The organism is Micromonospora sp. NPDC049048, assembly GCF_043197615.1.
Taxonomy (GTDB): Bacteria; Actinomycetota; Actinomycetes; order Mycobacteriales; family Micromonosporaceae; genus Micromonospora.
On the sequence record NZ_JBICTM010000006.1, the window covers coordinates 224,137 to 281,652 of the forward strand.

Annotated in this window: 51 protein-coding genes, 2 tRNA genes and 1 pseudogene (2 of these 54 cut by a window edge); 26 read left to right on the plus strand and 28 right to left on the minus strand. The window is 72.6% G+C overall.

From position 1 onward, the window contains the following. Positions 1-873 carry the 3' portion of a hypothetical protein gene (locus tag ACGFIG_RS20610; RefSeq protein ID WP_393005102.1) on the plus strand. The gene continues 390 nt to the left of window position 1, outside the view, so 873 of the gene's 1,263 nt are visible here — the last part of the coding sequence; its start codon lies beyond the left edge, outside the window; the stop codon is at positions 871-873. A 62-nt stretch (positions 874-935) separates the two neighbouring features. Here the strand turns inward: ACGFIG_RS20610 and ACGFIG_RS20615 are convergent, their stop codons facing one another. Then, entirely contained in the window at positions 936-1,382 is a 447-nt protein-coding gene (locus tag ACGFIG_RS20615) for a hypothetical protein (protein ID WP_393005104.1), read from the minus strand. A gap of 3 nt (positions 1,383-1,385) precedes the next feature. Next, entirely contained in the window at positions 1,386-2,153 is a 768-nt protein-coding gene (locus ACGFIG_RS20620; RefSeq protein WP_393005106.1) for an SGNH/GDSL hydrolase family protein, read from the minus strand. Positions 2,154-2,574: 421 nt separating this feature from the next. Between ACGFIG_RS20620 and ACGFIG_RS20625 the strand changes: the two genes are divergently transcribed. From ACGFIG_RS20625 to ACGFIG_RS20650, 6 genes are all read left to right on the plus strand, one after another. Beyond that, on the plus strand, positions 2,575-2,946 hold the full coding sequence (locus ACGFIG_RS20625) for a hypothetical protein (protein WP_393005108.1): 372 nt from the start codon (positions 2,575-2,577) through the stop codon (positions 2,944-2,946). Next, entirely contained in the window at positions 2,943-3,446 is a 504-nt protein-coding gene (locus ACGFIG_RS20630) for a roadblock/LC7 domain-containing protein (RefSeq protein ID WP_393005110.1), read from the plus strand. The genes ACGFIG_RS20625 and ACGFIG_RS20630 overlap by 4 nt, the downstream gene beginning before the upstream one ends. Before the next feature lie 223 nt (positions 3,447-3,669). After that, positions 3,670-5,439: a proline--tRNA ligase gene (locus ACGFIG_RS20635; protein ID WP_393005112.1), complete on the plus strand. Its 1,770-nt coding sequence runs from the start codon at positions 3,670-3,672 to the stop codon at positions 5,437-5,439. Between the two features lie 56 nt (positions 5,440-5,495). Further along, the gene (locus ACGFIG_RS20640) at positions 5,496-5,921 is read left to right on the plus strand and encodes a CBS domain-containing protein (protein ID WP_393005114.1); all 426 of its coding nucleotides are present in this window, start codon (positions 5,496-5,498) and stop codon (positions 5,919-5,921) included. Between the two features lie 74 nt (positions 5,922-5,995). After that, a complete protein-coding gene (locus ACGFIG_RS20645) occupies positions 5,996-6,424 on the plus strand; it encodes a SufE family protein (protein WP_393005116.1) in 429 nt (142 codons plus the stop codon). A 20-nt stretch (positions 6,425-6,444) separates the two neighbouring features. Continuing rightward, positions 6,445-7,080 (plus strand): DsbA family protein, encoded by a 636-nt coding sequence (locus ACGFIG_RS20650; protein WP_393005118.1) that lies wholly within the window; start codon positions 6,445-6,447, stop codon positions 7,078-7,080. 95 nt (positions 7,081-7,175) lie between these two features. On the opposite strand, the gene ACGFIG_RS20655 is transcribed toward ACGFIG_RS20650, so the two are convergent. From ACGFIG_RS20655 to ACGFIG_RS20670, 4 genes are all read right to left on the minus strand, one after another. Then, positions 7,176-7,724, minus strand: a complete 549-nt coding sequence (locus tag ACGFIG_RS20655; protein WP_393005589.1) for a YbaK/EbsC family protein — start codon at positions 7,722-7,724, stop codon at positions 7,176-7,178. Between the two features lie 49 nt (positions 7,725-7,773). After that, positions 7,774-7,968, minus strand: a complete 195-nt coding sequence (locus ACGFIG_RS20660) for a hypothetical protein (RefSeq protein WP_393005120.1) — start codon at positions 7,966-7,968, stop codon at positions 7,774-7,776. Between the two features lie 119 nt (positions 7,969-8,087). Then, positions 8,088-8,726, minus strand: a complete 639-nt coding sequence (locus tag ACGFIG_RS20665; RefSeq protein ID WP_393005122.1) for a GAP family protein — start codon at positions 8,724-8,726, stop codon at positions 8,088-8,090. Between the two features lie 134 nt (positions 8,727-8,860). After that, complete coding sequence (locus ACGFIG_RS20670; RefSeq protein ID WP_393005124.1) at positions 8,861-10,303, minus strand: MFS transporter; 1,443 nt, start codon at positions 10,301-10,303, stop codon at positions 8,861-8,863. A gap of 326 nt (positions 10,304-10,629) precedes the next feature. Here ACGFIG_RS20670 and ACGFIG_RS20675 point away from each other — a divergent pair, with 326 nt between their 5' ends. Both ACGFIG_RS20675 and ACGFIG_RS20680 read left to right on the plus strand, forming a co-directional pair. Then, positions 10,630-15,150, plus strand: a complete 4,521-nt coding sequence (locus tag ACGFIG_RS20675; RefSeq protein ID WP_393005126.1) for an HAD-IC family P-type ATPase — start codon at positions 10,630-10,632, stop codon at positions 15,148-15,150. A 21-nt stretch (positions 15,151-15,171) separates the two neighbouring features. Further along, positions 15,172-15,975 (plus strand): MBL fold metallo-hydrolase, encoded by an 804-nt coding sequence (locus ACGFIG_RS20680; protein ID WP_393005128.1) that lies wholly within the window; start codon positions 15,172-15,174, stop codon positions 15,973-15,975. A 45-nt stretch (positions 15,976-16,020) separates the two neighbouring features. On the opposite strand, the gene ACGFIG_RS20685 is transcribed toward ACGFIG_RS20680, so the two are convergent. Further along, on the minus strand, positions 16,021-17,007 hold the full coding sequence (locus tag ACGFIG_RS20685; RefSeq protein WP_393005130.1) for an L-threonylcarbamoyladenylate synthase: 987 nt from the start codon (positions 17,005-17,007) through the stop codon (positions 16,021-16,023). 93 nt (positions 17,008-17,100) lie between these two features. Between ACGFIG_RS20685 and ACGFIG_RS20690 the strand changes: the two genes are divergently transcribed. The 3 genes from ACGFIG_RS20690 to ACGFIG_RS20700 all read left to right on the plus strand — a co-directional run bounded on the left by ACGFIG_RS20690 (position 17,101) and on the right by ACGFIG_RS20700 (position 20,202). Then, the gene (locus ACGFIG_RS20690) at positions 17,101-18,045 is read left to right on the plus strand and encodes an RNA polymerase sigma-70 factor (RefSeq protein WP_393005132.1); all 945 of its coding nucleotides are present in this window, start codon (positions 17,101-17,103) and stop codon (positions 18,043-18,045) included. Positions 18,046-18,137: 92 nt separating this feature from the next. After that, positions 18,138-19,343, plus strand: a complete 1,206-nt coding sequence (locus ACGFIG_RS20695) for an NAD(P)/FAD-dependent oxidoreductase (protein ID WP_393005134.1) — start codon at positions 18,138-18,140, stop codon at positions 19,341-19,343. Between the two features lie 94 nt (positions 19,344-19,437). Next, positions 19,438-20,202: an HAD family hydrolase gene (locus ACGFIG_RS20700; RefSeq protein ID WP_393005136.1), complete on the plus strand. Its 765-nt coding sequence runs from the start codon at positions 19,438-19,440 to the stop codon at positions 20,200-20,202. 140 nt (positions 20,203-20,342) lie between these two features. Here ACGFIG_RS20700 and ACGFIG_RS20705 read toward each other — a convergent pair whose 3' ends face one another. Further along, positions 20,343-21,212, minus strand: coding sequence for a GyrI-like domain-containing protein (locus ACGFIG_RS20705; protein ID WP_393005138.1), 870 nt, complete (start codon positions 21,210-21,212; stop codon positions 20,343-20,345). Between the two features lie 144 nt (positions 21,213-21,356). Between ACGFIG_RS20705 and ACGFIG_RS20710 the strand changes: the two genes are divergently transcribed. Beyond that, positions 21,357-21,866: an O-acetyl-ADP-ribose deacetylase gene (locus ACGFIG_RS20710; protein WP_393005591.1), complete on the plus strand. Its 510-nt coding sequence runs from the start codon at positions 21,357-21,359 to the stop codon at positions 21,864-21,866. 116 nt (positions 21,867-21,982) lie between these two features. Further along, entirely contained in the window at positions 21,983-22,984 is a 1,002-nt protein-coding gene (locus ACGFIG_RS20715; protein ID WP_393005140.1) for a hypothetical protein, read from the plus strand. Positions 22,985-23,048: 64 nt separating this feature from the next. On the opposite strand, the gene ACGFIG_RS20720 is transcribed toward ACGFIG_RS20715, so the two are convergent. The 6 genes from ACGFIG_RS20720 to gyrB all read right to left on the minus strand — a co-directional run bounded on the left by ACGFIG_RS20720 (position 23,049) and on the right by gyrB (position 29,147). Then, positions 23,049-23,124, minus strand: a tRNA-Ala gene (locus ACGFIG_RS20720). A gap of 40 nt (positions 23,125-23,164) precedes the next feature. Further along, positions 23,165-23,293 carry a DLW-39 family protein gene (locus ACGFIG_RS20725; protein WP_393005142.1) on the minus strand — a complete coding sequence of 43 codons (129 nt, stop codon included), beginning with the start codon at positions 23,291-23,293 and terminating at the stop codon, positions 23,165-23,167. 43 nt (positions 23,294-23,336) lie between these two features. After that, positions 23,337-23,410, minus strand: a tRNA-Ile gene (locus ACGFIG_RS20730). Between the two features lie 220 nt (positions 23,411-23,630). Beyond that, on the minus strand, positions 23,631-24,545 hold the full coding sequence (locus ACGFIG_RS20735; protein WP_393005144.1) for a DUF3566 domain-containing protein: 915 nt from the start codon (positions 24,543-24,545) through the stop codon (positions 23,631-23,633). Between the two features lie 4 nt (positions 24,546-24,549). Continuing rightward, positions 24,550-27,069, minus strand: coding sequence for a DNA gyrase subunit A (gene gyrA, locus ACGFIG_RS20740; protein ID WP_393005146.1), 2,520 nt, complete (start codon positions 27,067-27,069; stop codon positions 24,550-24,552). Between the two features lie 131 nt (positions 27,070-27,200). Then, on the minus strand, positions 27,201-29,147 hold the full coding sequence (gene gyrB, locus ACGFIG_RS20745) for a DNA topoisomerase (ATP-hydrolyzing) subunit B (RefSeq protein ID WP_393005148.1): 1,947 nt from the start codon (positions 29,145-29,147) through the stop codon (positions 27,201-27,203). A 511-nt stretch (positions 29,148-29,658) separates the two neighbouring features. Here gyrB and ACGFIG_RS20750 point away from each other — a divergent pair. After that, complete coding sequence (locus tag ACGFIG_RS20750) at positions 29,659-30,213, plus strand: hypothetical protein (RefSeq protein ID WP_393005150.1); 555 nt, start codon at positions 29,659-29,661, stop codon at positions 30,211-30,213. A 147-nt stretch (positions 30,214-30,360) separates the two neighbouring features. Next, positions 30,361-30,588, plus strand: coding sequence for a hypothetical protein (locus tag ACGFIG_RS20755; RefSeq protein WP_393005152.1), 228 nt, complete (start codon positions 30,361-30,363; stop codon positions 30,586-30,588). Between the two features lie 2 nt (positions 30,589-30,590). On the opposite strand, the gene ACGFIG_RS20760 is transcribed toward ACGFIG_RS20755, so the two are convergent. The 5 genes from ACGFIG_RS20760 to dnaA form a co-directional block, all read right to left on the minus strand. Then, positions 30,591-31,295 carry a DUF721 domain-containing protein gene (locus ACGFIG_RS20760; protein ID WP_393005154.1) on the minus strand — a complete coding sequence of 235 codons (705 nt, stop codon included), beginning with the start codon at positions 31,293-31,295 and terminating at the stop codon, positions 30,591-30,593. Next, positions 31,285-32,418, minus strand: a complete 1,134-nt coding sequence (gene recF / locus ACGFIG_RS20765; RefSeq protein ID WP_393005156.1) for a DNA replication/repair protein RecF — start codon at positions 32,416-32,418, stop codon at positions 31,285-31,287. Before recF ends, ACGFIG_RS20760 begins: the two co-directional genes overlap by 11 nt. A 16-nt stretch (positions 32,419-32,434) precedes the next feature. Next, positions 32,435-33,307: a phosphogluconate dehydrogenase (NAD(+)-dependent, decarboxylating) gene (gene gnd / locus ACGFIG_RS20770; RefSeq protein WP_393005158.1), complete on the minus strand. Its 873-nt coding sequence runs from the start codon at positions 33,305-33,307 to the stop codon at positions 32,435-32,437. Between the two features lie 41 nt (positions 33,308-33,348). Continuing rightward, positions 33,349-34,482 carry a DNA polymerase III subunit beta gene (gene dnaN / locus ACGFIG_RS20775; RefSeq protein ID WP_393005160.1) on the minus strand — a complete coding sequence of 378 codons (1,134 nt, stop codon included), beginning with the start codon at positions 34,480-34,482 and terminating at the stop codon, positions 33,349-33,351. Positions 34,483-35,243: 761 nt separating this feature from the next. After that, a complete protein-coding gene (dnaA, locus tag ACGFIG_RS20780; protein ID WP_393005162.1) occupies positions 35,244-37,193 on the minus strand; it encodes a chromosomal replication initiator protein DnaA in 1,950 nt (649 codons plus the stop codon). Positions 37,194-37,703: 510 nt separating this feature from the next. Between dnaA and rpmH the strand changes: the two genes are divergently transcribed. The 9 genes and pseudogenes from rpmH to ACGFIG_RS20825 form a co-directional block, all read left to right on the plus strand. Continuing rightward, positions 37,704-37,841, plus strand: coding sequence for a 50S ribosomal protein L34 (gene rpmH, locus ACGFIG_RS20785; protein ID WP_089002791.1), 138 nt, complete (start codon positions 37,704-37,706; stop codon positions 37,839-37,841). Positions 37,842-37,877: 36 nt separating this feature from the next. After that, entirely contained in the window at positions 37,878-38,294 is a 417-nt protein-coding gene (gene rnpA, locus ACGFIG_RS20790; protein WP_393005164.1) for a ribonuclease P protein component, read from the plus strand. A gap of 44 nt (positions 38,295-38,338) precedes the next feature. Beyond that, positions 38,339-38,578 carry a membrane protein insertion efficiency factor YidD gene (yidD, locus tag ACGFIG_RS20795; RefSeq protein WP_393005593.1) on the plus strand — a complete coding sequence of 80 codons (240 nt, stop codon included), beginning with the start codon at positions 38,339-38,341 and terminating at the stop codon, positions 38,576-38,578. Positions 38,579-38,581: 3 nt separating this feature from the next. Next, positions 38,582-39,568: a membrane protein insertase YidC gene (gene yidC, locus ACGFIG_RS20800; RefSeq protein WP_393005166.1), complete on the plus strand. Its 987-nt coding sequence runs from the start codon at positions 38,582-38,584 to the stop codon at positions 39,566-39,568. A gap of 215 nt (positions 39,569-39,783) precedes the next feature. Beyond that, positions 39,784-40,374 (plus strand): protein jag, encoded by a 591-nt coding sequence (locus ACGFIG_RS20805; RefSeq protein WP_393005168.1) that lies wholly within the window; start codon positions 39,784-39,786, stop codon positions 40,372-40,374. Positions 40,375-40,585: 211 nt separating this feature from the next. Further along, on the plus strand, positions 40,586-41,335 hold the full coding sequence (gene rsmG / locus ACGFIG_RS20810; protein WP_393005170.1) for a 16S rRNA (guanine(527)-N(7))-methyltransferase RsmG: 750 nt from the start codon (positions 40,586-40,588) through the stop codon (positions 41,333-41,335). A gap of 271 nt (positions 41,336-41,606) precedes the next feature. Continuing rightward, entirely contained in the window at positions 41,607-42,911 is a 1,305-nt protein-coding gene (locus ACGFIG_RS20815) for an AAA family ATPase (protein WP_393005172.1), read from the plus strand. Positions 42,912-42,938: 27 nt separating this feature from the next. Continuing rightward, positions 42,939-43,985 (plus strand): ParB/RepB/Spo0J family partition protein, encoded by a 1,047-nt coding sequence (locus ACGFIG_RS20820; RefSeq protein ID WP_393005174.1) that lies wholly within the window; start codon positions 42,939-42,941, stop codon positions 43,983-43,985. A gap of 1,875 nt (positions 43,986-45,860) precedes the next feature. Next, positions 45,861-46,586, plus strand: a pseudogene (locus tag ACGFIG_RS20825) (hypothetical protein); the annotation flags it as partial. Between the two features lie 88 nt (positions 46,587-46,674). On the opposite strand, the gene ACGFIG_RS20830 reads toward ACGFIG_RS20825, so the two are convergent. Together ACGFIG_RS20830 and ACGFIG_RS20835 are read right to left on the minus strand one after the other, a co-directional pair. After that, complete coding sequence (locus tag ACGFIG_RS20830; RefSeq protein ID WP_393005176.1) at positions 46,675-47,673, minus strand: D-alanine--D-alanine ligase; 999 nt, start codon at positions 47,671-47,673, stop codon at positions 46,675-46,677. A 7-nt stretch (positions 47,674-47,680) separates the two neighbouring features. Then, the gene (locus tag ACGFIG_RS20835; RefSeq protein ID WP_393005178.1) at positions 47,681-48,994 is read right to left on the minus strand and encodes a PLP-dependent aminotransferase family protein; all 1,314 of its coding nucleotides are present in this window, start codon (positions 48,992-48,994) and stop codon (positions 47,681-47,683) included. Between the two features lie 304 nt (positions 48,995-49,298). Between ACGFIG_RS20835 and ACGFIG_RS20840 the strand changes: the two genes are divergently transcribed. Further along, the gene (locus ACGFIG_RS20840; protein ID WP_393005180.1) at positions 49,299-49,964 is read left to right on the plus strand and encodes a GNAT family N-acetyltransferase; all 666 of its coding nucleotides are present in this window, start codon (positions 49,299-49,301) and stop codon (positions 49,962-49,964) included. Positions 49,965-49,998: 34 nt separating this feature from the next. On the opposite strand, the gene ACGFIG_RS20845 is transcribed toward ACGFIG_RS20840, so the two are convergent. From ACGFIG_RS20845 to murJ, 7 genes are all read right to left on the minus strand, one after another. After that, the gene (locus ACGFIG_RS20845; RefSeq protein ID WP_393005182.1) at positions 49,999-51,162 is read right to left on the minus strand and encodes an N-acetylmuramoyl-L-alanine amidase; all 1,164 of its coding nucleotides are present in this window, start codon (positions 51,160-51,162) and stop codon (positions 49,999-50,001) included. Positions 51,163-51,312: 150 nt separating this feature from the next. Then, positions 51,313-51,636, minus strand: a complete 324-nt coding sequence (gene trxA / locus ACGFIG_RS20850; protein WP_132235478.1) for a thioredoxin — start codon at positions 51,634-51,636, stop codon at positions 51,313-51,315. A gap of 33 nt (positions 51,637-51,669) precedes the next feature. Further along, positions 51,670-52,623, minus strand: a complete 954-nt coding sequence (gene trxB / locus ACGFIG_RS20855; protein WP_393005184.1) for a thioredoxin-disulfide reductase — start codon at positions 52,621-52,623, stop codon at positions 51,670-51,672. Positions 52,624-52,802: 179 nt separating this feature from the next. Continuing rightward, on the minus strand, positions 52,803-53,861 hold the full coding sequence (locus ACGFIG_RS20860) for a hypothetical protein (RefSeq protein ID WP_393005186.1): 1,059 nt from the start codon (positions 53,859-53,861) through the stop codon (positions 52,803-52,805). Beyond that, entirely contained in the window at positions 53,858-54,643 is a 786-nt protein-coding gene (gene sigM / locus ACGFIG_RS20865; RefSeq protein WP_393005188.1) for an RNA polymerase sigma factor SigM, read from the minus strand. The genes ACGFIG_RS20860 and sigM overlap by 4 nt, the downstream gene beginning before the upstream one ends. A gap of 43 nt (positions 54,644-54,686) precedes the next feature. Next, positions 54,687-56,294, minus strand: coding sequence for a protein kinase family protein (locus ACGFIG_RS20870; RefSeq protein WP_393005190.1), 1,608 nt, complete (start codon positions 56,292-56,294; stop codon positions 54,687-54,689). A gap of 461 nt (positions 56,295-56,755) precedes the next feature. Then, on the minus strand, positions 56,756-57,516 hold the final stretch of the coding sequence (murJ, locus tag ACGFIG_RS20875) for a murein biosynthesis integral membrane protein MurJ (protein ID WP_393005192.1). It continues 991 nt past the right edge of the window; the window shows 761 of its 1,752 coding nt (coding positions 992-1,752); its start codon lies beyond the right edge, outside the window — the gene reads right to left on this strand; the stop codon is at positions 56,756-56,758.

A 57,516-nucleotide genomic window follows, 5' to 3' on the forward strand; every position in this document is an offset into this window, starting at 1 on the left:
ACCGTCGGGCGGACCGCCGACGGCGGAGTGACCTGGCGACCGACGGCCCCGCTCCCCGACGCGAAGGGCTCGGGAAGGCTCTTGCCGGTCGATGAGCGGAGTCTCACGCTGACGGTCGGCGACGGGTACCTCGTGACCACCGACGGCGGCGCGGCCTGGTCCCGGCACCCGTTCGGCTCCCCGCCGCCGGCCACGCAGGCGGGCAGCGCCACCCGCAGCGGGTTCCTCGTCCGCTGCCCCGGGAGAGACGGACTGGGAGCGAGGGGCATGCAGTGCCCCCGCGGGGAGTTGGTACGGATCGGCTCCGGCCCCGTCCGGCCGCAACCCCCGGTGCCCCTGACCGGCGAGACCGACCACCGGGTCATCGAGGGCGGCGACGGGCGGCTCTGGCTGACCGTACGCGACAAGGGTCGGCTGACTGTCCTGGTCAGCGATGACGCGGCGGCGACCTGGCGGAAGTTGCCAACCGCTACGCGGGCGGGGGCCGGACGGCTCCTCGTCTCTCCCGACGGTGCCGACGCCTGGTTGGTGACCGTCAGCGAGAGCGAGTTCAGCGTGACGGCGGCGACGGAGGTGTGGCGGTTGGTCGGGGGTCGGTGGGAGCAACGACCGGGCCTACCCGACGGCACCTCCGACGTCGCCGCGACGAACGGCGGGGTCCTCGCCGTCACCGGGGCGTACGGCACCGTCGGCTTCTGGGCCGACGGACGCTACGTCGACGCGCCCGCGGTGACCGCCGCGCTGCGGATCGGCGCCGACGGCAGCCCGTCCGTCGAGGTGTTGCGCGACGGCACGGTCGTCGTGACCACGGGTTCCGCCCAGATCGTCGGCGTCGGGTCCGGCGTCACCCGCACGTGGACCCGGTTCTCCTGACGACGTACCGCCGACGGGCCCGACCGACGCCGGTAGGTCCGTCGGCGGCGCGGGGCAGGGCGTCAGGCGCGGCGGTGGGCGATCCGGCCGGCGACCACGGTCACCAGGCAGGCGCCGTCGGCGTCGAGGACGGCCAGGTCCGCGCGCCCGCCGGGCGCCAGTGCCGGCGGTACGGCGGCCGGCAGCACCAGCAGGTCGCCGCGCTCCACGGCGGCCCGCAGCGCCGGATCGGTCAGGTGGCCGGCCAGCACGGCGGTCACCCCGCGGCGCAGCAGCGCGTGCACCCGCTCGCGGGGGGTGTCGGCGGCCGGCAGTGGCCCGTCGTGCAGCAGTCCCGGCCCGAGCGTGCCCGGCCAGCGGCGGATCCGGGCTTCGGCGTACGCCCCGGTCAGCTCGGCCAGCGGGCCGACCGCGACGATCCGGTCGGCCCGGACCGCGACGGCGGCCCCGGCGACGGGTGGGGTGTCGGGCGCGGTCCGCAGCAGCGGCGCGGCGTGCAGGGTGAGCACGTCTCAGTCGACGATCGGGCCGAGGGACGGGCGCTTGGCGGTGACGGTGTCGCCGGAGGAACGGCCGGTCAGCCGGCGCTTGATCCACGGTGCCAGGTGCTGCCCGGCCCAGCGCAGATCGGCGGCGCGGGCGGCCAGCCAGGGCGTGGGTGCCGGGTGCGGCGGCACCATGAGCCACTCCTCGTCGCAGCCGACCCCCAGCGCGGTGAGGACCTGCGCGGCGACCCGCCGGTGCCCGGTCTCCGACAGGTGCAGCCGGTCGGTGCTCCAGAGCATCGGGTTCAGGTAGGTGTCGTCGGCGTACAGGTCGACCAGGATCGCGCCGTGCCGCTCGGCGGTCTCCCCGACGGTCCGGTTGAGCAACTGCGCCCGGGGCGCGACGAGCCGCTGGCCGGGCAGCCGGGCCATCACGTCGGCGAACCGGAAGAGGACCACGTCGGCGCCGCCCGAGCGCAGCCTCCGCACCACGTCGTCGAAGCGGGTGACCAGGGCTTCCGGGTCGAAGGTACGGCGGAGCACGTCGTTGCCGCCGGCGGCGAAGCTGATCAGGTCGGGCTTCATGGCGAGCGCGGCGGGCACCTGCTCGGCCACCACGCTCGGGAAGAGCCGGCCCCGGATGGCCAGGTTCGCGTACCGGAAGTCGGGGCCGGTCTCGGCAGCCAGCCGGGTCGCCACCAGGTCCGCCCAGCCCCGGTAGCTGCCGTCCGGGTACGCGTCGTCCATGCCCTCGGTGAAGCTGTCCCCGACCGCCACGAAACTGCGCCAGCGCACCCGTTCATCCCTCCGACGTACGGCAGGATAGGGCGCCCCCGGTGGAGGAAGGGTCCCTTCCCGACGCGGGACAGTCTTCACCAGAAGGGCCGGCCGCGGGGTGACCGACGGACAAACGTGGCGGAGGTCATCGTGGACAGCGGGACCGTGATCCGGGACCGGGGCCGCGGGCACGATCACCGCCTGCGTCGATACGAGAAGTTCGGTGGCGCGGTCGGCAACCCTCGGAACGTCCCATTTGCGGGACCGCCGGCCGTCGCGCACCGTCCAGTCAGGTGGATGGCGGCGCCACCGGGTGCGCGGAGGCCCCCGGTGTGCAAGCCTCGTCCAAACCTTTTCACAAGGTCACACCACATGTCACCGCCGGATCACCCGCTGCACAGCAGACGGCGACGCCGCCCGTAAGTCCTGGGAGAACATCGTGCCCAACCTCGACCTGGCACTGAAGACCGCGATGAGCATCGACGGCGCGATCGGCGCCGCACTCGTCGACTACAACAGCGGCATGACACTCGGCGTGGCCGGCGGCACCGGCGAGATCGACCTGACCGTCGCCGCCGCCGGCAACACCGATGTCGTCCGCGCCAAGCTGCGGACGATCGAGATGCTCAACCTGAACGACGAGATCGAGGACATCCTCATCACGCTCGGCACCCAGTACCACCTGATCCGCCCGGTGACCAGCCGCACCGGCAAGGGCCTCTTCCTGTACCTGATGGTGAGCAAGAGCCGCGCCAACCTGGCCATGGCCCGCCACCAGTTGCGCACCATCGAGGAGAGCCTGGAGCTGTGAGCGGAATCGACGACACCGAGACGGCCCTACCCCGCCGTACGGCACGGGGCACGGGCACCCTGCCGCCGCCGCGCCCGCTGCCGCCGTCGCTGGCCGGGAACGCGTCGCTGCCGTACGCGGCGATCGGACACGAGCTCTCTGAGCTGCGCCTGCAGATCCCCGGGGTGCACGGCTGCGTCCTCGGCGGCGTGGACGGCCTGCTCATCACCCACAACCTGCAGACCGACGTCGACCCGAGCGACCTGGCGGCCCTCGCCGCCACCACGTACGGGCTGGGCCGGCAGGTCGGGCTCCGGCTGGGTCAGGGCGACTTCCAGCAGTCCACCGTCCGCAACGCCGGCGGCTACCTGAGCGTCTACGCGGTCAGCTCGCAGGCGCTGCTCGCGGTGGTCGGCGAGGACAGCATCAACGTGGCCCGGCTGCACCTGCACGCCCCGCCGGTGGCGAGGCGGCTCGCCACCCTGCTGGACGAGTCCGCTCCGGCCGGCCACGGCGGCTGACGGCGCGCACGGCTTCAGGCCGGGCTGGACGGGTTTTCGGGTCTGCGGCGAGACGCCCACCCGAGGTCGGTGGTCGAGACGTCCACCCGAAGTCGGTGGCTTCGAATCGGGCGGTGGACGGGGCGCGAGCAGGCCTCGTCCACCGCCCGACGCGAGAGCCGTCCTGACCGGGCGTACCCGAAATGGATCGTCCTGTCGCAGCCGGCCGCCGTACGCTGCGCCAATGCTGCTGCGCATGTCGACCCTGCTGCTCCGGACCCTGCGCGAGGACCCGGCGGACGCGGAGGTGCCGAGCCACCGGCTCCTGCTGCGCGCCGGCTACATCCGTCGCGCCGCACCGGGCGGCTACACCTGGCTGCCGCTGGGCAAGCTGGTGCTGGACCGGGTCACCGAGGTGGTCCGGCAGGAGATGACGGCGATCGGCGACCAGGAGGTGCACTTCCCGGCGCTGCTGCCGGCCGAGCCGTACCGGACCAGTGGCAGGTGGACGGAGTACGGCGACGACATCTTCACCCTCGCCGACCGGCGCGGCGCGGAGCACCTGCTGGCGCCCACCCACGAGGAGTTGGCCGCGCTGCTCGTGAAGGACCTGTTCACCTCGTACCGGGACTTCCCCGTGACGCTCTTCCAGGTCCAGACGAAGTTCCGGGACGAGGCCCGGCCCCGCGCCGGCCTGCTGCGTGGACGCGAGTTCCTGATGAAGGACGCCTACTCGTTCGACCTCGACGAGGCGGGCCTCGCGGCGGCGTACGACCGGCACCGGGGCGCGTACCGGCGGATCTTCGACCGGCTCGGGCTGGAGCACACGATCGTGCGCGCGACGTCGGGGGCGATGGGCGGTTCGGCGTCGGAGGAGTTCCTGGCCGCGACGCCCGTCGGCGAGGACACCTTCGTCGGCTGCACGGCCTGCGACTACGCGGCCAACACGGAGGCGGTGACCACGCCCGCCCCGCCCGCCACCGACCCGTACGCCCAGCCGGCGGCGCGGGTGCACGACACCCCCGAGACGCCGACCATCGCCAGCCTGGTCGGGCTGGCCAACGCCCGGCGCCTGGACGGGCGGGACGACTGGACCGCCGCAGACACCCTGAAGAACGTGGTGCTCGCCCTGCGCCGGCCCGGCGTCGAGGAGGCCGAGCTGCTGGTGGTCGGGCTGCCCGGCGACCGGGAGGTCGACCTGAAGCGGCTCGGCGCGGCGGTCGCCCCGGCCACCGTGGACGTCTTCGACGACTGGGACGCCCGTCCCGAGTTGGTCCGTGGCTACATCGGCCCGCAGGTCATGGCGAAGTTCGGCATCCGCTACCTGGTCGACCCCCGGGTGGTGCCGGGCAGCGCGTGGCTGACCGGCGCGAACGAGCCGGGCCGGCACGCGACGGGCGTGGTCTGCGGCCGGGACTTCGTGCCGGACGGCACCATCGAGGCGGCCGAGGTCCGTCCCGGTGATCCCTGCCCGGCCTGCGGCACGGGCGAGCTGACCATGCGGCGGGGCATCGAGATCGGGCACATCTTCCAGCTCGGTCGCCGCTACACCGATGCCTTCGCCGTCGACGTGCTCGGCCCCGCCGGCAAGCCCGTCCGTCCCACCATGGGCTGCTACGGCATCGGGTTGTCCCGCGCGGTCGCGGCGATCGCCGAACAGCACCACGACGAGCGGGGGCTCGTCTGGCCGGAGGCGGTCGCGCCGTGCGACGTACACGTGGTGGCCGCTGGAAAGGGGCCGCAGCTCGACGCGGCGCTGGAGCTCGGCGGGCGGCTCGCCGACGCCGGCCTGCGGGTGCTCGTCGACGACCGGACGCACGTCTCCGCCGGGGTGAAGTTCACCGACGCCGAGCTGATCGGCATCCCCCGCGCCGTCGTGGTCGGCCGCCGTCTCGCCGAGGGGTACGTGGAACTGCGCGACCGGGCTTCCGGCGAGCGCGTCGAACTGCCGGTGGACGGGGTGGCGGACCGACTCGTCGAGCGGGTACACCGGGAGCGCGGGAACGTGGTGTAGCGGACGTGCCACGGGGTACCGCAGTCCGATCGACTGAAAGCGTTCTGGAGGCTCTCATGACCGGTTACCGGGTCAGCGACGTCATGACGAAGCAGGTCATCTACCTGCCCGCCGAGACCACCCTGGACGAAGCGGCCCGGGTGATGAAGGAGGCGGACATCGGCGACGTCGTGGTCACCGACGGCGCCACCCTGGCCGGCATGCTCACCGACCGGGACATCGTCGTACGGGCGGTGGCCGAGCGCAGCGACCCGGCCACCACCACGATCGGCTCGATCATCACCCGTGAGGTGGTCATGATCGAGCAGCACTCGACCGCGGCCGAGGCTGCCGCCCTGATGCGGGAGCGGGGCATCCGGCGGGTGCTGGTCTGCGACAGCGAACGCAAGCTGGTCGGCATCGTCTCCCTCGGCGACCTCGCGATGCAGCTCGACCCCCAATCGGCGCTGAGCGACATCAGCGAGCAGGCCCCCACCGTCTGACGTGCACGGAAGGGCCCTTCCCCAGGTCCCCCGGTAGCGGAGGGGCCCCTTCCTGGCGGCGGTAGCCTCGGGGCATGTCATCCATGCCGGCCAGGCTGTCCGAGATCGTCGACGAGTTCGCCGCCGCGCCCCGGGACGTGGTGCTCGAGATGCTGCTGGAGTACGCCGACGTCATCCCGCCGCTGCCCGCCGGTTCCGCCGAGCGGGAGGGCATGGAGCAGGTACCGGAGTGTCAGACGGCGTTCTTCCTGCGCGCCCGGGTGACCCCCGGGAAGATGGTCGAGACCGTCTTCGACTGCCCGCCGGAGGCCCCCACCACCCGCGCGTTCGCCGGCATCCTCGCTGAAGGGCTGGCCGGCGCGAGCGCGGACGAGGTGCTCGCCGTGCCCGACGACCTCTATCAGCGGATGGGGCTGGCCCAGGCGATCAGCCCGCTGCGGGTGCGTGGCGGCACCGCCATCCTGGCCCGGCTCAAGCGGCAGGTCCGGGAACAGACCAGCTAGACGGAGGGTTGTCACCCGACATGGAGATCGAGATCTACGCCGACGTCGTCTGCCCCTGGTGCTACATCGGCAAGCGCCGGCTGGAGCAGGCCCTGGAGTCGTACGACGGCGAGGTGACCGTCCGCTACCGGCCCTTCCAGCTCGACCCGTCACCGGTGCCGGAGCCGCGTCCGCTGGTCGACGCGATGGCGGCGAAGTTCGGCGGGCCGGACCGGGTCCGGCAGATGTTCGGTCAGGTGACGGAGGTGGCGGCCCAGGTGGGTCTGAAGCTCGACTTCGACCGCGCGGTCGCCGCGAACACCTTCGACGCGCACCGCCTGGTCGCCTGGGCGACGGAGCACGGACGCGCCGCCGAGCTGGTCGACGCGCTCTACCGCGCCTACTTCACCGACGGTGTCGACGTGGGCTCCCGCGACGCGCTCGCCGCGCTCGCCGCCGAGGTCGGCCTGGACGCGGCCGAGGCCCGCCGCTTCCTCGACTCCGACGAGCGGACGGCGGAACTCTCCGACGAGCTGGCCACCGCCCGGCAGATCGGGGTGACCAGCGTGCCCACCTTCGTGCTGGCCGGCCGGTACGCGGTCACCGGCGCCCAGGAGCCGGAGACGCTCCTCGCCGCCCTCGCCGAGGTGGACCGCCGCGAGACCGAGGCCGGCTGACCCGGACCACAGGCGAACGACGCGGGTCGACCGCCGGCCACGGACATCGACGCACATGATGTTTCACGTGCAACGGTATCGATGCTCGTGACCGTTTAGACCGGCCTGGCCAGGCCCTCCACCACCTGCGCCCCGGGCAGGGCGCCGAGCGCCGGCCCGGGCAGCGCGATCTTGCTGTGCCGTACGCCCGATCCGATGATCACGTGCGGGGTGGCGATCACCCGCGGGTCGACCAGGATCGGCCACTGCTCCGGCAGGCCGATCGGGGTGATGCCGCCGTGCTCCATGCCGGTCAGCTCCACCGCGTCGGCCATCGGCGCGAAGCTCGCCTTGCGCACGTCGAGCGCGCGCCGGGCCACCCCGTTGACGTCGACCCGGGTGGTGGCGAGCACGACGCAGGCCGCGTAGCGTACGACCCCCTCGCGCTTGCCGGCCACCACCACGCAGTTGGCCGACTCGTCCAGACCCACCTCGTACGCGGCACAGAAGGCGGCGGTGTCGGCGAGCTCTCCGTCGATCGGCGCCACCAGCACGTCGTCGACGTCCACCGGCGCCTCTGCGGGCCACCGCTCGACGACGGCGGCGACCGGCGGAGCGAGCAGGTCGAGTCGGCTGCGGGCAGGTTCGGTCTTCAGCGTCCCCATCACGCCTGCGATCCTCGCATCCGACCAGACCCGGGCTCCCGGCACGCCGTCAGTTGCCGGTGAGGAAGCCGTTCTCGCGCAGCAGCGTGCGGTCCCGGGCGACCGCGAGTTCCTCCGCCCGCTCGGCTTGGACCCGACGGACCTCCATCTCCTCCAGGGAGTGCCGGACGGCGAGCCGGATCACGCCGTAGAGGAAGACGAATCCGGCGACGTACAGGATGACGGTGGCAACCATGGTGAACATGGCGTCACGTTAGGTCGGACATGAACGCGGGAGCCGTTCATGTCGCGCCGGTTCCCTCGTACGTGTCAACGAGGTGGTCACCCGCCCGGAGCGCGTCGGCCCGTAGGGAGCAGCTCGGCTCACCGGAGCAGGTCGGCCGTCGTCAGCACCACGAAGAAGCCGATGACGATCTCGCTGACCACCCAGGAGTGCCGCCCCGTCCAGTCCCGCATCCGGGGCAGCACCACCTCCGCCCGGCGGCCGAGCAGCAGCAACGCCAGCAGCGGCAGGGCCAGCAACGCCAGGGTGAGCAGGACGAACGGCAGCAGGTGCCACCAGGACAGGGCGTGCCGCGCGGCGCTCGCCCCCACGGCGAGCATGGTCAGATCGTCCGTCGGCATGGCCAGGAAGAGCAGCACGCCGAGCCGCAGCGCGTACGCCGGGCTCGCCCGCTGGAGGCCGCCCATCCACCTCGCCGGGCCGGTGGTGTGCCGGCGCAGGAAGACGATCAGCGCCAGGACGGCCAGCAGCACCAGCAGCGCCTGGTCGATCCGGCGCTCGACGGCGCGCCCGCCGACCCCGGCACCGACGTCGACCCGCACCACCCGGGTGACGAGCCAGCTCGCCGTGACGCCGCCCACCACCACCAGTGCGGCCCCGGCCAGGTAGCCCAGCGACGCGGCACGCGGTCGCTCCGCCGAGGCGAGGAAGACCGCCGCGACAAGTTGCGTCCCGGCGACCATCACCACGGCCATCGGCAGGATGGTCAGGAAGTTCATCGCCCGTCCATCCTCCCGGGCCGGGCGGGCGCCGCCGGACCGAACCGGCACATCTTCGCCGCCGTCCGGCCCGCCGCGACGATCGTCAGCGCGCGGTTCGTCGACACCGAGGACGGCGACGGCGTCGGGGACGGTCAGCCGGCGCGGACCCCGGGTGCGCCGGGCACCACGCGGCCGGCGAGCACGACGCCCAGCAGGGCCAGCCCGGAGGCCACCGCGAGCGTGCCGGCGTAGCTGGCCGGCCCCGGGGCCGCCCCCGCGGCGAGCACCGCGCCGGTCAGCGCCAGCACGGTCGCCGCGAACAGCGAGTCGCCCAGTTGCAGCGAGGAACTGTTGCGGCCCTCCTCGCCCGGGGCGGACAGCTCCAGCGTGAGCACCGACAACGAGGGGTAGAGCAGCCCCATGCCGAGGCCCGCGCCGGCCCAGCCGAGCACGCCGACCCACACCGGCACCGCCGGCGCGACGGCGAGCGTGACCACGGCCGTCCCAGCGGCGATGCAGGTCAGGCCCGCCCTCGGCAGGGTGGCCCGGGAGCGCGGCGCGCGCATCCGCCCCTGCGCCCAGGAGCCTGCCGACCAGGCGAGCGCCCCCGTGGTCAGGACCAGGCCGGCGACGGTCGGCGACAGCCCGCGTTCCCGGGAGAGCATCAGCGGGATCACCACCTCCGCGCCGACGAACGCGGCCGAGGCGAGACCGCGCAGCCCGATCACCGTGGGCAGGCCCCGGCCGGCGCGCAGGAACCCGGCCGGCAGCAGCCGGGGCGCGCAGACCAGCAGTCCGGCCAACGCCACGGCCACCAGCCCGACGGCGGCGGCGCCGCGCTGCTGGCCCCCGATGTGCAACAGTGCGGCGCTCACCCCCGCCCCGCAGGCCCAGCCGATCCGGGCCGCCGCGCCGGACGGCAGCCCGGTGACCGTGCCCGCGCCGATCGCCCGCAGGCCGGGGTGGATCAGCAGCACCGCCGGCACCGCCACCGCCGGCACCGCCAGGAAGACCCAACGCCACCCGAGGTGCTCCACGATCAGGCCGGCCAGCGCCGGGCCGACCAGCGACGGTACGACCCACGCGGCGGCGAACGCCGCGAAGATCCGCCGGTGCAACGCCTCCGGGTACGCCTGCGCCACGATCACGTACAGCGCCACCGAGAGCAGGCCGGAGCCGAAGCCCTGCACGATCCGGCCGGCGACCAGGACGCCCATGGTGGTGGCGCTCCCGGCGAGCAGCAGCCCCAGCACGAACCAGACGAGCCCGTGCCACATCGGCGCCCGGGGACCCCGCGAGTCGCACCAGATGCCGGAGGCGACCATGGCGAGCACGCCGGCGGCGAACGGTCCCCCGAAGGCGATGCCGTAGAGGGCAAGCCCGTCGAGGCTGCGCGCGACGGTCGGCATGGCGGTGCCCACCGCCAGCGCCTCGAAGGCGAGCAGCGAGATGAGCGCGACACTGCCCACCGTCATCGCCCGTAGCCGGGGCGCGAAGAGGCCGGCCCCGCCGGTGGGACGAGCACCGACCTCCCGCTCCGGGGCGGCGGGCGCCGCCGTGTCGGTCACCTCCGGCTCGCCGGACGCGGCAGCCACAGCGGTCCACCGGAGCGGGCCCGGGAATCGCCCGGACCCGCCTCGGAGCGAAGCAGTTCGATCAGCACGCCGTCAGCCTCCGACCTCAACCCGGATTGAGGTCAAGGGTGACCCAGCTCTCCCCGGCCGCCCGAGAGCCGGCGGACACCCTGGCGCGGCAGCCCTCGCCCGCCACGCGGCAGGAACTTCCGCTGCTCCGAGGGCATAACGGACGTCCCGCCGGGAAGCCAGGCCGCCGGAAGCGCGCAAGTGGGAGGCGAGATGGCGTACGGCGGACGCAACGGCAGCGAGGGGCCTGACCGGCGCCTGTCCGGTCGTACGCCTCGATGATCTCCCTGGGCCGCGCCGCCGGTCGGCTCCTTCCGCCGGTCCTGGTGCCGCCGGTCGTCGGCGAGGCGTCCCGGAACGTCGGTGCCGTCGCGGCCCGGCTGGCGCGGGTGGCCGGGCTGAGCCGGCGCCGGGTCTGGTCCCGCCCCGGCCGGCACCACATCGAGGTGATCGGGGTCTGCCAGGACGGCGGTGACGTCCTCGCGCGTCAGGTCGAGGCGGCGCTGGAGCGGATGCCCGGCGTCGAGTGGGCCCGGGTCAACGCCCCGTCCGGGCGGGTGGTCGTCGCCGTCGGTACGCCGGAGCCCGCCCTGCGGGACCTCATCGCGACGGTCGCCCGCACCGAACGCACCTGCCCCCACGAGCCGGACCCGGAGATCCCGCCGCCGCACCCGCCCGAGGAGGGGCCGCGCACGCCCCGCACCCTCGGCGCGCTGGCCTCCGACGCCCTGGGCCTGACCCTCGCCGCCGCCACCCGGATCCTGCCGTTCACGCCGGTGCCCGGGGAGGTCGCCGGGCTGCTCGTGGCGGTCGACCTGCACCCCAGGCTGCACGCGCTGGCGGACCGGGGGCTACGCGCCGACCCCCGCGCCGATCTGCTGTTCCCGCTGGCCGAGGCGGTGGCGCTGGGCCTGACGGGCGGCTGGGCCGGGCTCGTGCTCGACGGCGCGCAACGGGTGGTGCAGTGGGGCGAGGCGCGGGCCCAGCTCCGCGCGTGGGCGCAGGCCGAACATCGGCTGACCGGGCATCCGGAACGGGCCGCCGCCGCCGTACCGAAGATCGAGCGCCCCCTGCCGAAGCCCGACGGCCCCGTCGAGAAGTACATCAGCCGGATGCTCGACGCGGGCGCCGCCGCAGTCGCCACGATGCCGGTCGTCGGCCCGAAGCGGGCCGCCGCGCTGGGTCTCTCCACGCTGCCCAAGGCTCCTGGCAGCGGACGCGAGGGGTACGCCGCGCAGCTCGGCCGGATCCTCGCCCGGCGTGGCGTGATCGCGATGGACCGCAGCGTGCTGCGCGAACTGGACCGGATCGACACCCTGGTGCTGGACGCCGCCGTGCTCGGCTCCGACCGGGGCGTGCTGGCCGATCTGGCGCCGCTGGCCGGGGCGGACACCGGGCAGGTGGCCGCGCGCGCGTTCGCCCTCTTCGACCCCGCCGCGCCCCGCCAGCCGCGGGACGCCGACGGCTGGCGGCTCGGGCCGCTGGAGGCGCTGGACGTCGAGAACCCCGGAGACACCACCGACAGTCGGCGGCTGCGCGACGCGGGCGGACTCCTGCTCGGCCTCGCCGACGGCGGCACCCTCGCCGCCGTGCTGCGGGTCGAACCGGAACCGGCGCCGGGCGTTGACGCCCTGTCGGCCGCCGCCCGCCAGGCCGGCCTGCGGCTGATCGTGGCCGGCGACGACGAGCGGCGGTACGGCTTCGCCGACGCCCACCTGCCGGGCCACGACCGGCTTGCCGAGTCGGTGCGGAACCTGCAACGCGCCGGGGCCATGGTGATGGTGGCCTCCGCCGACCGCGCCGCACTGGGCGTCGCCGACTGCGGCCTGGGGCTCAGCGGCCCCGAGGAGCTGCCGCCCTGGGGCGCGCACCTGCTGCTCGGTGCCGACCTGCGGGTGGCGGCACTGGTGGTCGAGGCGGCGGGGGTGGCCCGCCGGATGGCCCGGCAGAACATCGGCCTGGCCATGGCCGGCACCGGCCTCGGCGCGCTGGGTGCGCTCACGGCCCCCCGCGCGCGGCTGCCCGGACGCGCCGTCGTGCCCGTGAACGGGGCGGCAGCGCTGGCCTTCGCGCACGGCGTCCTACGGGCGCACCGGCTGCCCGACCGGACGGACGGCCCGACCCCGGCCGTCACCGCGTGGCACCTGATGCCGTCCGCGACCGTGCTCGACCAGCTCGGCAGCGGCCCGGACGGACTCACCACCGCCGAGGCCGAGCGCCGCCGGGACGACCACGGCGTACGCCCCGACGGGCCGACGGGGCTGCTGCGCGCCTTCGTCGACGAGCTGGCCAACCCGCTCACTCCCGTACTGGCCGCCGGGGCGGTGCTCTCGGCAGCCTTCGGCTCGCCCGTCGACGCCGCCCTGGTCGGCGGCGTGGTCGGCGGGTCCGCGCTGCTCGGGGCCGTGCACCAGCACCGCACCGAGCGGTCGCTGGCCGAGCTGCTGTCCCGCTCGTCGGTCACCGCCCGCGTACGCCGGGACGGTGCGGAACGGACGCTGGCGGCCGAGGAGCTGGTGCCCGGGGACGTCGTCCTGCTCGAATCGGGGGACGCCGTACCGGCCGACTGCCGGGTGCTGGAGTCGGCCGGGCTGGAGATGGACGAGTCGTCCCTCACCGGCGAGTCGCTGCCGGTCGGCAAGACCGAACAGCCGGTGGTCGCCGCCGCCGTCGCCGACCGCCGGTCGATGCTCTACGAGGGCACCAGCGTCGCCGCCGGTCACGGAACGGCGGTGGTGGTCGCGACGGGCGCGGAAACCGAGGCGGGACGGAGCCTGGCGATGGCCCGGCAGGCTCCGCCGTCGAGCGGCGTGGAGGCGCGGCTGGGCCGGTTGACCCGGGCGGCGATCCCGCTGGCCGCCGGCTCGGCGGTGGCGGTGGCCGGCGCGGGCCTGCTGCGGGGCGTACCCCTGGCCCAGACCGCCGCGACCGCCGCGAACCTGGCCGTCGCGTCCGTGCCGGAAGGGCTGCCCTTCCTGGTCAGCGCCGCGCAGCTGGCCGCCGCACGGCGGCTGGCGGAGCACGGCGCGCTGGTCCGCAACCCGCGCACCATCGAGGCGCTCGGCCGGGTCGATGTGCTCTGCTTCGACAAGACCGGCACCCTCACCGAGGGGCAGCTCCTGCTCGCCGGGGTCGGCGACGACGGCCGGTACGCGCCGGTCGACCGGCTCGACGACGCCCTGCGGGACACCCTCGCGGCGGCGCTGCGCGCCACCCCGGGCGCCGACGACCCCCACGACCTGGCCCAGCAGACCGACCGCGCGGTCCGCTCCGGCGCCCAGGTGGCGGGCGTGACCGAGCGGACCGGCGCCGAGGGGTGGGAGCCGGTCGACGCGCTGCCGTTCGAGCCGTCCCGTGGCTACCACGCCACCGTCGGCCGCTCGGGCGACCGGCTGCTGCTCAGCGTGAAGGGGGCCCCGGAGTCGGTGCTGCCCCGCTGCTCGGGCCGGCGTAGGCCGGAGGGACGCGACGAGCCGCTCGACGACGACGGGCGCGCGGGGCTGCACGCCATGCTGGCCGACCGGGCGGGGGCGGGGCACCGGATCCTCGCCGTGGCCGAGTGCCGGATCCACTCGCCGGGCGTCACCGACGAGCAGGTGCACGAGCTGACCTTCGTCGGCTTCCTGGCCCTCGCCGACGGGGTACGCGAGAGCGCCGCCCCCGCCGTACGCCGCATCCGTCAGGCCGGCGTGCACACCATCATGATCACCGGTGACCATCCGGCGACCGCCGAGGCGATCGCGTCCACCATCAGCGACCACGAGCACCAGCGGGTCGTCACCGCGACGGAACTCGACCGGCTCGACGACGAGGCTCTCGGCGCGCGGCTCGCCGCCACGGACGTGGTGGCCCGGTGCACCCCCGCGCACAAGGTCCGGATCATCCAGGCGTTGCAGAGGTGCGGGCGTACGGTGGCGATGACCGGCGACGGCGCCAACGACGCCGCGGCGATCCGGCTGGCCGACGTGGGCATCGCCCTCGGTCAGCGGGGCACCCCGGCGGCCCGCGCGGCGGCCGACCTGGTGGTCACCGACGACCGGCTGGAGACGATCATCGCCACCCTGGTCGAGGGCCGGGCGATGTGGTCCTCGGTACGCCACGCGCTCAGCATCCTCGTCGGCGGGAACCTCGGCGAGATCGCGTTCAGCGTGCTGACCGCCGCCGCCACCGGCCGCTCGGCGCTCACCGGCCGGCAACTGCTCCTGGTCAACCTGCTCACCGACCTGGCACCGGCGTTGGCGATCGCGGTCCGGCCACCCGACGCGGACCACGCCGACGGCCTGCTCCAGGAGGGCCCGGACACCTCGCTGGGCGAGACGATGACCCGGGAGATCGGGCTGCGCGCCGCCGCCACGACGCTCGGCGCCACGGCCGGTTGGACGTTGGCCCGCTACACCGGGCGACGCCGGCGGGCGGGCACCGTCGCGCTGGTCTCGCTCGTCGGCACCCAGCTCGGGCAGACGGTGCTGGCTGGCGGCACCAGTCCCGCCGTGCTCGCCTCCACCGCCGCGTCGGCGGGGGTGCTGGTGGCCGTCGTGCAGACGCCGGGGCTCAGTCAGTTCTTCGGTTGCACGCCGCTCGGGCCGGTCGGCTGGACGATCGCGACGGGCTCCGCGCTCGGCGCCACCTTCGCCAACGGCGCGCTCACCCGCCTGGTCGCACACCTGCCCCGGTCGGAGCCCGATCGGCCCGACGCCACCGGGCCCTCCCCGGCCGACGACGACGGGAACGCCGCCGGTCGCTCCCCAACCGACGACGGGGACACGGCCGATCGACATGGGGACGCCGATCACGGGTAGGGCTAGCGGTGGAGGTTGAGCATGTCGACGACGCAGCCCGAGGTCACGTTCATCGGCACCGCCACGACGGTGCTGCGGATCGGCCGGTTCACCCTGCTGACCGACCCGAACTTCCTGCACCGGGGGCAGCGCGCGTACCTGGGCAAGGGGCTCTGGTCGCGGCGGCGTACCGACCCCGCGCTGCGGATCGCCCAACTGCCGTCGCTCGACGCGGTGGTCCTGTCCCACCTGCACGGCGACCACTTCGACCGGGTCGCCCGCCGGGAACTCGACCGGGAACTGCCGATCGTCACCACGCCCGCCGCCGAGCGCAAGCTGCGCCGCTGGGGCTTCCGGGCCGCCGAGGGCCTGCCCACCTGGCGTTCCCGTGAGCTGCGCCGGGACGCCGAGACGCTGCGGCTGACCTCGATGCCGGGCAGGCACGGGCCGGGCCCGCTGGACCTGCTGCTGCCCGACGTCATGGGCACGATGATCGACCTGGAACGCGACGGCTCCCGCGCGTTCCGCCTCTACGTCACCGGGGACACGCTGAACCGGCCGATGCTGGCCGACGTCCCCCGGCGGTACCCGGACATCGACGCCATGCTGATCCACCTGGGCGGTACCCGGATCGCCGGCATCCTGCTCACCATGGACGCGCGGCAGGGCGCCGACCTGGTCGAGCTGGTCCGGCCGAAGCTCACCGTGCCGATCCACTACGACGACTACCCGGTGTTCCGCTCGCCGCTGGGCCACTTCGTGGCGCAGGCCCGCCAGCGCGGCTTCGCCGGGAGCGTCCGCACCATCGCCCGGGGCGAGACCGTCCCGCTCACCCCGCCCGACTGAACCCGCGTACGCAGCCGCGCGGGCTCGCGGCGCCCCGCGCCGGCATCACCCCGCGGGCTGCCAGGTCGCCGCGGCGCGACGCAGCCGGTCGTTGATCGCGCGGCCGACACCCGTCTCGGGAACCGGCTCGACCACGATCTCACCGACCCCGGTGGCGTCCAGCTCGTGCAGCGCCTCGAAGAGTCGTGCGGCGGCCTCGGTCAGGTCACCGGCGGCGGAGAGCACCTCGACCGCCGCCCAGTCGCCCGCCGGCGGCTCCCGGAAGGCCAGGAAGCCGCGCCGGACCCCGTCGGCCGCCGGCGGCTCCCCGCCCGTCGCCAGCCGCAGCGGCGTACGCGGGGCGTAGTGCGCCGCCAGCGTGCCGGGCGCGACGGGCTGCCCGGAACTGCCCGGGCGTACGGTCAGCGGGCCGGCGGCCTCCTCCAGCGCCTCCAGCGGCAACGCGCCGAGGCGCAGCACGACCGGCCGGCCGGCCCGGGCGTCCACGATCGTCGACTCGATGCCGCACCGCGTCGGCCCACCGTCGAGCACCACGTCCACGGCGGCGCCCAGTCCGCGTACCACGTGCTCGGCCCGGGTCGGGCTGAGCTGGCCGAACCGGTTCGCGCTCGGCGCCGCCACGGGCACCCCGGCCGCGGCGATCAGCGCCCGCGCGTACGCGTTGTCCGGCACCCGGACCGCCATCGTCGCCAGCCCGGAGGTGACGATCGGCGGGATGGCCGCCGGCCGGTCCACGATCAGCGTCAGCGGTCCCGGCCAGAACCGCCCGGCGAGCGCCGCCACCGTCGGCGGCACCGCCCCGACCAGCTTCTCCAGCTCGGCCGCGTCGGCGAGGTGCGTGATCAGCGGATCGAAACTGGGCCGTGCCTTCGCCTCGAAGATCCGGGCGGCGGCGCGCGCGTCCAGCGCGTTCGCCCCGAGCCCGTAGACGGTCTCGGTGGGAAAGGCCACCAACCCGCCCGTACGCAGGACGGAGGCGGCCTCGGCGATGCCGCTGTCGGCCGGGAGTACGCGCGGGGATCCGGTGGTCACACCTGCGACGCTAACCTGCCGGGGCGGGCGGCCCGTGGGCGGCCGTGCGGGTGTGCCCCTCAGGTGTCGCGCCGCCGTGCCTAGGATCGAAGCATGTCCCTCACCGGGCGCGACGTCGAGCGGTTCGAGGCCACCAGGCCCCGCCTGGAGGCCATCGCCTACCGTCTCCTCGGCTCCGCAGCCGAGGCCGAGGACGCCGTGCAGGAGACGTTCCTGCGCTGGCAGGCCGCCGACGTCGTACGCATCGAGGTCCCCGAGGCCTGGCTCACGAAGGTCCTCACCAACCTGTGCCTCAACCAGCTCACCTCGGCGCGGGCGCGCCGCGAGACCTACGTGGGCCAGTGGCTTCCCGAGCCGCTGCTCGGCGGGGACCCGATCCTCGGCCCGGCCGAAGCCGCCGAGCAGCGCGAATCGGTCTCGTACGCGGTCCTCACCCTCCTGGAGCGGCTGTCACCGCACGAGCGGGCGGTGTACGTGCTGCGGGAGGCGTTCGGCTACCCGCACCGCGAGATCGCCGGGATCCTCGACATCACCGAGGCCGCGAGCCAACAGATCCTCCACCGCGCCAAGAGGCACGTCGCCGACGGTAAGCCCCGGGTGGAAGTCGACGAGGCCGCCGCCCGGCGGATCGCGGAGGAGTTCCTGGCCGCCGCCACCAGCGGCCGGATGGAGTCGCTCGTACGGCTGCTCACCGAGGACGCCGTCGCGGTCGGCGACGGCGGCGGCAAGGTTCCGGCCCGCGCCAAGGCGTTCGAGGGCGCGGTCGCGGTCGCGAAGTTCCTGTGGGGCCTGTTCAAGCCCGGCAAGGCGAAGCGCGACCTGGTCGGCGGCACGCCCGAGATCTACGCCTGGACGGCCAACGGCGACCCCGCAGTGGTGGCCGTCGTCGACGGCCGGGTCATCGGGATCATGTGCCTGGAGGTCACCGCCGACGGCATCGCCGCGCTCCGTGCCCAGGGCAACCCGGACAAGCTCGTACGGGCCACCGCCCAGTGGGCCGCCACCGACCACGGCGAACCACTCTTCCACGCCTTCTGACCGTCATGTGACCTGCTTCACGTGCGGTTCCTGTCAGGAAACGGCGGGCCACCCGGTTCAGGTGGCAACCCGCGCGAGACAGGAGCATGCACATGCAGCACACGCAGCACCGCATCGTCGTCCTCGGAGCCGGATACACCGGAGCCATCGCCGCCGGCCGCCTCGCCCGGCGGCTCCACCGGGAGGACGTGGCCATCACCGTCGTCGACACGGAGTCCGACTTCGTCGAGCGCGTCCGCATGCACCAACTGGCGGCCGGTCAGGAGCTCAGGCCCCGGCCGCTGCGGAAGATGTTCGCCGGCACCGGCGTCGGGCTGAGGGTCGCGAAGGTCACCGGCGTCGACGTCGAGCGCAGGACCGTCGCCGTCGTCGACGCGAACGGCACCGAGGATCTCGCGTACGACACGCTCGTCTACGCCCTCGGCAGCGGCTGGGACCCGCAGGGCGTCCCGGGGACCGCCGAACACGCCCACGAGATCTCCAGCCGTCCCGGAGCGCTCCGGCTACGCGAGCGCCTGGCCCGCCTCGACGCCGGGCAGAGCGTGGTCGTCGTCGGCGGCGGACTCACCGGCCTGGAGGCGGTCACGGAGCTCGCCGAGTCGCGCCCTGACCTCGACGTCGCCATCGTCACCCGCGGCGGCCTCGGCGACTGGCTCTCCCCGAAGGGCCGCAAGCACCTCCGGAAGGTCGTCGACAAGCTCGGCGTCACCGCGTACGAGCACACCACCGTCACCGGCGTCGAAGCCGACCGCGTCGTCACCGCCGACGGCGGGGCCGTCCCGGCGGCCGTCACCGTGTGGACCACCGGCTTCGCGGTCCACCCGATCGCGAAGGTGACCGACCTGGAGGTCGCCGGCTCCGGCCAGATCGTCGTCGACGAGACCATGCGGTCGGTCTCACACCCCGACGTGTACGCCGTCGGCGACGCGGCCATGGCCAAGGGCCCCGGGGGCAAGCCGCTGCGGATGTCGTGCGCCTCGGGAGTTCCGGCCGCCTGGCAGGCCGCCGACGCGATCGCCGCGCGCCTGACCGGGAAAAGCCTGCCGACCCGGCAGATCCGCTACTTCAACCAGTGCGTCTCGCTCGGCCGCCGGGAGGGCCTCATCCAGTACGTCACCGCCGACGACCGCGCCGTACGGGCGGCCCTGACCGGGCGCCTCGCGGCCAGCTACAAGGAGGCGGTCACCAAGGGTGCCGCCTGGGGCGTCGCCAACCCGACGTTCGGCCTGCCCGTCCGACGCCACCGCGTCACGCGGAAGCCCACGACGGCGGGCTCGACCATCGACGCGCCGGCGTAGCGCAGCACGGCCAGCAGCGCCCTGGCCGGTCCCGGGTCCGCCCCGACGGACCACGGCCCGTCTCAATCGCCCTCCGGTGCGCGAGGATGGCGGCATGCTTCGTACCCCTCGGGCTCTCCTGCTGGACTTCGGCGGCGTCCTGGCCGACGCGCCACCCCAACCACCGGCCACCCCCGGGCTGGTGCGGCGGCTGGCCGAACTCGTCGACGGCGCGGTCCCGGACGAGCAGATCGTCCGGGACCTCGGCGAGGGCGCCCGCGCGTACGCCCTGTGGCGCGACGACGTGGGCCGCACGGGCGACCCCGTCGAGCTGACACACGCCCGGATGTGGGCCGACTTCGTGACCCGTTCCTGGCCGCGCGGGGCCCGCGACGCCGTCGAGCGGGAGGCGACCCCGCTGGCGTACGCCTGGACCTGGCGGGAGGGGTGGGCGGTGCGGCCCGGCATCCCCGAGGCGTTGCGCCACGCCGCCGACGCCGGCCTGCCGATGGCGGTCGTCAGCAACACGCTCTGCGGCGCCGCCCACCGGGACTTCCTCGCCGCCGCGGGGCTCTCCGGGCTGTTCCGGGCCGAGTTCTACAGCGACGAGGCCGGGCCCCGGAAGCCGAACCCGGAACTGGCGCTGCTGGCGGCCGGTGCCATCGCGGTGCCGATCGGCGACTGCTGGTTCGTCGGCGACAGCGTGCACCGCGACATCGTCTGCGCCCGCCGCGCCGGCGCCGGGGCGGCGGTCCTGATGCGGTCGCCCCGCACCGACCGCGAGGCGGCGCTGCCGGATGTCGAGCCGGACGCGCGGATCGAGGACGGCCACGGGCTGCTCAAGCTGCTGTCGAGCAGCGGGGTGGGCCAGACCCGGTAGACGCCCGGGCTGAACCGCCCCGGTGGTCCACGGTCCTGCCCCGGCCGCACGCCTGCTGCGGGATCACCGGCCCGGCCCCCGACCGGGTGACGGCGGGTGGCCGGGCCGGATCCTTGCTGTCTACTGCTCCCGCAGGTCCGTCACGTCGGCTCGACGGGCAGCCACAGCTCGCAGGTGGCGGTGCTGAAGTCGTCCGCGCGATCGAGGATCGCCACGATCGAGGGCCCCGGCCGCAGCCGCCACGGGTTGGAGGGGAACCACTCGGTCGCGGTGGCGGCCCAGGTGTCCTGCAGGGCCTGCGGATGAGGTCCGGAGGTGCGGAAGATCGCCCACATGCCGGCCGGCACCTCGATGGCGTCGAGGTCGTCCGGGGCCTGCGTGTCCCGGGACACGGCGACCCCGTGCAGGTAGGTCAGTTCGCTGCCCTCGGTGGCGTCGGGGTCGAGGTCGTCGGAGACCTGCAGCAGCCCGGCCGGGTCGGTGTCGCTGAGGGACTTCAGCCGGAGATGCTCCTGCGGCGGGAGCGCGGCGATGTGCTGCTGGATGTGCGGGTTGATGCCCCGGTGGATGAGCGGGACCCGGGCTGCGTGTCCGACGAGCCGGAACGCGGGGCGCTCTACGATGCGGGTGTCCATGGGGATGCTCCCTTCGACGGTCAGGCGGAACCTGAGCTGCGGTTGTGTGCGAAGGGGACCTCCGTCGCGGCGAACGTCACCGGGGTTGGCGCCGTGCACCGCCCGGAACGCGCGACCGAACGCCTCGGTTGAGCCGTACCCGTGCCGGACGGCGATGCTCAGCAGATCGTCCTCGCCCCGTACGACGTCGGCAGCGGCGACGGTCATCCGGCGCCGGCGCACGTACTCCGACAACGGCATGCCGGCCAACGACGAGAACATCCGGCGCAGGTGGTATTCGGTCGTGCCGAGCGCCCTGGCCAACCCGTTGACGTCGAACTCCTCGGTGAGGTGCTCTTCGACCAGGTCGACAAGCCGGTTGAGTGCCACGATCACGAGGGCCTCCCTTCGACGTCAAGCCTGGCCGAGGAACCCCCGACCGCACCCGACCGTAGAGATCCGATCCGATCATGCGCGGCGCGGCGCTGCGCTGAACACACGCGCGTGCCGCCGACCGGGTGCCTGTGCCAGGATTCTGCTGTGGCAGTGATCGAGGTCGTCATGGGTGACATCACGCGCGACAACGTGGACGCCATCGTCACCGCCGCGAACGAGTCCCTGCTGGGCGGCGGCGGTGTCGATGGAGCGATCCACCGCGCTGCCGGGCCTCGCCTGGCCCAGGCCGGGGGTGCGATCGGTCCCTGCGAGCCGGGCGACGCCATGCCGACCCCGGCGTTCGACCTCGACCCACCCGTACGGCACGTCATCCACACCGTCGGGCCCGTCTGGGAAGGCGGCGGCCACGGTGAAGCCGAAGTCCTGGCCTCCTGCTACCGCAGGAGCCTCCAGGTCGCCGACGAACTCGGCGCCCGGACCGTCGCCTTCCCCGCGATCGCGACCGGCGTCTACGGCTTCCCTCCCGACCAGGCCGCCCGGATCGCCGTCGCGACGATCAGGTCCACACCGACGGACGTTCAACGGGTACGACTCGTCGCATTCGACGAGGACACCCGGAAGCACCTGCAAGCCGCGATGGCAGCCGCGGGCTGACCCGTCCGGGCCTGCCGCCGACCGCGCCTCACGGATCGCAGCCGCCGGCAACGGGTACGAAGCGCGGTCGTGCCGAGCAGTGGACGCCCGACAGGTGCGCCATCGATGATGGCTGTGTGGACGTCGTCACTTTCGGCTCGGACGATCCCCGGTGGCGGACACCGCGGTGGTTGATCGTGGTCGGGTTGTCGGCCGCTGTCGTCGCTGCTGCGACCGTCGTTCTCTCCGGTGATCACGGGGTGCGGCGGGAGACACGGGTGAGCCCGAGTCCGAGTCCGGGCCCCGTGGTGCCGGCGGTGACCGCGACCTCTGCGGTTCCGCCGCGCGAGCTGCTCGGTGCGGACCAGAATCCTGCGGCGGTGGACCCGGTGGCCGGGTTGCTGATCGCCCCAGTCTCGGCCGGACCTGGTGCGGCTGTGGAGCAATGTGACCGTACGGCGGGGAATGGCCCGTGGACCGTGGTGGTGCGTCGGGCGGACGGCTCTCTCGGCAGGAACGGAGCGGTGGTGACGTTCCCGGTCGACGCGCCGAAAGTCGGCCGCAGTGTCGGTGTGGGCGCGGTGATCGGCAGGGCGGAAGACCGGATGGTCACGTGGTCGATCGCCGGGGCGTACGCGCGAATCCGGGGTGACCTGAGCGAGGCCGAGCTGATCGCGATCGCGGCCCGCACCACGATCGTGGCCGGCCGCCCGGTCGTACGCCAACCGGCCGGCTACGTGGTGGTGTCCACGGGTCCCTACCGGCCGCCGGCCATCCATCAGATCCGCTACGGCAGCGCCGGCGTGGGAGAACAGGAAGCGCTCGGCAGCGGCCTGACCTACACAGCGGTGACCAGCGGCGGCGGATTCGAAGACCAGCTCTACGCAGGGCGAACCGAAGACGCCGGGCCGGTCCACGGGAGACAGGCCGTCGTATCGGTCGGGCTCGGCGGCAACGGCACCCTCGCCTGGGAGCCGGCACCGGGGATCGTGGCCTACGTCGGCTACAGCGGCCGGCAGTTGGACGAAGAAGCGGTGGCAGCCCTGCGCCGGTTGGCTGAACGAACCCGCGCTCTCACAAGTAGCGAGTGGCAGGCCACCAACCCACAGGTCATCGACCAGATCAACGAACCCGGCTGACCAGGCACTTCAACACCGAACTACATCTGTCGTTCGGTTCTGGTGCCACAACAAAGGAAAGTGCTGGTGGAGCCCAGGGGACTCGAACCCCTAACCCCTGCCTTGCAAAGGCAGTGCTCTGCCAGTTGAGCTAGGGCCCCCACGGCGGGCGGTGCCGCCGGTGCTGGCGATGCCAGCGGGTCAGCGCAGGTCGGGCGCGGTGGTCGCCTCGTGCCACAGGGCGCGCTCATCGTTGGAAGCCTTGACCTTCCTGGCCACCACGGCTGCCACACCGATGACGCCGGCCAGGATCAGAAGCTTCTTGAACATGGGGCCTACCCCTCGTGCTCGACTGTCGTCGGACGATGTGCGGTGGGGCTAGCTGGAATCGAACCAGCGACCTCAGAGTTATCAGCTCTGCGCTCTAACCGACTGAGCTATAGCCCCGCATGGCGACGAGCAAGGTTAACCCATCCGTCCGTCCGGCCCCAAATCGGGGCCTGCGTGCCGGCCGGGCGATGCCGTCGCCTCCGAACCTACCGGAGGCGTCCCGCCCGGCCCAGCCGATTACGCTGCCCGGCGCGGCCCCGCCGAAGCCGGTGACGTGCCTCGAAATACGCGGAAGCCGGGGCGCCGCGCTCGGCGGTGCCCCGGCTTCCGGTGTGGTTCAGTCGCGCTCGGCGAGGGTCAGCTCGATGCCGCCGACCAGGTCCGCGCAGACGTTGTAGACGAACGCCCCCAGAGTGGCGAGCGCCGTGAACAGCACGACGTTGACCAGGCCGATCAGCGCCGAGCTGAGGATCACGCCCTTGGCGGTGATCTGGAAGCCGCTGGTGCTCTGGCCGCCGCCGGCGCTGACCAGGTCGGTCAGGCTGTCGTTGACGCTGGTGAACACGCCCATCGCGTCGAGGGCCAGGTAGAGCACCGAGGTGGCCACCACCACGACGATGAAGAGCACCACCGAGACCGCGAACGCGAACTTCATGACGGACCAGGGGTCGATCCGCTTGAGGTTCAGCCGGGCCCGGCGCGGCCCGCGCGACGCGGCCGAGCTGACCGACGTACGCGCGGCGCGTACCGCATCACCCACGCGCGCCGCCCCGACGGCCGCTGCGCCGCCGACCCCCGGCGGCAGGCCGCCCCCGTTCGCGGGGCGACCGACGCCGGTCGGGCGGGCGCCGTCCGGCTGCGGCTTCGCGGTGCCTGTGACGCGGGGCTGGGTGCCGGTGGCGCCCGTGATCCGCGGCTGTGTCCCGGTCGTGCCCGCCGACTGGGCGGCACCGAGCTTCAACGGCTGTGTCGTCGTCGGTGCGGCGGCGGGCGCCGGCTTGGCGGTGGCGGCCGGCTTGTCGCCCGCCACCGCTTCGGTCCGGTCCGCCGCGTCCCCGTCGTCGGAGGGCTTGTCCGGAGGCGGTGTCATTCCGGGAGCCCGGGTGAATTTCGGGGCAGGCGCGTCGGCGGGGACGGTGGCCCGACCCACGGCCGCGCGGCCGGTCGCCTGTGTGCCGCTCTTCGCGGCCTCCTCGTCGACCGGGGTGGCCGAGGTCCCCGTGTTCCCCGACTTCGCCTGTGTCTCCGTCATTCAACTAGTCCTGTTCGTCAGGCTCGTCGGCATTGCGAGCAATCGCCACGATAGTCACGCCATCCGGAAGGTCCATCAGCTTGACCCCCATTGTGTTCCGGTCACGCGTACGGCGTACAGGCTTCACCGGAGTCCGGATGACACCACCGTTGCTGGTGATCGCGAACAGCTCGTCGTCCGGGTCGATCACCACCGCGCCGACCAGACCACCGCGCCGCTCAGTGATCTTCGCAGTCAGCACGCCCTTACCTCCCCGGCCCTGCACGGGGTATTCCTCGATCGGGGTGCGTTTCGCATATCCCCCGTTCGTGGCCACCAGCACGTCCAGCCCTTCGCGGACCACCTCCATGGCCAGCAGGACGTCGTCCTCGCTGAAGCGCATGCCGATGACGCCCGAGGTGGCCCGTCCCATCGGACGCAGCGCCTCGTCGCTCGCGTTGAACCGGATCGCCTGCGCGTTCTTCGAGACCAGCAGCAGATCCTCCTCGGGGGCGACGAGCGCCGCCCCGACCAGCTCGTCCTCGTCGCGCAGGTTGATCGCGATGATTCCGCCGGACCGAGGGGAGTCGAACTCCTCGAGTCGAGTCTTCTTCACCAGGCCGTTCTTCGTGGCAAGTACCAGGTAGGGGGCCACCTGGTAGTTCGGAATCTCGATGATCTGCGCGATCTGCTCGTCGGGCTGGAAGGCGAGCAGGTTGGCCACGTGCTGGCCCTTGGCCACCCTACTGGCCTCCGGCAGTTCGTATGCCTTCGCCCGGTAGACGCGCCCCTTGTTGGTGAAGAAGAGCATCCAGTCGTGGGTCGAGCATACGAAGAAGTGGCTGACGATGTCGTCCTGTCGGAGGGTCGCCCCGCTGACACCCTTGCCGCCGCGCCGCTGCGAACGGTAGAGATCGACCTTGGTCCGCTTCGCGTAGCCCGTACGGGTGATCGTGACCACCACGTCCTCGCGGGCGATCAGGTCCTCCATGGAGACCTCGCCCTCGAACGGCACGATCTTGGTACGCCGCTCGTCACCCCACTTGGCGATGATCTCGCCCAGCTCCTCCGAGACGATCCTGCGCTGCCGCTCGGGCTTGGCGAGGATGTCCTTGAGGTCGGCGATCTCCAGCTCCAGCTTGGCCAGGTCGTCGAGGATCCGCTGCCGCTCCAGCGCGGCGAGCCGGCGCAGCTGCATGTCGAGGATCGCGGTCGCCTGGATCTCGTCGATCTCCAGCAGCCGGATCAGGCCCTGCCGGGCGTCCTCGACGGTGGGCGAACGCCGGATCAGGGCGATCACCTCGTCGAGGGCGTCCAACGCCTTGGCCAGACCGCGCAGGATGTGCGCCCGCTCCTCGGCCTTGCGCAGCCGGAACGCCGTACGCCGGCGGATCACGTCGATCTGGTGCTCGACGTAGTAGCGGATGAACTGCGCCAGGTTGAGCGTGCGCGGCACCCCGTCGACCAGCGCCAGCATGTTGGCGCCGAAGGTCTCCTGGAGCTGGGTGTGCTTGTAGAGGTTGTTCAGCACCACCTTGGCGACCGCGTCGCGCTTCAGCACGAGCACGATCCGCATGCCGGTACGCCCGGAGGACTCGTCGCGGATGTCGGCGATGCCGGCGAGCTTGCCCTCCTTGATCAGCTCGGCGATGCGCTCGGCCAGGTTGTCCGGGTTGACCTGGTAGGGCAGCTCGCTGACGACCAGGCAGGGGCGACCCCGCTTGTCCTCCTCGACCTCCACCACGGCCCGCATCCGGATCGACCCGCGCCCGGTGCGGTACGCGTCCTGGATCGCCTGCGTGCCGACGATCAGACCGTGGGTGGGGAAGTCCGGCCCCTTGACGATCTCCAGCAGCGCGTCGAGGGTGGTGGCCTCGTCCTCCTCCGGGTGCTCCAGGCACCACTGCACGGCCGCGCCGATCTCGCGCAGGTTGTGCGGCGGGATCTTGGTGGCCATGCCGACCGCGATGCCCTCGGAGCCGTTGACGAGCAGGTTCGGGATCCGCGACGGCAGGATGGTGGGCTCCTTGGCCCGGCCGTCGTAGTTGTCCTGGAGGTCGACGGTGTCCTCGTCGATGTCCCGCAGCATCTCCATGGCCAGCGGGTCGAGCTTGCATTCGGTGTAGCGCATGGCGGCCGCGGGATCGTTGCCCGGCGAGCCGAAGTTGCCGTTGCCGTCGACCAGCGGGTAGCGCAGCGACCAGGGCTGCGCCATGCGAACCAGCGCGTCGTAGATCGCCGAGTCGCCGTGCGGGTGGAACTGACCCATCACGTCGCCGACCACGCGGGAGCACTTCACGTAGCCCCGGTCCGGCCGGTAGCCGGAGTCGAACATGGCGTAGAGGATCTTGCGGTGGACCGGCTTGAGCCCGTCCCGGACGTCCGGCAGCGCCCGCCCGACGATGACGCTCATCGCGTAGTCGAGGTAGGAGCGCTGCATCTCCACCTCGAGCCCGACCGGTTCGATGCGGTCGTGCGCGACGACGGCGGCGACGGTCTCCGGGACCTCGGGCTCGTTGGGTGTGGACTCGGGGATATCGGTCACTTGTTAACCCTTATCAGACTCAGAGTCGTTTTTGTGCTGTGGATAACGGCTGTGGATACCGGCCGCGCTGTGGATAACTCTGTGGATCGGCGGGCCGGCCGGTGGACGACCGGCCGGCCCGCCGTGACCCGTCAGATGTCCAGGAACCGGACGTCCTTGGCGTTGCGCTGGATGAACGAGCGGCGTGCCTCGACGTCCTCACCCATCAGCACGCTGAACAACTCGTCGGCGGTGGCCGCGTCGTCGAGCGTGACCTGACGCAGCGTACGCGTCGCCGGGTTCATCGTGGTCTCCCACAGTTCGGGGTAGTTCATCTCGCCGAGGCCCTTGAAGCGCTGGATGTCGTCCGGCTTCGCGTTCGGCTTCTTCTGCTGGCGCAGCGCGATCAGGCCGTCGCGCTCGCGGTCCGAGTACGCGTACTGCGCGTCGTCGCCCTTCTTGTTCCACTTGATCTTGTAGAGCGGCGGGGCGGCCAGGTAGACGTGCCCCAGCTCGACCAGCGGGCGCATGAAGCGGAAGAGCAGCGTGAGCAGCAGCGTCTGGATGTGCTGGCCGTCGACGTCGGCGTCGGCCATCAGCACGATCTTGTGGTAGCGCAGCTTCTCGATGTCGAAGTCGTCGTGGATCCCGGTGCCGAGCGCCGTGATCAGGGCCTGGACCTCGTTGTTCTTGAGCACCCGGTCGATCCGGGCCTTCTCCACGTTGAGGATCTTGCCCCGGATCGGCAGGATCGCCTGCACCCGCGGGTCGCGGCCCTGCTTGGCCGAGCCGCCGGCCGAGTCGCCCTCGACGATGAAGACCTCGGACTCGCGCGGGTCGGTGGACTGGCAGTCGGCCAGCTTGCCCGGCATCGAACCGGACTCCAGCAGCGACTTGCGCCGGGCCAGCTTGCGCGCCTGCTGCGCGGCGATCCGGGCCCGGGCGGCCTGGGACGCCTTCTGGATGATGATCTTCGCCTCGGCCGGGTTGCGGTCGAACCAGTCGACCAGCCACTCGTTGCAGACCCGCTGCACGAAGCTCTTCACCGGGGTGTTGCCCAGCTTGGTCTTGGTCTGGCCCTCGAACTGCGGGTTGGCCAGCTTGACCGAGATGATCGCGGCCAGGCCCTCGCGGATGTCCTCGCCGGAGAGCTTCTCGTCGCCCTTGAGCAGCTTCTTGTCGGTGCCGTAGCGGTTGACGACGCTGGTCAGCGCGGCCCGGAAGCCCTCCTCGTGGGTGCCGCCCTCGTGGGTGTTGATCGTGTTGGCGAAGGTGTAGACCGACTCGCCGTACGACTCGTTCCACTGCATGGCGATCTCGACCGACATGCCCTCCTCCTCGGAGCCGAACTCGACCACGGTCTTGTGGATCGGGTTCTTCGAGGCGTTGAGGTGCCGGACGAAGTCGGCGATACCGCCCTTGTAGCAGAAGGTGACCTCGCGCGGCTTGCCCTCCTCGCCCTCCGGGACCCGCTCGTCGAGCAGGTGGATGGTGAGGCCCCGGTTGAGGAAGGCCATCTCCTGGAGGCGGCGGTAGATGGTCTGGAAGTCGAAGTCGACCGTCTCGAACACGTCCGGGTCGGGCCAGAAGGCGACCGCGGAGCCGGTCCGGTCGGTCGTCTCGCCCTTCTCCAGCGGGGTCGGCTTGGAGTTGTGGTACTGCTGCCGCCAGACGGAGCCGTCCTTGTGGATCTCCACGGCCATCTTCGTGGAGAGCGCGTTCACCACGGACACGCCGACGCCGTGCAGGCCGCCGGAGACGGCGTACGCCTTGCCGTCGAACTTGCCGCCCGCGTGCAGCACGGTCAGCGCCACCTCGACGCCCGGCTTCTTCAGCTTCGGGTGCAGGTCGACCGGGAAACCCCGACCGTTGTCGGTGACCCGGACCCCGCCGTCGGCGAGCAGCACCACGTCGATGGTGTCGCAGTGACCGGCCAGCGCCTCGTCCACCGCGTTGTCGACGACCTCCCACACGAGGTGGTGCAGACCACGCTCACCGGTCGACCCGATGTACATACCGGGGCGCTTCCGGACCGCCTCCAGCCCCTCGAGGACGGTGATCGACCCGGCGCCGTACTCCTGCTTGTCCTGCGCTGCCACCCTCGGCCACTTTCTCGCGCCGTCCGCACCTGGTGGCGCGTCGGGCGCGGGTTCGGCGGACAGGACGCGACGTCGACGCGCAGACCGGCACCGGGGACAATTCCGGGGTACGGGTCGAACGCGCCGGTCGCCGCGGTTGCCCGCGGATCGCGATCGGCTCGACCCGACATGGACAATGATCGCGGGCCCCGCTCACGGGCCCGTGTCTCGTCGCTCCGCACCGGGTCTTCGTCTCGCGGTCAATCTTACTGTGCGCCAGCGACAGAACCACCACTCGGCACCCCTGCGAGGCGGCTGAGACCGACGTAGCCGGCCGAACCGCGTCGCCCTCGACTCCCCCTACACGCCATGGGGCGATCGGGGGCGCCGCCGCCTGACGATCGGGTGCCGGTCGACCGGGCCGGAAAACGTCACAGCCGCCACGCCGCCGACCCGGCCTTGATCTTTTCCGGCCGGAACCGGACGATCGAGCCGATACGAACTATCCGTGCTCTCGAAGAGGTGACACCAGATGGGGCTGGACAACGTCGCGGTGCATTGGCCGCGGACCGGCCGCTTCTACGACCCGGTCGCACCGGCCGAGTTCGTCGACTTCGGCGACATCGTCGACATGCCCCGCATCTCCGCGCCCACCGCGGCGCTCGCCGAGCTGATCGCGAAGACCGGCACCGTGCGGGCGACCGCGTACACCGAGCTGGTCGATCTGCTGCTCGGCCTGGAAGGTGTGCTCTACGCCACGGACGCGGCGGCGGAGGACGAGGACCCGGTGATCGATCCCGACGGTTGCGCCTGGATCGCCGGTGGCGTCGAGCGGTTCGTGACGGGCCACCGCCCGCACGGCGAGGCGGTCACCTTCGACTCGGTGAGCGAGGTGCTGCGGTCGTTGCTCGCCGACGGGCGGTTGGCCGAGCAGCAGCTGCGCTGGCTCGACAGCCGCCTGGACGCGCTGCGCGACGAGAGCGGCGAGCCGCCGCAGTGGAACTTCACCTGCGCCGAGCTGGCGGTGCTGGCCGCCTTCTACCGCCGCTGCGCCGACCGCGGCTTCGCCGTGTACGCCGACGCCTGAGCCCTTGTGCGCGCCGACGCACGGGCCCACCCGGTCGACGGCGGCGGTGACCTGGGTCCGCGCGGTACGCGGGTGGCGCAGGTCCTCCACCGGCATGGTGTACCAATGGTTCGCATGCCGATTGTTCACCGCGCGGGAGGTCAGGCGATGACCGAGGAGAAGCCCACCCCGAAGGCCCCCGGCGAGGGCGGGTGGCTGATGGCCTGGGCGTACCGGCGTCTCGCGGGCCCGCCCGAGGTGCAGGGCGCGGTGCAGGGCGGCTCGCACCACGCCCGGGAGGCGTGGAAGCAGGACCTGGAGCGGCGTAAGCAGTGGAGCCGCGAGCAGCGGGAACGCAAGCGCGCCGAGCGGGAGGCCCGGCGCGGGGGTCGCTGACCTCAGCCGTAGGTGTCCCGTGGGCCGCGGCCCCGGACCCGGCGCGGGCCCTTCGACCAGGACGGCGCGGCGGGGCCGTGGATGTGCAGCTTGCGCACCACGTTGTGGCCGACCTCGCTGGCGATCTGCTTCAGCAGCGAGCCGGCCAGCAGCCGGAGCTGGGTGGCCCAGGCGGTCGAGCGCGCCTCCACGGTCAGCTCGCCGTCCTCCAGCTTCACCGGGCGGCTGTGCTGGGCCACCTCCGGGCCCACCACCCGCTCCCAGGCGCCGAACACCGTCGCCTCGGCCGCCGGCTGCTGCCAGCCGCGCGCCTTGACGAGCCGGTTGAGCACCGCGCCGAGCGGCTGCGGGTCGCGGGGATCCGGTCCGGGACCGGAGTATCCACGCAGACGCCGCTCCTGACCGCCCCCGTCACCCCCACCGCCGGGGGTACGCCGACGCGTGCGGGCCGCCGCCTCCCGGCGGGCCCGTGCCGCGTCCAGCACCGCCCGGGCCAGCTCCGGCCCGCTCGCGCCGCCGGCCGCATCGCCACGGGACGGCGTGCCGGCGGTCGGCTCGCCGCCGCGCGCCGCGCCGTCCGCCCGGTTGTCACCGCCCCCGGCCGGATGCCCGCGGCTCGGGTCGGCGCCGCGCGCCGCGTCGGCGGGGTCGCCGGCCGGCCGGCCGCGTACCGGCCCCAGGCGGGCCGGTGGAAGCTCATCCGACACGTCGTACCGTCCCGTCGCCCACCGCGTAGCGGGCGCCGCGCAGGGAGGCCGGCACGTCCTCGTCCACGGCACAGGTCACCAGCAGCTGGCTCGCTCCGCCGACCAGCTCCGCCAGCCGCTCCCGCCGCCCGGCGTCCAGCTCGGCGAAGACGTCGTCGAGCACCAGCACCGGCTCGATGCCGTCGGAGCGGAGCAGGTCGTAGCCGGCCAGCCGCAGGGCCAGGGCGTACGACCAGGACTCGCCGTGGCTGGCGTACCCCTTGGCGGGCAGGGGGCCCAGCGTCAGCGCCAGTTCGTCGCGGTGCGGGCCGACCAGGGTGGTGCCTCTCTCGACCTCGGCGGCGCGGGACTCCACGAGCGCGGCGGTCAGTGCCGCCGCCAGGGCCTCCCGGTCGGTGGTGGGCTCCGCCAGCTCCACCGACGGCCGGTACGCGATCCCGGCGGCCCCGCGTCCCGCCGCCACCGCGTCGTACGCCTTCGTCACGTGCGGGCCCAGCGCGGCGACCAACTCCAGCCGCCCGGCGAGCAGTTCGGCGCCGTGCCGGGCGAGATGCGTGTCCCACACCGCCAGGGTCGACAGGTCCCCGCCCCGCGACCCGCCCGTCTTGCGGGCCAGGTACGCGGTGCGCAGCAGGGCGTTGCGCTGCTTGACCACCCGTTCGTAGTCGGCCCGCACGCCGGCGTACCGAGGTTGGCGGCTGACCAGCAGGTCGTCGAGGTAGCGGCGGCGTTCGGCCGGGTCGCCCCGGACGAGTTCCAGGTCCTCCGGGGCGAACAGCACGAGCCGCAACGCGCCGAGGACGTCCCGCGCGCGGCGGGCCGGTGACCGTCCCAGCCGGGCCCGGTTGGCCTTGCCCGGGACGATCTCCAGTTCCACCAGCAGCTCGCGTCCCTCGTGCACGACCGCGCAGCGGATCACCGCCGAGGAGGCGCCCATCCGTACGAGGGGGGCGTCCGTGGCGACCCGGTGCGAATCCAGGGTCGCCACGTAGCCCAGCGCCTCGACCAGGTTCGTCTTGCCGACGCCGTTGGCGCCGGTCAGGACGTTCGCCCCCGGCTCCAGGTCCACGCCGACCCGCTCGTACGAGCGGAAGTCGACCAGTTCGAGCCGGCGGACGTACACAGGCGCGTGGATTCTGTCAGCGCTTGCGGACGGCGTGCCCGCCGAACTGCTGGCGCAGCGCGGCGACCGCCTTCATGGCCGGGGAGTCGTCCTGGCGGGAGGCGAAGCGGGCGAAGAGCGAGGCGGTGATCACGTTCAGCGGCACGGCGAGCCGGACCGCCTCGTCGACCGTCCACCGACCCTCGCCCGTGTCCTCCGTGTAGCCGCTCAGCTCGGCCAGCTCCGGGTCCTCGTCGAGGGCCCGGTCGAGCAGGTCCAGCAGCCAGGACCGGACCACGGTGCCCTCGCGCCAGGACTTGAACACCCCGGGCACGTTGGTGACCAGCTCCGACTTGGCCAGCAGCTCGTAGCCCTCGGCGTAGGCGTGCATCAGGCCGTACTCGATGCCGTTGTGGACCATCTTGGCGTAGTGCCCGGCGCCCACCGGACCGGCGTGCACGAAGCCGAACTCGCCAGCCGGCTTCAGCGAATCGAAGATCGGCATGAGCCGCTCGACGTGCTCCTGGGCGCCGCCGACCATGAGCGCGTAGCCGTTCTGCCGGCCCCAGACGCCGCCCGAGACGCCGGCGTCGAGGTAGCCGATGCCGCGCTCGTTCAGCCGCTCCGCGCGGGGCGCGTCGTCGCTGAAGCGGGAGTTGCCACCGTCGATGATGATGTCGCCCTCGCCGAGGACGTCGGCGAGCTCGTCGATGGTCGCGTCGGTGACGCCGGCCGGGACCATGACCCAGACGGCCCGGGGCGACTCCAGCTTCTCCGCCAGCTCCGCGAGGGTCGCGACGTCGCTCAGCTCCGCGTTGTGGTCGAAGCCGACCACCTCGTGCCCGGCGGCGCGCAACCGCTCGCGCATGTTGCCGCCCATCCGGCCGAGCCCTACCAGGCCGAGCTGCATGTGTTCCTACCTCCGTGCGTCGTGGTCTTCTCGGGACGCGATCAGCGGGAGACGCGGATCGGCATGATGAGGTACCGGTACCCGGGGATGACCTCGCCATCCTCGCCGGCGGGCGAAATCACCGCGGGCTTGAAGGCGTCGACGAACGAGAGCACGGCGAACTGGGACCCCAGGTTGGTCAGACCGTCGATCAGGTACTGGGGGTTGAAGCCGATGGTCAGCGCGTCACCGGTGAAGGTGGCCTCCATCGCCTCGCTGGCCCGCGCCTCCTCGGTGCCGCCGGCCTCGACCACCAGGCCGTCGGCGCTGAAGCTCAGCAGTACCGGGGTGGCCCGGTCGGCGACGAGGGCGACCCGCTTGACGACCTCGATCAGGGTGCTGACGGGCACCCGGGCCTCGGCGTTGTGGGTGGCGGGGAAGAGGGAGCGCACCGGGGGGTAGTTCGCCCCGTCGAGCAGGCGGCTGGTGGTGCGTCGGGTGCCGCCGGCGAAGCCGATCATCCCCTCGCCGGCCGCGCCCTGGGAGAGCGCCATGGTGACCTGGCCACCGATCGGGCCGAGGGCCTTGGCGGTGTCGTGCAGGGTCCGGGCCGGCACGAGGGCGTTGAGGCTCACCTCGGAGTCGTCCGGGTTCCACTCCATCTCGCGCAGGGCCAGCCGGTAGCGGTCGGTGGCGAGCATGGCCAGCGTGCCGCCGGAGAGCTCGATGCGTACGCCGGTCATCATCGGCAGCGTCTCGTCGCGGCCGGCGGCGACGGCCACCTGGGCGACGGCGGCCGCGAAGGCGGCGGCGTCGATGGTGCCGGCGCTCTCGGGCATCTCCGGCAGGGACGGGTAGTCCTCGACCGGCATGGTGGGCAGGGTGAACCGGGCGCTGCCGCAGACCAGTTCGAGGTGGGCGCCGACGGCGGCGATGTCCACCGGCTTGGCGGGCAGCGCCTTGGTGATCTCGGCCAGCAGCCGGCCGGAGACCAGGGCGGCGCCGTCGGCGTCCCCCTGCACCTCGACGGTGACCTGGCTGGAGACCTCGTAGTCGAAGCCGGAGACCTGCAGGTTGCCGTCGGTGACGCGCAGCATCACGCCCGCGAGCACCGGTACGGACGGCCGGCTGGGCAGGCTCTTCGCGGTCCAGGCCACGGCCTCGGCGAGCGCGTCGCGCTCCACTCGGAACTTCATCAATGCCTCCGCGTCGACGTCAGCGACAACTCTCTCATGCCGACCGCTGCCTACCGACCCGCCTGTCCGTGCGGGTACCCATCGCACCTTAGGGCGCGTGGGCATCGGCTGTGCGCCCGACCCCGTGACTTCCCTGGTGCCGGAGAGCCGTCCACGACGGCCTTCCGGCCAATCCACAGGAAGTCCAACGGTGATGATTGGTTTTTGTTGTCTTAGAAGAGATAACTCGTCATCTTCATCGCACCTGTGCAAACTGTGGAGAACTAGCGTCTGCGCAGGTCAGGCACGTTATCCACCGGTGGTTTACCTGTGGAGAACCCGGGGTACAACTCGTCTTCCTGTCCACAGGCCGTCGGCGCCCCCAGGTTGTCCACCGTCGTCCACCGGTTATCCACCGGTTATCCACCGACTTTCTCCCCAGCCCTGTGGACGGGCGACCGACGCCCGGACGTCGTCATCCCCAGAACCTTCAACAGGTTGCCCACAGGTGGGCCGTCACCGGTGGACAACTTCCGGACTGTCCACAGTCGTCCACAGCGTCGTCCCCAGGGTTTGTCCACAACCTGTGGGTAACTGGCGGTGGACGGACGGTAGTTTCCCACAGGCTGTGGACAACGAGATGTGGACAACGATCCGGGCTGTGTACGGACACGGCCCCGATGCTGTGGCCTAGACCATGTCGAGGGTCAAGCCGGGCCGGCTGTGGAAGACGAAAAAACGCCCGGCCGAGAGGTCCGGCCGGGCGCGTCGTTCCGCGTCGCTCAGGTGTTCTGCTTGATCCGGTTGGTCAGCTCGGCGATCTGGTTGTAGAGCGAGCGGCGCTCGGCCATCTGCTGGCGGATCTTGCGGTCGGCGTGCATCACGGTGGTGTGGTCCCGGCCGCCGAAGGCCTGCCCGATGCGGGGCAGCGACAGGTCGGTCAGCTCACGGCACAGGTACATGGCGACCTGACGGGCGTTCACCAGCACCCGCGAGCGGGAGTGCCCGCGCAGGTCCTCCAGGCTGACGCCGAAGTAGTCGGCGGTGGAGACCATGATCTGGTCGGCGGTGATCTCCGGCCCGGCACCGTCGGGGATGAAGTCCCGCAGCACCTCCTCCGCCAGCGACAGCTCGACCGTGGAACGGGTCAGGCTGGCGAACGCCGTGACCCGGATCAGCGCGCCCTCCAGCTCCCGGATCGAGTTCGACACCCGCGAGGCGATGAACTCCAGCACGTCCGGCGGGGCGTAGAGGCGCTCCTGCGCCGCCTTCTTCTGCAGGATCGCGATCCGGGTCTCCAGGTCCGGCGGCTGGATGTCGGCGAGCAGCCCCCACTCGAAGCGGGTACGCAGCCGGTCCTCCAGGGTCGCGAGCTGCTTCGGCGACCGGTCGGAGGTGATCACGATCTGCTTGTTGGCGTTGTGCAGCGTGTTGAACGTGTGGAAGAACTCCTCCTGCGTGCGCTCGCGGTTCTCCAGGAACTGGATGTCGTCGATCAGCAGGATGTCGACGTCGCGGTAGCGCCGCTGGAACGCACTGGTCTTGTCGTCCCGGAGCGAGTTGATGAAGTCGTTGGTGAACTCCTCGGTCGAGACGTACCGGACCGAGCGCGCGTTGCCCAGCGTCGTGGCGTAGTGCCCGATGGCGTGCAGCAGGTGCGTCTTGCCCAGCCCCGAGCTGCCGTAGATGAAGAGCGGGTTGTACGCCTTCGCCGGCGACTCGGCGACCGCGACGCTCGCGGCGTGCGCGAAGCGGTTGGACGAGCCGATGACGAACGTCTCGAACATGTACTTCGGGTTGAGCCGGTTGCCGCCGGTGTCGGCGCCCGGCAGCCGGCGATCGTCCCGGCCACCGGGCCGATGGTGATCCGCGCCACCCCGCCCGGGCCCGTTGTCGGTGCCCGTGTCGCGGGGCAGGGCCCGGATCACGTGCTGGTCCCGGGGGGAGACGGCGTCCTCGCGGTAGCGCGGCTCGTACCCCCGTACGTCGGCGGCCGGCGGGTCCAGCCGGGCGACATGCCCGTCGTAGCCCTGGCGTTCGGTCTGGTGTCGCAGCGGGCCCGACCGGTCGGGCCCGGCGAAGGCGGTGCTGAACAGCGTCTCCTGCCCGCCCCGCTCGTCCGGCCGGTGCCCGTCCGCGCCCGGCACCGACGCGTCGGGTCGCCGCTGGGGGTGGGCCTGCTCGGGGATGAGAGGCGGCTGCCCGGAGTCGAGGGCCTCGTCGTCGCGCTGCCCGGTCGTCCCGTCGTAGCCCATCGGCGCGTCGGGCAGCCCGCCGTCGTGGTCGGCCGGTCCGGGCTCCGGGACGCTGCGGTAGACGGTGCCCGCCGGGCGGCTCGCGCCGTCCTCGGGCAGGCGTACGGTCACCGCGACCTGGATCGGTCGGCCCAACCGGCGGGTGAGCGCCTCCGTGATCGCCGGGCGCAGCCGCGACTCGATCACGTCCCGGGTGAAGGCGTCCGGGACGGAGAGCAGCGCGGTGTCCTCGACGATGGCACGCAGCCGGGTCAGCCGCAGGTACGCCCGCTGCTGCGCGGAGATGATCTCGTCGGCGAGTTCGTCGGTCGCCGCCGTCCACACCGCGGCAAGGTCGGTCGTACCGGTCACCGTCGTGCCACCCCCCTCGCCTCTGCTCCGCCGACGCCGCCGTCTGCTCCGGTCGGCCGTCCCGGGCCCGCCGCGTACGCGCGGGTGGAACGACACCCACCGGGCGGCCGACCGGTCCTCGTCCACAAGTTATCCACAGCCTGTGTACGCACCGATTGTGGCCGCCCGCCGGACGCGGGTCGGACCTGCCCCCTGCCTGAACGGGCGCTGAAGCGGGTTCACCGTGCCGAACGATTCACTACCTTGTCCGGTCTTGCCCGCCGGCAACGACCGGACCTTTCGACGCTGACCGCAATCGGGCACGGTAACAGCGTTGTCGGCGCGTCATCAACCGCCGACGCGCGGCGACCCTTGTCGACATGAGCGAAAACGGCCCCATCGGTCGCCGGTCAGGGCCGGTGTCCGCCCTGCTGGGGAGTGTTTGACGGTGGTTGCCGCCCTGCGTAGGCTGGAACGGCTGCTCTCTCGCCCTCTGCTAGGGTGATGGGTGCTTGCTGTCCGCGGTTGCTTCCCCGCATCGCCGAGGTCCCGCTCCGACGGGCAGCACCGATCGGGGGGCCACCGTCGAGGTGGCCTGGACCACCACACGATCCCGGCGACCCCTCGCCCGGGGCGTACGAAAACGGAGAGCCTGACGTGAGCAAGCGCACCTACCAGCCGAACAACCGCCGGCGCGCGAAGACCCACGGCTTCCGGCTGCGCATGCGCACCCGTGCCGGCCGCGCCATCCTGTCGACCCGTCGCTCCAAGGGCCGCGCCCGCCTGTCGGCCTGAGGCCGACCGGGGCAGGTCCGGGGGACGTGGGCAGTCGTGCTGGCGGCCGCACAGCGACTGCGGCGCAGCACTGACTTCGCCGCAGCGGTCCGGGGTGGCCGACGAGCCGGTCGTGGCGCGCTCGTCGTCCACCTGAGCCTGCCGGCAGCCCTCGAACCCGCGACAGCAACCTCGCCGGAGCCGGCGCGGAGCAGTGGTGCGGAGCAACCCTCCGCGCCGGCCCGCGCCGGCTTCGTCGTGTCCAAGGCCGTCGGCAACGCCGTGGTCCGCAACCGGGTCCGGCGTCGCCTGCGACACCTTGTCCGTGAGCGGCTGGCGGATCTGCCCACCGGAGCCACCCTGGTCGTACGGGCGCTGCCCGCCGCGGCCGACGCCTCGTACCCGCGACTCGGCGCCGATCTGGACGCGGCGATCGCGGCGGCGAAGGCGCCCCGCGGGCGGCGGTCCCGGTGACCGCCGGACCGGCCGGGCCCCGGCCGACGACGATCGGTGCCCGGCTGCTGACCGGGCCCGTCATCGCGTACCGTCGGTGGATAAGTCCGGCGCTGCCGGCCCGCTGTCGGTTCTACCCGTCGTGCAGCGCCTACGCCCTGGAGGCGGTCGCGGTGCACGGCGCGATCCGGGGAGCTGGCCTGACGGCCCGGCGGCTGTTGCGCTGCCACCCCTTCCACCCAGGTGGACACGACCCGGTGCCGGAGCCGGGCGGCCGCCGCCGCGCCGATGTGACTGGAGTCTGAGAATTGAGCCTCGACTGGATCTACTACGCGATTTCGTGGATCCTGCTGGTCTGGCATGGGGCCTGGGACTTCGTCGGGGTGCCGGATCCGGCGGTGATCGGCACCAACTGGGCCTGGATCCTCGCCATCATCTTCCTGGTCGTCACCGTCCGGGTGATCCTCTTCCCCGTCTTCGTCAAGCAGATCAAGTCGCAGCGGGCCATGCAGGCGCTCCAGCCGCAGGTGAAGGCGCTGCAGGAGAAGCACAAGGGTGACCGGGAGACGCTCCAGAAGGAGATGATGGAGCTCTATCGGAAGGAAAAGGCCAACCCGCTCATGGGCTGCCTTCCGATGTTCCTCCAGATCCCCGTCTTCCTGGGCCTCTTCCACGTGCTCCGCCGCCTCAACCCGGACAAGAGCGAGGCCGGGAAGACCCTCTACGGCTGGACGATCAGCCAGTTCGAGAGCGCCTCTTCCGCGAAGCTCTTCACCGCCCCGATCGCCGGCAAGTTCGGCTCCACCGCCGAGGAGCTGGCGCGGCTCGGCGCCAACGGCACCACGGTGAAGATCATCGCCGGCATCCTCGTCCTGGTGATGATGGGCACCACCTACCTCACCAGCCGCCAGATGATCCTCAAGACCGGCTGGGCCGAGGACCCGCAGCAGCGGATGATCCAGAAGCTGATGCTCTACGGCATCCCGCTGTCGCTGCTCATCTCCGGAGCGATCTTCCCCATCGGTGTGATCATCTACTGGGTCACCAACAACCTCTTCACCCTCGCCCAGCAGCAGTGGGTGCTGCGGAAGTTCCCGCCGCCGCCGACCGCCGCCGGCAAGCCGGGCACCACGGCCCGCAAGCCGGTGCAGCCGGCGAAGACGGGCGGCCTGCTCGGCCGTACCAAGGCTGCCCCCCAGGCCCCGGCGAAGCCGGCCGCGCCGAAGGTCGCCGGTCCCAAGCCGGGAGCCAAGCCGGTCAACCCCAAGAAGGGCCCCGCCAAGCGGCAGGGCTGAGAACATCCGGGCCGCCGTCGGGAGACCGACGGCGGCCCGTTCCGCACCGCGCAGCCGCCGTACGGCCGGCGCCGGGGCGGAACCGCCGCGCGCGGCGCGGCCACGGGCGACACTGCCCGTACGACAGACGTGCCCGTGGGCACCGGCAACCTCCAGCCGGCCCCGGGAAACCAGCGGACCCGACGGTCCGGCCGAGCGAGTACGGAGATGAGACCGTGACCGACACCAGCACCCCCCGCGCCGACGAGTCCCTGGACGAGGAGGGGACCGAGCCGACCGCGGTGAACGGCGAGACCGAGGAGACCGACGCGGAGTCGGGCCCGAAGGAGAAGAAGGCCGTCGGCGAGAGCGAGCTGTTCCGGCAGAGCGAGATCGCGGCGGACTACGTCGAGGGCCTGCTCGACATCCTCGACTACGACGGCGACATCGACGAGCTGGTCTCCGGCGGTCGTCCCGTCGTCGAGGTGGTCGGTGGCCGGCTGCAGAACCTCGTGGGCCAGCGGGGCGCCACCCTGGAGGCGCTTCAGGAACTCGCCCGGCTGGCCGTCTTCCGGCAGACCGGCACCCCGAGCCGGCTGCTGCTCGACGTCGGCGGCTACCGGGCGACCCGCCGCAAGGAGCTTGCCGCGGTCGCCAAGAACGCCGTGGAGAAGGTCAAGGAGCACGGCGAGCCCGTGCGCCTGGAGCCGATGTCCGCGTTCGAGCGCAAGTGCGTGCACGACGTGGTGAACGCGATGAGCGGCGTGGAGAGCGAGTCCGAGGGCGTCGAGCCGAACCGGCGCATCATCGTCCGGCCGGCGGACTGACCGGGTGACCCACGACGACACCACGGCCGGTGCCGTGGACGGCCCGGGTGGTACGCCGCCCGGGCCGTCGCCTGTCCGGCCCGAGACGAACGCGACCCCTGACGCCGGGCCGTCCCCGGCCGCGACGTCCGACACCGCACTGCCCCCGACCGCGACCCCTGAGGGCGCGCTGTCTCCGGCCGGCACCGCAGAGGATGGGCCCTCGCCGGCTGTGACTTCCGAGGCTGGGCCGTCTCCGGCCGATGCGGTGCTGCCGCCGGAGTTGGCCGTGGCAGCGCGCGCGCTCTTCGGCGACCGGCTCGACCTGGCCGCCGCGTACGCCGAACTGCTCGCCACCGACGGCGTGGTCCGCGGCCTGATCGGCCCGCGCGAGGCGCCCCGGATCTGGGACCGGCACCTGCTCAACTGCGCGGCGGTGGCCGAGCGGATCCCGGACGGGGCGACGGTGCTCGACGTCGGTTCCGGGGCCGGGTTGCCCGGCCTGGTGCTGGCAATCGCGCGACCCGACCTGACGGTGACCCTGATCGAACCGCTCGCCCGGCGTACGTCCTTCCTCATCGAGGCGGTGCAGCACCTCGGGCTGGCGAAGATGGTCCGGGTGTTCCGGGGGCGGGCCGACGAGGCGGCGACCGGCTCGACGGGTGTCGGCCCGTTGAGCGGGGACGTGGTCACCGCGCGGGCCGTCGCCCCGCTGGACCGGCTCTCCACGTGGTGCCTGCCGTTGGCCGTGCCCGGCGGTCGGCTGATCGCGCTCAAGGGCGCGTCCGCTGCCGACGAGGTGGCCGAGCACGCGCAGACCGTCGCCCGGCTGGGCGGCGGCGAGCCCGAGGTGCATCGCTGCGGCGAGGGCGTCATCGATCCGCCGACGACAGTGGTGGAGATCGTGCGGGAGCGGGTGGTCGGGCCGGCTCGACCGAAGGCCCCGAAGAGGTCGCGGGGCGGTCGCTCCCGGCGGCGTTGAGTCTCGCGCGGACACCACGCCGGATGTCCGGCTTCCCGACCGGCGGTTGCGTCGTTGAACCGGTACGGGTGGACGGGAAGGATTGAGAACCCGACGTGGACCGGCTGCGCCCGTGAGCCGTAGGCTGGCTGCGCGTCGATAGTGTGGAGCAGCGGCAACGGATGTTCACCGGTCCCGCCGCTTCCACCGGGCCGCACGCTCCACGGTGCGAATCGCGTGCGGCCAGTTGACGGGGTGCGGACCGACCATCCGAAGCGGGTAGGGATGACAGGTGCATGACGACGGAAGGTACGACGATCCACGCGTGACCGGGTCAGCGGGCGACCCCGTTTCACGTGAAACCGAATTTCTGAGCTGGCCGCCCGACGGGCCTTCGAACCAGCCGTCCAACCGGAACGTGTCCGCACAGCCGGGCGGCGTCGAGCCGGTCGTGCCGGAGCCCTCCGGGCCAAGGGCCGTACCCGAGGTGCCGCGAGCCAACAACTCGGCGGGCGGCCGGGTGGTTCCCATCCGGCGCAACGCCTCGGCCTCGGTCCGGTTCGAGTCCGCCGTGCCGCAGCAGCCGACCCCGGACTCCGTGCCGGACGCAACCCCCGAACCCGTTCCCGTCACCGACATGTCCGCGCCCCCGGTCGGCTCCCAAGGAGCCGCTGTCGCCGAGGCCGCGTACGTTTCACGTGAAACCCCGACGCGCGAAGAGGATGACCCACCGTTGGCTATGGAGGCGATGCGCGCCGTGCAGATCCTTAATCCGAGTGGCGAGGTGATGATGCCTCGACCGGAACGGACCCGGGTGATGTGCGTCGCGAACCAGAAGGGCGGCGTAGGAAAGACCACGACGACGGTGAACCTTGCGGTGGCACTCGCCCTGCACGGTAACCGGGTGCTGGTGGTCGACCTGGACCCGCAGGGCAACGCCTCCACGGGACTGAACGTCCCGCACCACACCGGCGTGCCGGACGTCTACGACTGCCTCATCAACAGCGTGCCGCTGGAGGAGGTAGCCCAGGGCGTCGAGGGCATCCCCAACCTCTGGTGCGTACCAGCGACGATCGACCTCGCCGGCGCGGAGATCGAGCTGGTGTCGGTCGTCGCGCGCGAGTCCCGGCTGTCCCGGGCGATCGAGGCGTACCCGGGCCACTTCGACTACGTCTTCATCGACTGCCCGCCCTCGCTCGGCCTCCTCACGGTCAACGCGCTCGTGGCCGCGCAGGAGGTGCTCATCCCGATCCAGTGCGAGTACTACGCGCTGGAGGGGCTGAACCAGCTGATCAACAACATCAACCTGGTCCGTCAGCACCTCAACCCCAGGCTCGACGTCTCCACCATCCTGCTCACCATGTACGACCGGCGTACCCGGCTGGCCGACGCCGTCGAGCAGGACGTGCGGAACCACTTCGGCGACAAGGTGCTCCAGGCGGTCATCCCCCGCAACGTCCGCGTCTCGGAGGCGCCCAGCTACGGCCAGTCGGTGATGACCTACGATCCGGGATCGCGGGGGGCGACGAGCTACTTCGAAGCCGCCCAGGAGATCGCCGAGCGTGGCGTCAAGGAGCCGGTGGGTCGGAATGCGTAGTGCGGATCAGTCGCTGGGAGGCGTGGCATGAAGAACCGTCCTCGGGGCGGTCTGGGACGGGGCCTGGGGGCCCTCATCCCGACCGGGCCGGCGCCGACCACCGTGGTGGAGTCGGGCCCGATCGCCGAGCCGCCTGCGGCGGTCGAGACGCCGAACGGAGCTGCCGCCGCTCCGTCGACGGAGCCGGTGCCCGCCGCGGCGAGTCCGCTCCCATCGGCGCAGCCTGAGCCGCAGCCCGCGCTCAGCCCCGTGCCGGGTGCCCGGTTCGCCGAGATCCCGGTCGACACCATCGTGCCGAACCCGAAGCAGCCTCGCCAGGTGTTCGACGAGGACGCCCTGGAGGAGCTGAAGACCTCGATCCAGGAGGTCGGCTTCCTCCAGCCGATCGTCGTACGGCAGCTCGACGACGAGAAGTACGAACTGGTCATGGGCGAGCGGCGCTGGCGCGCCGCGCAGGCTGTCGGGCGTGAGCACATCCCGGCGATCGTCCGGGACACCCGCGACGACGCCATGCTCCGCGACGCGCTGCTCGAGAACATCCACCGGGCGAACCTGAACCCGCTGGAAGAAGCCGCCGCATACCAGCAGCTGCTGGACGAGTTCGGTGCCACCCACGAGGAACTCGCCCGACGGATCGGGCGGAGCCGGCCGCAGATCTCGAACACCATCCGGCTGCTGAACCTGCCCGCACCGGTGCAGAAGCGGGTCGCCGCCGGCGTACTCTCCGCCGGGCACGCCCGGGCCCTGTTGAGCCTCGACGAGGCCGAGGCGCAGGAGCAGCTCGCACTCCGGATCGTCGCCGAGGGTCTGTCGGTCCGCGCGACCGAGGAGATCGTCGCCCTGGCCCTGAGCGACGGTACGGGCAAGAAGGAAGCGGCCAAGCGCCGCCCGAAGCCGCACGCCCCCGCACTGACGGACCTGGCCGACAAACTCTCCGACCGGTTCGACACCCGCGTGAAGGTGGACATCGGCCGGAGCAAGGGAAAGATCACGATCGAGTTCGCGACGGTCGACGACCTGGAGCGGATCGTGGACATCATCGGCGTCAGCCAGCAGGAGGAACCGGAGAGCTGAGCGGGCAACCCCTCGGTCGAACTGGCCGGGCCCGACATACTGCCTGCGGGTCGTCCCGGGGACAGCCGCACCGCCTCCGCACGAAACGACAGCACCACCGGCCGCGCGACCTTCCGGGTCGCGCGGCCGTTCCATGTGCGGCAGGCCGAGGCGCTCTTTCCTGGCGGAGGTCAACAAGGAAGCAGGCAGCCAGCCGAGGACCGGCGGGGCGCCAGCGGCCCTGAATGCCCCGGAAGATGGACGACCGCTATTCCGCTCGGGTCCGCAGCCGCCGCCGAATCCAGGGGGGGCACGAGATGCCCGCGCCCCGGGCGACCTGCTGTACGCCCCTCTGCGGCGTCCACAGGAGCACCCCCGAGGGGACGGAGGGTTCCCCGCCCACGGCGAGGCTGCGGACCACACAGAGGGCTGCGCCTGCACGCTCATCGAGCGCCCCCGGGCCCGTCTTGCTGTTGCGTCATGCGGAGCCGCCCAGAGAAACGCCAGTGGCTCTTGCTGAGCTGGAGACGCCGGCGAAGACGGCCTCATTTGGCGATCAGGGCTGTGAGCATGAAGCGGCTTAGCCAGGGGCGCGGGTGCTCGCCGGCCACCACGCGGTCATCTCGCAGCACTCCCCAGCATGCTTCTCTGGCTTCAGAAGCACTTGGGGTTTCACGTGAAACCGAGGCACCGTCGCGGTGCTGCTCGACAATCCGGCCGACGCCCAGAGCGAGGACGGACGGGTTTCACGTGAAACCGGCCTCCGTCCGTACTCACGGCCGGCGCACTGAAGGTGCACCGCTGGCGGATTACCACGGTGAGCATCCTGCCCGCGCGCCAAGCGGCGACCGTTACCGCTCCCAGTAGCTGCCATCCAATTAGCCGCAGCCGCTCCAACCAGCCGGCGACCGCGTTGGCCGACCAGAGCTTCGCGGGGCTCCACTGCTGGAGCACTGCTACAGCTGCACGGGACCCCCCCTGCTTCAGATTCGCTCGGGCTGCCACCGCTACAGAATTCGCCGGGGCTGCCGCCGTCCGGGCTCCCACCGCCCGGTTCCGCCGAGAGGCGACCAGTAGCGCCACCGGTGCGTGGCTCGCCAGCGACTGCCGCCGCTGCGGCTTCGCCCGTTCCTCTCGCAAGACGGGCCACCGATTGTCATGCAGATCGAGTCGCCGCTCGTGTTACCAGCTGCCGACGCTTAGCCGACCGAGCGGGGTAGGAAGACCGAGACGTGCCACCCCGCCGGCCGGTGTCCCGGCGGCCCTCTCGCCGGGAGGGCCGTCTCCTCGTTCCGTCGACAGACCTCAGCCAGTATGTCCGCTGGGGCACCACCTGGCCGCCGACAGACCTCAGCCGGTGGTCCGGTCCGCTGGGGCACCACCTGGTCGCCGACAGACCTCATGCCGGGTGGTCCGCTGTGCGCAGGGCCGCCGACTCGACGCCCGGGCATGTTCGCCCCTCTTCAGTCACCCCCGACTCCACATCTCGTCTCGCGGGCCAACCCGTTGGAGCCGTCGACTCCGGCACGCCGTCGCCGTCGTGCAGAGCACCCGCGAGGTGGTCGACCCGTCGCGGGGCCGTTCGTGAGCCGCTGCGAGAGGTGCCAACTGCGCCCGTGGCCGTACGTGGAATCGACGCCCGCGACGGGTGACGGGGTCGCCATCGCGCCCGAAAGTTATCCACAGGAGTTATCCACAGGGCTGCCTGTTTCACGTGAAACCCCGCGTGGAACGGTGTGCCGGCCTGTGGATGACGGCGTGTGTTCGGCTCTCGGCGGTCTGTGGACGACCTGTGGACGGGCCCACTCGCATCGCCCGTACGCCGGCGGGACGAGTGCGCCGCAGCGGTCGATCGGGGTAGGGACAGTCGTGCCCGGAACGGTTAGTGTCAGCGTCGTGCAAGACACCCCTCCCTCCGTTCCGGACTTCACTCAGTGGCCGTCCTTTCCCTTCGAGGGCGACCTTCGTGTCAAGCAACTCGACGAGCCGGTCCCGGTCGAGCCGCCCCGCAAGGGTGAGGGGCACCGGGAGTGCACCGCCTGCACGGCCCCTGACGACGCGTACATCTGGGTGGGCGAGCGATGGCGGGTACGCGCCATGGACCGCCCCACCGGGCTGCCGATGGTGCTGATCCTGGAAAGCCGCTCGCATCTGGATCTCGGCGACCTGCCGAACCTGCTCGCCGCCGAGCTGGGCGTCATGACCGTCCGGCTGGAACGAGCCATCCGGTCCCTCGACGGGGTGGCCCGGGTGCACGTGAACCGATGGGGTGACGGCTCCGCGCACCTGCACATGTGGTTCCTCGCCCGGCCCTACGGTCAGCTCCAGCTGCGGGGGACCTTCCTCTCCCTGTGGGACTCGATCCTGCCGCCCATCTCCGAGGCACGTTGGCGAGAGAATCTCGCCATGGTCGCCGCCTGGCTGGCGGAGTTCGGGGGACGGCCGTTGGCGGAGCCACCGCGCATCCAGTGGCAGGCGCCGTCCAGCTTCACCGGGCATCCGCGGGCCGATGCCGACCCGCCGGCAGGTGAGCCGGTCTCGGTGATCGAGTCCGCCGCGGAGACCCCGCCAGCGGAGGAGCCGGCGGCCGAGGTGCCCGCCGGGGACGCCAGCCGGTCGGACGATTAGACGCCCGACCGCATTCGCCGGCCAGCCAGCGCGGAAGCGTCAGGGCCGGCGAATGCCGGTGGCGGCGGGACAGCCCCGTCGGTCAGGGGCGCCGGGTCGCGGCGCGGCCCACCAGGGTGCCGATCATCCGGCCGAAGTCCAGACCGGCGGCCTGGACCGCGAGTGGCAGCAGCGAGGTCTCGGTCATCCCCGGCGAGACGTTCACCTCCAGCACGTGCGGTCGCCCGGCGGAGTCCACGATCAGGTCGACGCGGCTCAGGTCGCGCAGGCCCAGCGCGGTGTGCGCGGCCAGCGCGACGTCGGCGACCGCCCCGGCCACCGCCGGCTGCAACCGTGCGGGGGTGTGCCAGGTCGTCCGGCCGGCGGTGTAGCGGGCGGCGTAGTCGTACACCCCGTTGCGGGGCACGATCTCCACCGCCGGCAGGGCCCGCGGCCCGTCACCCAGGTCGACCACGGAGACCGCCACGTCCATGCCGGGCACGTACCGCTCGACCAGCGCCGTCGAGTCGTACGCGAAACAGCCGACCATCGCGGCCGGCAGGGACGCGGCATCCCGGACCACGGCGGCGCCCAACCCCGAACCGCCCTGGGCGGGCTTCACCATGAGCGGCAACCCCAGCCGCTCGACGATCCGGTCGAGCACCGCCACGGCACCCAGCTCGGAGAACCGGTCGTGCGGAAGGGCGACCCAGTCGGGGGTCGGGATGCCCGCCTCGCGGAGCACCGCCTTGGCCGAGGGCTTGTCCCAGGCGAGCCGCGACGCGCGGGCGTCGCACCCCACGTACGGGATGCCGCAGAGGTCCAGCACGCCGCGCAGCGACCCGTCCTCACCGGTGGCGCCGTGCAGCGCGATCACGACGGCGTCCGGCGGGTCGGCGTTCAGGGCCGGCAGCAGCGCCACGTCGGCGTCCCGCAGCTCGGCGTCCACGCCCACCGCGCGCAGCGCGTCGAGCACCCGGCGCCCGGACCGCAGCGAGACGTCGCGTTCGTAGGAGAGCCCGCCGGCGAGCACCAGCACCCGCAGGTCGGCGGTGATGGCGGAGTCGGTCACGACGGAACGGTCGGCAGCGGTGGGAACCATGCCGGAATCATGCCAAGTCGGGTCCCGGCGTGTCCGCGCCGGCCTGCCCGCGCCGCTTACCGGGGTGGCCGACCGCACCGAACACCCGGCGCATGGCGATGTCCTGCTCCATCACGCCGGCCAGTCGGCGTACGCCCTCGCGGATCCGTTCCGGGGACGGGAAGGAGAAGTTGAGCCGCATGTTGCCGCCGCCGGTGCCGTCGGCGTAGAAGCCGGTGCCCGGCACGTACGCCACCCGGGCGGCGATGGCCCGGGGCATCATCGCCTTGGAGTCGAGGCCGTCGGGCAGGGTCGCCCAGACGAAGAGGCCGCCGCCGGGGGTCGTCCAGGTCGTGCCAGCGGGCATCAGGTCGTCCAGCGCGGTGAGCATCGCGTCGCGTCGCTCCCGGTAGACCTCGCGGTAGACCTTGAGCTGCTCCCGCCAGGGCATGGTGCCGAGGTAGGTGGAGACGGCGGCCTGCGCGTAGCCGCTCGGGCAGAGGATCTGCGCCTCGCTGGCGATGACCAGCTTGTCGCGGACGGCGTGCGGCGCGAGGATCCAGCCGACCCGCAGGCCGGGCGCGAAGGTCTTGGAGAAGGTGCTGAGGTAGAAGACCCCGTCGCGGCGCCGCGCGCGCAGCGGGGCCGGCGCGTCCCCGGAGAAACCCAACTGGCCGTACGGGTCGTCCTCGACCACGAGCAGGCCGGCCCGCTCGCAGATGTCGAGGACCCGCTCCCGCCGCTCCTCGGTCAGGGTCACGCCGGTCGGGTTCTGGTAGGTCGGGATGGTGTAGAGGAACTTGACCCGCCGGCCGGCGCGCGCCTGCTCGGCGATGGCCGCCTCCAGCGCCTCCGGGATCAGCCCGTCGTCGTCCATCGGCACGTGCGCGACCTGTGCCTGGGCGGCCTGGAACACCCCGAGCGCGCCGACATAGGTCGGGCCCTCGGCGAGGACCACGTCCCCCGGATCGAGGAAGAGCCGGGCCACCAGGTCGAGGGCCTGCTGCCCGCCCACGGTGACCACCACGTCGTCCGGGGACGCGCCGCAGGCGGCGTCGATGCCGGAGAGGGCCATCACCTCGCAGATCCGCTCGCGCAGTTCGAGGGTGCCCTGGCCGATGCCGTACTGGAGGGTGGTGGCGCCGTGCTCGGCACCGAGTCGGCCGAGCATCTCGCCGACGGCGTCGAGGGGCAGCGCCGCGATGTAGGGAGCGCCTCCGGCGAGCGAGACGACCTCCGGCCGACTGGCCACCGCGAAGAGCGCGCGGATCTCCGAGGCGGTCATGCCGCGTACGCGGCGGGCGTAGCGGTCGGTGTAGTCGTCGAGCGTCGTGCCGGTCATGACATCACCTCGATGGCTGCTCGGGTGGCTCCCGCCCCGGCGTACCCGGGACACCGGCGACCATGGCGACGCGGGACGCCGGTGCCGATCCTAGTCGCAACCTGCCAGGATGCCAGCGTGACGGTGATCCCCGTCCACATCGCGGACCCGGACCCGGCGCCCCGGGTGTCCCGGCGGAAGGGGCATTCGCGCGTCCCCTCCCGCGGCGTCCGTTTGCGGCGTACGATCGCTCGTCGGGGGGCAGGAAGGCGGCGTTGTCGTTCCATGCCGTTCTCACCTCCGAGCCTAGTGTGGGGATGCACCAATGTCGCGACGTCTGGTCAGTCTGACCCTGGACACCCTGGAGGACCTGCCCCGTCCGTGCCGGCAGTGCGTCTACTGGGAGCTTGATCCGGTTTCGGCGGACCGGGCCTGCGCCGCGGGCGACCCGGGGCTGGAGAAGGAGGCCTGGGTCTCGCAGACGCTGCTGGAGTGGGGCTCCTGCGGCAAGCTCGTCTACGTCGACGGCATGCCGGCCGGCTTCGTCCTGTACGCCCCACCGGCCTACGTGCCGCGCTCGATGGCCTTCCCCACGTCTCCGGTCTCCGCCGACGCCGCGCTGCTGATGACGGCCAACGTGGTGCCCGCCTTCGCCGGCGGCGGGCTGGGACGGATGCTGGTCCAGGGCGTCGCCCGGGACCTCACCAAGCGCGGCATCAAGGCGATCGAGGCCTTCGGCGACGCCAAGTTCGGCGACGCGGCCGACCCCGCCGGTGCCTGCGTCGCCCCGGCCGACTTCTTCCTCTCCGTGGGCTTCAAGACGGTACGCCCGCACCCGCGCTACCCCAGGCTGCGGCTGGAGCTGCGTACGGCGCTGAGCTGGAAGTCCGACGTCGAGTACGCGTTGGAGAAGCTGCTCGGCTCGATGAGTCCCGAGACGCTGCTGCGTCCGGTCCGCCCGGCCCCCGCCACCCGTACGACCGCCGGCTGACTCGGCAACGGGCGACTCCGGGAGCGGCGGAGGCTCAGTCCACCACCGTGCCGGCGGCCACCACCGCCCGCAGTTCGCTGACGTCGATCGAGCCGGTGGGGACGTCCCGCTCGATGGGGAAGTACATCCGCTGCACGGCGGCGACGATCGCCTCCACCACCCGGTCGCGGAAGCGGGGATCGGTCAGCCGTGCCCGGTCGGCGGGCGAGGTGAGGTAGCCGACCTCGATGCGTACGGCCGGCATCCGGGTCAGCCGGAGCAGGTCCCACGCCTTCGCGTGCGTGCGGCAGTCGAGCAGGCCGGTGCGGGCGACGATCTCCCGCTGCACCAGCCCGGCCAGCCGCTCCCCGGTCGCCGAGGTCACCCCGTTGTCGGTGCCGTAGTGATAGGTCGCCACCCCCTCCGCCTCCGGGTTGGCGTGCCCGTCGGCGTGCAGCGAGATGAACACGTCGGCGCCGAGCGAGTTGGCCAGCTCCGCCCGCCGGTCGTCGGGCAGGCACTCCTCGGGGGCCGGCCCGCGGGTGAGCTGCACCCGGACGCCGGAGGCGGCGAGCCGGCCCTCCAGCCGGCTGGCCAGGTCGTGCACGAGATCCGCCTCGGTCCACCGCAGCGCCCCGTCCGGCACCACCACGCCCGGGTCGGTGCCCCCGTGCCCGGGGTCGATGACGACGGTCCGGCCCACCAGCGTCGGGCCGGACTGCCGGATGGCGTCGGACTCGCGCAGCCACTGCGGGCGCCCTCCGACGACCTTGCGACCGAGCCGGCGCAGCGCGTTCGTGGTGTGCGGGCCGCACGAGCCGTCGGGCGTCAGCCCGACCTCGCGTTGGAACTGCGCGACCGCACGCGCGGTCCGTACGCCGTAGATGGCGTCCGCGCGCCCCACGTCGTACCCCATCTCCAGCAGCCGTTCCTGGAGCGAGCGGACGTCCTCACCGGTGAGCGGTTCCGGGACGGCGTGGTAGAGCGTGCGGGCGCCGAGCCGCCAGCGGGCGGCGTCCAGGGCCCGCCAGGTCTCCGCACCGACCCGACCGTCGACGCTGAGCCCCCGGGACTGCTGGAAGGCCCGCACGGCCCGTTCGGTGTGCGGGTCGAACTCGTCGGCGTCCGGCGCCGTCGGAACGAGGAGGTCGAGACCGGCCAGCACCGTACGGATCTCGGTGACGGCGGGTCCACGGTCACCGGGTCGGATCGGACGCACGCACGACCCCCTCTGCACGGACGGTTGCTGGCCGGGCGGCCCCGGGTTGAGGTTATGCGGTCCGGGGCGATCCGGGGGCGGTACGTCGGGAAAACGCGTCGACCCCGTGCCCGCCGGAGCGGGTACGGGGTCGACGCGGGTCGGTGCTGCTCAGAGCGCCGATTCGATGAGCCTGACGAGTTCGCCCTTCGGCTTGGCGCCGGCGATCGACTGCACCGGCTCGCCGTTCTTGAAGACGGTGAGGGTCGGCACCGACATCACGCGGTAGGCGCGGGCGGTCTCCGGGTTCTCGTCGATGTTGAGCTTGACGATGGTGACCTGGTCGCCCATCTCGCCGGCGATCTCCTCCAGCAGCGGCGACACCTTGCGGCACGGGCCGCACCACTCGGCCCAGAAGTCCACCAGAACCGGCTTGTCGGACTTCAGCACGTCAGCGGCGAAACTCGCGTCGGTGACCGACTTCGTTGCTCCCACTATGACCCTCCTCCGGGGGATGTGTTCGGTTGTTCAGCCCTGCAGCGTGGCGATGAAGCGCTCGGCGTCCAGGGCGGCGGCACACCCCGTGCCGGCGGCGGTGATCGCCTGCCGGTAGGTGTGGTCCACCACGTCGCCGGCGGCGAAGACACCGGGCACGCTGGTGCGGGTGCTGGGTGCCTCGACCTTCACGTAGCCCTCGTCGTCCAGCTCCACCTGGTCCCGGAAGAGCTCGCTGCGCGGGTCGTGGCCGATGGCGACGAAGACGCCGGTGACGTCGAGGACCTTGGACTCGCCGGTGTGCGTGTTGCGCACCCGTACCCCGCACACCTTGCCGTCGTCGCCGAGGATCTCCTCGACCACGGTGTTCCACTCGACCTTGATCTTCTCGTTGCTCAGCGCCCGCTCGGCCATGATCTTGCTGGCGCGGAACGAGTCCCGGCGGTGGATGATGGTGACCGAGTCGGCGAACCGGGTGAGGAAGCTGGCCTCCTCCATCGCCGAGTCGCCGCCGCCCACGACCACGATGTGCTGGTTGCGGAAGAAGAAGCCGTCGCAGGTCGCGCAGGACGAGACGCCGTGGCCCAGGTACTCCTGCTCACCGGGTACGCCGAGCGGACGCCACGCGGAGCCGGTGGCGAGGATGACGGCCCTGGCCCGGTACGCGGTCTGGCCCACCCAGACGGTGCTGACGGCGTCGGAGCCGAGGCTGCCGGTGTCCTTCAGCTCGACCCGCGTCACGTCGTCGGTGAGGAACTCCGCCCCGAACCGTTCCGCCTGCTTGCGCATGTTGTCCATCAGCTCGGGACCGAGGATGCCGTCGGCGAATCCGGGGAAGTTCTCCACCTCGGTGGTGGTCATCAGCGCACCGCCGGACTGCACGCCCTCGATGATGAGCGGCTTGAGGTTGGCGCGCGCCGCGTAGACCGCCGCCGTGTAACCGGCTGGCCCGGAGCCGATGATGATCAGGTTGCGGACCTCGTCCACTGCCGTCTCCCGATTGTGTTGTTCGCCATCGGCGCGCACCGATGTCGATCCGATGCCGACGCCCCTCGCGGTGCCGGCAGTCTGATGTGCAGAACGTCATCGTACGAACCGGGGATTCCCGAGCCGGTCATCCGGTGGGTCAGGTCACGTGAACGGTCAAACGCCCGGGACCCGCGAATTCACCCTACCCGCGTGCGGTAGCGGCTGTCCGAGCCGGACCCGGGCACACCGCACTCCGGTCCGCTCGCCCAGGCCCAGTGCGCTCCCGTGACGTCGGTGAACCGCACGATCAGCGCCGGTCGGCCCTGGAAGCGGGCGTAGTCCACCACCTCGACCACCAGCGGGCCCTGGCCGTGTTCGGCCTTGATCTCGCCGATGCAGGCGCCCAGCGCGGCCGGGTCGGTGAGCCGGTCGAGCCCGACGGCGGAGCTGGGCACCCGCCCGCCCTCGGCCTGGACGCCGGGCTGCTGCACGGGCGGGTCGCCGGCGAACGGCCGTGACTTCGGCGACGGCACGAGGGCGGCCAGGGACTCCGGCGTGTAGTCCGTCCCGCTGCGTACCGACGGCTCGCCGGAGATCCGGAAGGGCGTGGCGCCGGCGTCCTCACGGTGCGTGGTGCCGGGCAACGCCGAGTCCGCGGCTCCGTCCGTCTGCTGGTCCCTGACGAACTGGTTGACGCCGAGCCCGACCGCCGCTATCGACACGGCGGCCAGCGCGACCGGCCCGGCCAGCCGGGTCCAGCGGCGCCGCCGTCGACCCGGCCCGGTGCCCCCGCCGGGCCCCGGCTCCGACCGGGGTACGCCGGCCGGACGCCGACCGGACCCGCCGAGCGGCTGCGTCGGCAGCGGACCGGTGCCCGTCCTGACCGGGGGCTGTCCCTTGGCCGGCTGTGCCTCGGTGGGCTCCCCGTCGTGTTCCGCCCCCGGTCCGTCCGGCGTCGCGGGGTCCGGCTCGGATCGGCTCAGCTCGGAGTACGCGGGATCGGCTGCGGTGGCGTGGGCCAGCGCGGCGACGAGCCGGTCGGCGACGTCGGCCGGCATCTCGGGCGCGGCGGAGCCCCAGGCGGCCAGGTCCGCGCGGACGTCCGCCACGGCCGGGGCCAGCAGCGCGTACGCCTGCGCCCAGTCCTCGTCGACGAGTCGGGCGACGAGATCCTCCTCGGGCGTGCCGACCAGCGCCCCGCCGAGGTAGTCGGCGAGCAGGTCGTGGTCGACCTCCCTGAACCCCCCGGTCGTCACGCGTCCTCCTGGTGGACATCCCGCCGGGACCGTCCCGACCCCGATGGGACGCCCTCGGGCGACCGCGGGTTCCCTCGGGTGACGGCCGGCACGTTCTGTCTCGTGGCCGGGGTCCGCTCCGCCCGTTGTGGGCCGGACTGTGCCTCCGGTCGCGGGGCGGGGCGGGGGCGCAGGTGGCCGAGTTGCGCCGCCAGGCGGGCCCGGCCCCGGGCGCACCGGCTCTTGACCGTCCCCTCGGCGACGCCGAGGATCAGGGCCACCTCCGCAACGGGATAGCCCTGCACGTCGACCAGGATCAGCGCCGCCCGCTGCTCGGGGGGCAGCTCGGCGAGCGCCTGCCGGACCACGAGCGCGGTGTCGTGGTCCTGTACGGGCGCCGCCGGCTCGATGCCCCCGGTGCCGGACTCGGTGTCGCGTACCCCGTCCGGCAGCGGCACCGTGGGGTGCGCCTGGCGGCGGCGGACCCGGTCCAGGCAGGCGTTCACGACGATGCGGTGCAGCCAGGTGGTGACAGCGGAGTCGCCCCGGAACCGGCCGGCTGCCCGGTGGGCGGAGAGCAGGGCGTCCTGGAGGGCGTCGGCGGCCTCCTCGCGGTCGCCGAGCGTGCGCAGGGCCACCGCCCAGAGCCGGTCCCGGTGCCGGTGGAACAGCTCGGTGAAGGCGTGCGGGTCACCGGCGACGTGGGCGTGCAGGAGATCGAGGTCCGCCGCCCCGGCCGGCGGCACCGACGAGACCGGTGGACCTGCCGGTCCACCGGTCGTCCGTTCCCCGCGTACGCCCATCACCACGTCCGGTGGATGCGGTGCCCGGAGCGCGGTGGCCGCCTCACGACCCCTGGACCGTGATCTCCTGGACGCCGAGCTTGTAGCCGCCGTCGCTCGGCGGCAGCTCGGTGATCCAGAACAGCAGGTAGCGGTACTTCTGGTCGGCGTTGAAGCCGTTGAAGGTCATCTTGGTGCCCTCGTGCTCCTCGAACGGCTGGCCGATCGCGGTCTTCTTGTAGTCCGCGAAGAGCTGCGCGTCACCGGAGGACGACGACGGCTGGTCGGTGGTGCCGGCGTAGAGCTGGGCGGAGGCGCCCCGGGCGGACAGCAGCACCTGCACGGACTTCACCGTGTGCTCGCCACCGAGGTCGATCCAGACGCCCATGCCCTGCTTGATGTTGCCGAAGTTGGCGCGCCCCCGGTAGGTCTGGGTCTCCCAGCCCTCGTCCTCGTTGCCGTCGAAGACCTTGTCGGCGTTGCGGACCTCGGTGCGGTCGCCCTGGGGGTCGATGATCCGGGCGGCGTTGATCTTCAAGGGCCCGGCCGTGACGGCGGCCGGGGTGGCGTCGTCGCCGGCGGGTGCGCTCGACGAGGGCGCGGCGACCGGGTTGGTCTGGGGGTCGTCGTCACCGCCCCGCAGGGTGGTGATGCCGATCAGCAGACCGACCAGGGCGACCGCCAGCAGGCCCGCGATGCCGATCGCGACCTTGCGTCCGCCGGCGGCGGCCAGCGGCGACGGCTCCTCGCCGGTGTCGGCCGTGAAGCGCAGCGGGCCGGCGCTCTCCAGGAACTGCTCGTCGGCCGGCACGTCCAGTCGGGCCAGCTCGGCCGCGAGCACGTCCGACGAGGGCGGCTCGATCTCGGCGTCGAGCAGGTCCATGGTGAGGTCGTCGAGGTACGCCGGCACGCCCGCCCGGACCTGCCGGGGGGCGGCGATCGCGCCGGCCGCGTCGCGGACGGCGTCGGAGATGGCGGCCCTGCCGTGGCCGGCGGTGGCGCCCCGCAGCGGGGCCTCGGCGTGCGGCCAGTGCCCGGTCAGGGCGAAGTAGAGGATCCCGCCGATCGCGCGGACGTCGCTCTGCTGGCTGTCGGCGCCGTCGGTGCGCGCGTCGGCCAGCACCACCCGGCCGTCGTCGCTGATCATCACGGTGCCGGGATGGACGTTGCCGTGCACCATGCCGGTGGCGTGCACGGCGGCGAGGGCGCTGGCGACCGCGTTGCCGATGGTGGTGGCGCGGGCCGGGTCCAACGGACCGTCGGCGACCAGTTCGCGCAGCGACTGCCCGTCGACCCACTCGCGCACCACGTACGCCCGCTCGGCCTCGTCGATCGCGTCGTAGACGCCGACCAGGTTGGGGTGGATGACGCGGCTGGCCGCGACGGCACCCTGGAGCATCTCGGTGGCCGAGTCGCCACCCGGATAGCGCAGCACGACCGCGACCGGACGGCGCAGGATGACGTCGACCCCGCGCCAGACCAGCCGACCCGCGCTGTCGTTGTTGATGTGCTCGACCAGCTCGTAACGCTCGGCGAGGATCTCACCGGCCGTGGGAGCACCGAAGGTCATGACCTGAGGAGCGCTCTCCTCCGCCTCCTGACCTTCGCCGACCTGGGTCACCCGTCCTCCCTCGGTGATCGTGTCGATCGATGGACCCGCGCTGCTGGGCATGTGGCTTCCCGCTCTGCCTTCGAAGGAACCGGCCGACCGGTGTCGACGCGGAGCGTCGGCGCCTGCCGTACCCGTCGAGAGCGACCTTACCCGGGTTGGCCGTCTCCCCGACATGTCATCTTCGCGCCGCTCCCGGGCCGAGCTGCCGGCAGGCGACCGGCTTGTCCGGTTGCGCCCGTTGTCAGCCACGTTGCTGGCACATGTACTGGCCAATCTAGAGGTTGACCGCAAGCACCCGGAGGGAGGGGCCGGCTTGTGCGGCGATCGCGCCGACGCCGCCGGGTTCCCGCCGACCGGGCGACCATGCTCAGCCGTACGGCTGGTTATCCACAGGCCGGTTCGGTGGTTGAGCGGTGAATCGCTGAGTTATCCACAGGCGCATCCCCAGGCTGGTGATCCTCGTTCACAGAGAGTGCAGTCCGTCCGCACGCTGCCCGCGCCACCCGTCGGACGGGTATCGGTCAGCGGCCCAACCGGCGCCGGACCATGCCCACGACCTCGGTGATCTCGCCGATCCGCAGGACCATCGCCAGCCCGAGGTACGTCCCGCCGATCACCGCGCCGCCGATCACCAGCTGCCCGACGGCCTCCAGGCGGCTCGGCGTGTCGTCGCCGGGCAGCAGCTTGACCACGATCAGGCCGACCACCGCCGCGCCGAGCGCCGCGACCGCCACCCGCGCGCTGGTGCGCATGATCTCGCCGAGGCCGATCCGACCCACCCGGGGACGTAGCAGCCAGGCGGAGGCGATCGCGGCGGCCAGGTAGGAGACGGCGTTGCCGATCATCATGCCGGCGCCGGCGAAGCTCGCCGAGAAGACCGCGAAGAGCACGATCTGCACCCCGATGCGCAGCGCCACCACCGGAATGTTGATCAGCGCCGGGGTGCGGGTGTCCGGCAGGGCGTAGAAGGCGAACGTGAAGAGCTGGCTGACCGCGAACGGCACCAGGGCGAGCGCGGCGGCGAGCAGCACCAGCGAGGTGGCGGTGGCGTTGCCCTCGTCGAAGGCGCCCCAGCGGAACAGCGTGAACGAGATCGGGGAGGCGAGCACGGCGTAGCAGACCGCGATCGGGGCGAGCACCGCGGTGACCGTACGGGTGCCCCGGGACAGGTCGGCGGCCACGTCCGCGTACCGGCCGTCGGCGGCGGCGGCGCTCATCCGGGGCATCAGCGCGGTGATGATCGAGACGGCGATGATGCCGTGCGCCGTCATCAGCAGCAGGA

What these genes read in the sequence shown, in the direction of transcription:
- ACGFIG_RS20635 (WP_393005112.1), top strand. Translation starts at nt 3,670, where the DNA reads ATGCTGCTGCGCATGTCGACCCTGCTGCTCCGGACCCTGCGCGAGGAC.
- ACGFIG_RS20640 (WP_393005114.1), top strand. Translation starts at nt 5,496, where the DNA reads ATGACCGGTTACCGGGTCAGCGACGTCATGACGAAGCAGGTCATCTAC.
- ACGFIG_RS20645 (WP_393005116.1), top strand. Translation starts at nt 5,996, where the DNA reads ATGTCATCCATGCCGGCCAGGCTGTCCGAGATCGTCGACGAGTTCGCC.
- ACGFIG_RS20650 (WP_393005118.1), top strand. Translation starts at nt 6,445, where the DNA reads ATGGAGATCGAGATCTACGCCGACGTCGTCTGCCCCTGGTGCTACATC.
- ACGFIG_RS20655 (WP_393005589.1), bottom strand. Translation starts at nt 7,724, where the DNA reads ATGGGGACGCTGAAGACCGAACCTGCCCGCAGCCGACTCGACCTGCTC.
- ACGFIG_RS20660 (WP_393005120.1), bottom strand. Translation starts at nt 7,968, where the DNA reads ATGTTCACCATGGTTGCCACCGTCATCCTGTACGTCGCCGGATTCGTC.
- ACGFIG_RS20665 (WP_393005122.1), bottom strand. Translation starts at nt 8,726, where the DNA reads ATGAACTTCCTGACCATCCTGCCGATGGCCGTGGTGATGGTCGCCGGG.
- ACGFIG_RS20675 (WP_393005126.1), top strand. Translation starts at nt 10,630, where the DNA reads ATGATCTCCCTGGGCCGCGCCGCCGGTCGGCTCCTTCCGCCGGTCCTG.
- ACGFIG_RS20680 (WP_393005128.1), top strand. Translation starts at nt 15,172, where the DNA reads ATGTCGACGACGCAGCCCGAGGTCACGTTCATCGGCACCGCCACGACG.
- ACGFIG_RS20690 (WP_393005132.1), top strand. Translation starts at nt 17,101, where the DNA reads ATGTCCCTCACCGGGCGCGACGTCGAGCGGTTCGAGGCCACCAGGCCC.
- ACGFIG_RS20695 (WP_393005134.1), top strand. Translation starts at nt 18,138, where the DNA reads ATGCAGCACACGCAGCACCGCATCGTCGTCCTCGGAGCCGGATACACC.
- ACGFIG_RS20700 (WP_393005136.1), top strand. Translation starts at nt 19,438, where the DNA reads ATGCTTCGTACCCCTCGGGCTCTCCTGCTGGACTTCGGCGGCGTCCTG.
- ACGFIG_RS20725 (WP_393005142.1), bottom strand. Translation starts at nt 23,293, where the DNA reads ATGTTCAAGAAGCTTCTGATCCTGGCCGGCGTCATCGGTGTGGCAGCC.
- ACGFIG_RS20735 (WP_393005144.1), bottom strand. Translation starts at nt 24,545, where the DNA reads ATGACGGAGACACAGGCGAAGTCGGGGAACACGGGGACCTCGGCCACC.
- ACGFIG_RS20750 (WP_393005150.1), top strand. Translation starts at nt 29,659, where the DNA reads ATGGGGCTGGACAACGTCGCGGTGCATTGGCCGCGGACCGGCCGCTTC.
- ACGFIG_RS20755 (WP_393005152.1), top strand. Translation starts at nt 30,361, where the DNA reads ATGACCGAGGAGAAGCCCACCCCGAAGGCCCCCGGCGAGGGCGGGTGG.
- gnd (WP_393005158.1), bottom strand. Translation starts at nt 33,307, where the DNA reads ATGCAGCTCGGCCTGGTAGGGCTCGGCCGGATGGGCGGCAACATGCGC.
- dnaN (WP_393005160.1), bottom strand. Translation starts at nt 34,482, where the DNA reads ATGAAGTTCCGAGTGGAGCGCGACGCGCTCGCCGAGGCCGTGGCCTGG.
- ACGFIG_RS20820 (WP_393005174.1), top strand. Translation starts at nt 42,939, where the DNA reads ATGAAGAACCGTCCTCGGGGCGGTCTGGGACGGGGCCTGGGGGCCCTC.
- ACGFIG_RS20830 (WP_393005176.1), bottom strand. Translation starts at nt 47,673, where the DNA reads ATGGTTCCCACCGCTGCCGACCGTTCCGTCGTGACCGACTCCGCCATC.
- ACGFIG_RS20835 (WP_393005178.1), bottom strand. Translation starts at nt 48,994, where the DNA reads ATGACCGGCACGACGCTCGACGACTACACCGACCGCTACGCCCGCCGC.
- ACGFIG_RS20840 (WP_393005180.1), top strand. Translation starts at nt 49,299, where the DNA reads ATGTCGCGACGTCTGGTCAGTCTGACCCTGGACACCCTGGAGGACCTG.
- sigM (WP_393005188.1), bottom strand. Translation starts at nt 54,643, where the DNA reads ATGGGCGTACGCGGGGAACGGACGACCGGTGGACCGGCAGGTCCACCG.
- ACGFIG_RS20870 (WP_393005190.1), bottom strand. Translation starts at nt 56,294, where the DNA reads ATGCCCAGCAGCGCGGGTCCATCGATCGACACGATCACCGAGGGAGGA.